General features: G+C 67.0%; 57 protein-coding genes and 5 pseudogenes. 24 read left to right on the forward strand and 38 right to left on the reverse strand.

What is annotated here, in order from left to right; translation table 11 throughout:
- From A5758_RS05575 to A5758_RS05615, 9 genes and pseudogenes are all read right to left on the reverse strand, one after another.
- Window positions 1–602, reverse strand: a pseudogene (locus tag A5758_RS05575) (type VII secretion-associated serine protease); the annotation flags it as partial.
- Entirely contained in the window at window positions 587–2,116 is a 1,530-nt protein-coding gene (gene eccD, locus A5758_RS05580) for a type VII secretion integral membrane protein EccD (protein ID WP_067737560.1), read from the reverse strand. The gene eccD and the pseudogene A5758_RS05575, both read right to left, overlap by 16 nt.
- Complete coding sequence (locus A5758_RS05585; protein ID WP_156622511.1) at window positions 2,113–3,138, reverse strand: MinD/ParA family protein; 1,026 nt, start codon at window positions 3,136–3,138, stop codon at window positions 2,113–2,115. The genes eccD and A5758_RS05585 overlap by 4 nt, the downstream gene beginning before the upstream one ends.
- A gap of 130 nt (window positions 3,139–3,268) precedes the next feature.
- A complete protein-coding gene (locus tag A5758_RS05590; protein ID WP_067737563.1) occupies window positions 3,269–4,099 on the reverse strand; it encodes an ESX secretion-associated protein EspG in 831 nt (276 codons plus the stop codon).
- Between the two features lie 110 nt (window positions 4,100–4,209).
- Entirely contained in the window at window positions 4,210–4,500 is a 291-nt protein-coding gene (locus tag A5758_RS05595; RefSeq protein ID WP_067207998.1) for a WXG100 family type VII secretion target, read from the reverse strand.
- 53 nt (window positions 4,501–4,553) lie between these two features.
- Complete coding sequence (locus A5758_RS05600; RefSeq protein ID WP_066953556.1) at window positions 4,554–4,877, reverse strand: WXG100 family type VII secretion target; 324 nt, start codon at window positions 4,875–4,877, stop codon at window positions 4,554–4,556.
- Window positions 4,878–4,988: 111 nt separating this feature from the next.
- Window positions 4,989–6,176, reverse strand: coding sequence for a PPE family protein (locus tag A5758_RS05605; protein ID WP_067208001.1), 1,188 nt, complete (start codon window positions 6,174–6,176; stop codon window positions 4,989–4,991).
- Window positions 6,177–6,206: 30 nt separating this feature from the next.
- Entirely contained in the window at window positions 6,207–6,512 is a 306-nt protein-coding gene (locus A5758_RS05610; RefSeq protein ID WP_066953560.1) for a PE domain-containing protein, read from the reverse strand.
- Window positions 6,513–6,880: 368 nt separating this feature from the next.
- Complete coding sequence (locus tag A5758_RS05615; protein WP_067738275.1) at window positions 6,881–8,209, reverse strand: HAMP domain-containing sensor histidine kinase; 1,329 nt, start codon at window positions 8,207–8,209, stop codon at window positions 6,881–6,883.
- A 230-nt stretch (window positions 8,210–8,439) separates the two neighbouring features.
- On the opposite strand from A5758_RS05615, the gene A5758_RS05620 reads away from it, so the two are divergent.
- The 5 genes and pseudogenes from A5758_RS05620 to A5758_RS26470 form a co-directional block, all read left to right on the forward strand.
- The gene (locus tag A5758_RS05620) at window positions 8,440–9,042 is read left to right on the forward strand and encodes a TetR/AcrR family transcriptional regulator (protein WP_067737566.1); all 603 of its coding nucleotides are present in this window, start codon (window positions 8,440–8,442) and stop codon (window positions 9,040–9,042) included.
- A 27-nt stretch (window positions 9,043–9,069) separates the two neighbouring features.
- Complete coding sequence (locus A5758_RS05625) at window positions 9,070–10,281, forward strand: acyl-CoA dehydrogenase family protein (RefSeq protein WP_067208007.1); 1,212 nt, start codon at window positions 9,070–9,072, stop codon at window positions 10,279–10,281.
- Window positions 10,282–10,332: 51 nt separating this feature from the next.
- Window positions 10,333–11,550: a GNAT family N-acetyltransferase gene (locus A5758_RS05630; protein ID WP_067737569.1), complete on the forward strand. Its 1,218-nt coding sequence runs from the start codon at window positions 10,333–10,335 to the stop codon at window positions 11,548–11,550.
- A gap of 21 nt (window positions 11,551–11,571) precedes the next feature.
- Window positions 11,572–11,667, forward strand: a pseudogene (locus A5758_RS26465) (FAD-binding oxidoreductase); the annotation flags it as partial.
- Window positions 11,661–11,783: pseudogene (locus A5758_RS26470) on the forward strand (hypothetical protein); the annotation flags it as partial. The pseudogenes A5758_RS26465 and A5758_RS26470, both read left to right, overlap by 7 nt.
- Before the next feature lie 95 nt (window positions 11,784–11,878).
- On the opposite strand, the gene A5758_RS05640 reads toward A5758_RS26470, so the two are convergent.
- Window positions 11,879–12,163: a hypothetical protein gene (locus A5758_RS05640; RefSeq protein WP_066953571.1), complete on the reverse strand. Its 285-nt coding sequence runs from the start codon at window positions 12,161–12,163 to the stop codon at window positions 11,879–11,881.
- Window positions 12,164–12,396: 233 nt separating this feature from the next.
- Between A5758_RS05640 and A5758_RS05645 the strand changes: the two genes are divergently transcribed.
- The gene (locus tag A5758_RS05645) at window positions 12,397–13,584 is read left to right on the forward strand and encodes an MFS transporter (protein WP_067737576.1); all 1,188 of its coding nucleotides are present in this window, start codon (window positions 12,397–12,399) and stop codon (window positions 13,582–13,584) included.
- A 157-nt stretch (window positions 13,585–13,741) separates the two neighbouring features.
- Here the strand turns inward: A5758_RS05645 and A5758_RS05650 are convergent, their stop codons facing one another.
- Window positions 13,742–14,779 carry an LLM class F420-dependent oxidoreductase gene (locus A5758_RS05650; RefSeq protein ID WP_067737578.1) on the reverse strand — a complete coding sequence of 346 codons (1,038 nt, stop codon included), beginning with the start codon at window positions 14,777–14,779 and terminating at the stop codon, window positions 13,742–13,744.
- 16 nt (window positions 14,780–14,795) lie between these two features.
- Entirely contained in the window at window positions 14,796–15,218 is a 423-nt protein-coding gene (locus A5758_RS05655) for a nuclear transport factor 2 family protein (protein WP_067208027.1), read from the reverse strand.
- A gap of 121 nt (window positions 15,219–15,339) precedes the next feature.
- Between A5758_RS05655 and A5758_RS05660 the strand changes: the two genes are divergently transcribed.
- On the forward strand, window positions 15,340–15,927 hold the full coding sequence (locus A5758_RS05660) for a PadR family transcriptional regulator (protein ID WP_067737581.1): 588 nt from the start codon (window positions 15,340–15,342) through the stop codon (window positions 15,925–15,927).
- 51 nt (window positions 15,928–15,978) lie between these two features.
- Here A5758_RS05660 and A5758_RS05665 read toward each other — a convergent pair whose 3' ends face one another.
- Window positions 15,979–16,698: a CoA pyrophosphatase gene (locus A5758_RS05665; RefSeq protein WP_067737584.1), complete on the reverse strand. Its 720-nt coding sequence runs from the start codon at window positions 16,696–16,698 to the stop codon at window positions 15,979–15,981.
- 120 nt (window positions 16,699–16,818) lie between these two features.
- On the opposite strand from A5758_RS05665, the gene A5758_RS05670 reads away from it, so the two are divergent.
- From A5758_RS05670 to A5758_RS05680, 3 genes are read left to right on the forward strand one after another with little or no spacing between them, the layout of a single operon-like run.
- Window positions 16,819–17,862, forward strand: a complete 1,044-nt coding sequence (locus A5758_RS05670) for an amidohydrolase family protein (protein WP_067737587.1) — start codon at window positions 16,819–16,821, stop codon at window positions 17,860–17,862.
- A gap of 34 nt (window positions 17,863–17,896) precedes the next feature.
- Window positions 17,897–18,802, forward strand: a complete 906-nt coding sequence (locus A5758_RS05675; RefSeq protein WP_067737590.1) for a hypothetical protein — start codon at window positions 17,897–17,899, stop codon at window positions 18,800–18,802.
- Between the two features lie 4 nt (window positions 18,803–18,806).
- Window positions 18,807–19,073, forward strand: a complete 267-nt coding sequence (locus A5758_RS05680; protein WP_067737592.1) for a YdeI/OmpD-associated family protein — start codon at window positions 18,807–18,809, stop codon at window positions 19,071–19,073.
- Window positions 19,074–19,076: 3 nt separating this feature from the next.
- Here A5758_RS05680 and A5758_RS05685 read toward each other — a convergent pair whose 3' ends face one another.
- The 3 genes from A5758_RS05685 to A5758_RS05695 form a co-directional block, all read right to left on the reverse strand.
- A complete protein-coding gene (locus A5758_RS05685; RefSeq protein WP_067737595.1) occupies window positions 19,077–19,430 on the reverse strand; it encodes a VOC family protein in 354 nt (117 codons plus the stop codon).
- Between the two features lie 92 nt (window positions 19,431–19,522).
- The gene (locus A5758_RS05690) at window positions 19,523–20,005 is read right to left on the reverse strand and encodes a DUF5666 domain-containing protein (protein WP_231987235.1); all 483 of its coding nucleotides are present in this window, start codon (window positions 20,003–20,005) and stop codon (window positions 19,523–19,525) included.
- Window positions 20,006–20,167: 162 nt separating this feature from the next.
- Window positions 20,168–21,052, reverse strand: a complete 885-nt coding sequence (locus A5758_RS05695; RefSeq protein ID WP_067737600.1) for a cyclopropane mycolic acid synthase family methyltransferase — start codon at window positions 21,050–21,052, stop codon at window positions 20,168–20,170.
- 182 nt (window positions 21,053–21,234) lie between these two features.
- Between A5758_RS05695 and A5758_RS05700 the strand changes: the two genes are divergently transcribed.
- From A5758_RS05700 to malQ, 4 genes are all read left to right on the forward strand, one after another.
- Complete coding sequence (locus A5758_RS05700) at window positions 21,235–21,828, forward strand: hemerythrin domain-containing protein (RefSeq protein ID WP_067737603.1); 594 nt, start codon at window positions 21,235–21,237, stop codon at window positions 21,826–21,828.
- 180 nt (window positions 21,829–22,008) lie between these two features.
- Complete coding sequence (locus A5758_RS05705) at window positions 22,009–23,337, forward strand: MFS transporter (RefSeq protein ID WP_067737606.1); 1,329 nt, start codon at window positions 22,009–22,011, stop codon at window positions 23,335–23,337.
- 82 nt (window positions 23,338–23,419) lie between these two features.
- Window positions 23,420–24,055 carry a phosphate signaling complex protein PhoU gene (gene phoU / locus A5758_RS05710; RefSeq protein ID WP_067737608.1) on the forward strand — a complete coding sequence of 212 codons (636 nt, stop codon included), beginning with the start codon at window positions 23,420–23,422 and terminating at the stop codon, window positions 24,053–24,055.
- A gap of 134 nt (window positions 24,056–24,189) precedes the next feature.
- Window positions 24,190–26,175, forward strand: a complete 1,986-nt coding sequence (malQ, locus tag A5758_RS05715) for a 4-alpha-glucanotransferase (protein WP_067737612.1) — start codon at window positions 24,190–24,192, stop codon at window positions 26,173–26,175.
- Window positions 26,176–26,182: 7 nt separating this feature from the next.
- On the opposite strand, the gene A5758_RS05720 is transcribed toward malQ, so the two are convergent.
- From A5758_RS05720 to A5758_RS05725, 3 genes and pseudogenes are all read right to left on the reverse strand, one after another.
- The gene (locus A5758_RS05720) at window positions 26,183–26,938 is read right to left on the reverse strand and encodes a class I SAM-dependent methyltransferase (protein WP_067737619.1); all 756 of its coding nucleotides are present in this window, start codon (window positions 26,936–26,938) and stop codon (window positions 26,183–26,185) included.
- A gap of 26 nt (window positions 26,939–26,964) precedes the next feature.
- Window positions 26,965–27,039 (reverse strand): annotated as a pseudogene (locus A5758_RS26475) (hypothetical protein); the annotation flags it as partial.
- Window positions 27,036–27,986, reverse strand: a complete 951-nt coding sequence (locus A5758_RS05725) for a methylenetetrahydrofolate reductase (RefSeq protein WP_156622512.1) — start codon at window positions 27,984–27,986, stop codon at window positions 27,036–27,038. The pseudogene A5758_RS26475 and the gene A5758_RS05725, both read right to left, overlap by 4 nt.
- Window positions 27,987–28,190: 204 nt before the next feature.
- Between A5758_RS05725 and A5758_RS05730 the strand changes: the two genes are divergently transcribed.
- The gene (locus A5758_RS05730; RefSeq protein ID WP_067208453.1) at window positions 28,191–29,549 is read left to right on the forward strand and encodes a wax ester/triacylglycerol synthase family O-acyltransferase; all 1,359 of its coding nucleotides are present in this window, start codon (window positions 28,191–28,193) and stop codon (window positions 29,547–29,549) included.
- Between the two features lie 11 nt (window positions 29,550–29,560).
- On the opposite strand, the gene A5758_RS05735 is transcribed toward A5758_RS05730, so the two are convergent.
- Window positions 29,561–29,998 (reverse strand): ATP-binding protein, encoded by a 438-nt coding sequence (locus tag A5758_RS05735; protein WP_067737624.1) that lies wholly within the window; start codon window positions 29,996–29,998, stop codon window positions 29,561–29,563.
- A 116-nt stretch (window positions 29,999–30,114) separates the two neighbouring features.
- Between A5758_RS05735 and A5758_RS05740 the strand changes: the two genes are divergently transcribed.
- Window positions 30,115–31,047, forward strand: a complete 933-nt coding sequence (locus A5758_RS05740; protein ID WP_067737627.1) for an LLM class F420-dependent oxidoreductase — start codon at window positions 30,115–30,117, stop codon at window positions 31,045–31,047.
- Window positions 31,048–31,050: 3 nt separating this feature from the next.
- Here A5758_RS05740 and A5758_RS05745 read toward each other — a convergent pair whose 3' ends face one another.
- Entirely contained in the window at window positions 31,051–31,869 is an 819-nt protein-coding gene (locus A5758_RS05745) for a formate/nitrite transporter family protein (RefSeq protein WP_067208463.1), read from the reverse strand.
- A 75-nt stretch (window positions 31,870–31,944) separates the two neighbouring features.
- Window positions 31,945–32,982 (reverse strand): 2-hydroxyacid dehydrogenase, encoded by a 1,038-nt coding sequence (locus A5758_RS05750; protein WP_197503782.1) that lies wholly within the window; start codon window positions 32,980–32,982, stop codon window positions 31,945–31,947.
- Window positions 32,983–33,110: 128 nt separating this feature from the next.
- On the opposite strand from A5758_RS05750, the gene A5758_RS05755 reads away from it, so the two are divergent.
- Window positions 33,111–33,968, forward strand: a complete 858-nt coding sequence (locus tag A5758_RS05755) for an LLM class F420-dependent oxidoreductase (protein ID WP_067737632.1) — start codon at window positions 33,111–33,113, stop codon at window positions 33,966–33,968.
- 16 nt (window positions 33,969–33,984) lie between these two features.
- On the opposite strand, the gene A5758_RS05760 is transcribed toward A5758_RS05755, so the two are convergent.
- A complete protein-coding gene (locus A5758_RS05760; RefSeq protein ID WP_067737635.1) occupies window positions 33,985–35,472 on the reverse strand; it encodes a SulP family inorganic anion transporter in 1,488 nt (495 codons plus the stop codon).
- A 357-nt stretch (window positions 35,473–35,829) separates the two neighbouring features.
- Window positions 35,830–36,252, reverse strand: coding sequence for a nitroreductase family deazaflavin-dependent oxidoreductase (locus A5758_RS05765; protein ID WP_067208472.1), 423 nt, complete (start codon window positions 36,250–36,252; stop codon window positions 35,830–35,832).
- Between the two features lie 131 nt (window positions 36,253–36,383).
- On the opposite strand from A5758_RS05765, the gene A5758_RS05770 reads away from it, so the two are divergent.
- The 3 genes from A5758_RS05770 to A5758_RS26000 all read left to right on the forward strand — a co-directional run bounded on the left by A5758_RS05770 (window position 36,384) and on the right by A5758_RS26000 (window position 38,287).
- Window positions 36,384–37,283 (forward strand): class I SAM-dependent methyltransferase, encoded by a 900-nt coding sequence (locus A5758_RS05770; RefSeq protein ID WP_067737638.1) that lies wholly within the window; start codon window positions 36,384–36,386, stop codon window positions 37,281–37,283.
- 60 nt (window positions 37,284–37,343) lie between these two features.
- Window positions 37,344–38,033 carry a class I SAM-dependent methyltransferase gene (locus A5758_RS05775; RefSeq protein WP_067208480.1) on the forward strand — a complete coding sequence of 230 codons (690 nt, stop codon included), beginning with the start codon at window positions 37,344–37,346 and terminating at the stop codon, window positions 38,031–38,033.
- 86 nt (window positions 38,034–38,119) lie between these two features.
- Window positions 38,120–38,287, forward strand: a complete 168-nt coding sequence (locus A5758_RS26000) for a hypothetical protein (RefSeq protein WP_197503783.1) — start codon at window positions 38,120–38,122, stop codon at window positions 38,285–38,287.
- A gap of 94 nt (window positions 38,288–38,381) precedes the next feature.
- Here A5758_RS26000 and A5758_RS26190 read toward each other — a convergent pair.
- From A5758_RS26190 to A5758_RS05795, 4 genes and pseudogenes are all read right to left on the reverse strand, one after another.
- Window positions 38,382–38,733 (reverse strand): annotated as a pseudogene (locus tag A5758_RS26190) (hypothetical protein).
- A 13-nt stretch (window positions 38,734–38,746) separates the two neighbouring features.
- On the reverse strand, window positions 38,747–38,971 hold the full coding sequence (locus tag A5758_RS05785; RefSeq protein WP_067737640.1) for a hypothetical protein: 225 nt from the start codon (window positions 38,969–38,971) through the stop codon (window positions 38,747–38,749).
- 281 nt (window positions 38,972–39,252) lie between these two features.
- A complete protein-coding gene (locus A5758_RS05790) occupies window positions 39,253–40,500 on the reverse strand; it encodes a TetR/AcrR family transcriptional regulator (RefSeq protein WP_067737644.1) in 1,248 nt (415 codons plus the stop codon).
- Window positions 40,501–40,628: 128 nt separating this feature from the next.
- Entirely contained in the window at window positions 40,629–41,588 is a 960-nt protein-coding gene (locus tag A5758_RS05795) for a DMT family transporter (protein ID WP_067738281.1), read from the reverse strand.
- Between the two features lie 171 nt (window positions 41,589–41,759).
- On the opposite strand from A5758_RS05795, the gene A5758_RS05800 reads away from it, so the two are divergent.
- Window positions 41,760–42,611 (forward strand): LysR family transcriptional regulator, encoded by an 852-nt coding sequence (locus A5758_RS05800; protein ID WP_067208493.1) that lies wholly within the window; start codon window positions 41,760–41,762, stop codon window positions 42,609–42,611.
- On the opposite strand, the gene A5758_RS05805 is transcribed toward A5758_RS05800, so the two are convergent.
- Together A5758_RS05805 and A5758_RS05810 are read right to left on the reverse strand one after the other, a co-directional pair.
- Complete coding sequence (locus A5758_RS05805; RefSeq protein WP_067737647.1) at window positions 42,608–44,095, reverse strand: NAD(P)/FAD-dependent oxidoreductase; 1,488 nt, start codon at window positions 44,093–44,095, stop codon at window positions 42,608–42,610. The genes A5758_RS05800 and A5758_RS05805 overlap by 4 nt on opposite strands.
- Before the next feature lie 40 nt (window positions 44,096–44,135).
- Window positions 44,136–45,053 carry an LLM class F420-dependent oxidoreductase gene (locus A5758_RS05810; RefSeq protein WP_067738284.1) on the reverse strand — a complete coding sequence of 306 codons (918 nt, stop codon included), beginning with the start codon at window positions 45,051–45,053 and terminating at the stop codon, window positions 44,136–44,138.
- 212 nt (window positions 45,054–45,265) lie between these two features.
- Between A5758_RS05810 and A5758_RS05815 the strand changes: the two genes are divergently transcribed.
- Window positions 45,266–46,093, forward strand: a complete 828-nt coding sequence (locus A5758_RS05815; RefSeq protein ID WP_067208500.1) for a mycofactocin-coupled SDR family oxidoreductase — start codon at window positions 45,266–45,268, stop codon at window positions 46,091–46,093.
- A gap of 11 nt (window positions 46,094–46,104) precedes the next feature.
- Here the strand turns inward: A5758_RS05815 and A5758_RS05820 are convergent, their stop codons facing one another.
- Complete coding sequence (locus A5758_RS05820; RefSeq protein ID WP_156622513.1) at window positions 46,105–47,094, reverse strand: glycoside hydrolase family 6 protein; 990 nt, start codon at window positions 47,092–47,094, stop codon at window positions 46,105–46,107.
- 163 nt (window positions 47,095–47,257) lie between these two features.
- Here A5758_RS05820 and A5758_RS05825 point away from each other — a divergent pair, with 163 nt between their 5' ends.
- Window positions 47,258–48,289 carry a fused (3R)-hydroxyacyl-ACP dehydratase subunits HadA/HadB gene (locus A5758_RS05825; RefSeq protein ID WP_067737651.1) on the forward strand — a complete coding sequence of 344 codons (1,032 nt, stop codon included), beginning with the start codon at window positions 47,258–47,260 and terminating at the stop codon, window positions 48,287–48,289.
- Between the two features lie 233 nt (window positions 48,290–48,522).
- Here the strand turns inward: A5758_RS05825 and A5758_RS05830 are convergent, their stop codons facing one another.
- The 3 genes from A5758_RS05830 to A5758_RS05840 all read right to left on the reverse strand — a co-directional run bounded on the left by A5758_RS05830 (window position 48,523) and on the right by A5758_RS05840 (window position 50,904).
- Window positions 48,523–49,257 carry an SDR family NAD(P)-dependent oxidoreductase gene (locus A5758_RS05830; RefSeq protein WP_067737653.1) on the reverse strand — a complete coding sequence of 245 codons (735 nt, stop codon included), beginning with the start codon at window positions 49,255–49,257 and terminating at the stop codon, window positions 48,523–48,525.
- The gene (locus A5758_RS05835) at window positions 49,244–50,143 is read right to left on the reverse strand and encodes a TIGR03619 family F420-dependent LLM class oxidoreductase (RefSeq protein WP_067208514.1); all 900 of its coding nucleotides are present in this window, start codon (window positions 50,141–50,143) and stop codon (window positions 49,244–49,246) included. Before A5758_RS05835 ends, A5758_RS05830 begins: the two co-directional genes overlap by 14 nt.
- Window positions 50,144–50,280: 137 nt before the next feature.
- Window positions 50,281–50,904: an NADPH-dependent F420 reductase gene (locus A5758_RS05840; RefSeq protein WP_067738288.1), complete on the reverse strand. Its 624-nt coding sequence runs from the start codon at window positions 50,902–50,904 to the stop codon at window positions 50,281–50,283.
- Window positions 50,905–51,002: 98 nt separating this feature from the next.
- On the opposite strand from A5758_RS05840, the gene A5758_RS05845 reads away from it, so the two are divergent.
- Window positions 51,003–51,485, forward strand: a complete 483-nt coding sequence (locus tag A5758_RS05845; protein ID WP_067737656.1) for a MarR family winged helix-turn-helix transcriptional regulator — start codon at window positions 51,003–51,005, stop codon at window positions 51,483–51,485.
- 135 nt (window positions 51,486–51,620) lie between these two features.
- Here A5758_RS05845 and dnaB read toward each other — a convergent pair whose 3' ends face one another.
- The 4 genes from dnaB to A5758_RS05865 all read right to left on the reverse strand — a co-directional run bounded on the left by dnaB (window position 51,621) and on the right by A5758_RS05865 (window position 54,817).
- Complete coding sequence (gene dnaB, locus A5758_RS05850; RefSeq protein WP_067208519.1) at window positions 51,621–52,997, reverse strand: replicative DNA helicase; 1,377 nt, start codon at window positions 52,995–52,997, stop codon at window positions 51,621–51,623.
- A 519-nt stretch (window positions 52,998–53,516) separates the two neighbouring features.
- A complete protein-coding gene (gene rplI / locus A5758_RS05855; RefSeq protein WP_067737658.1) occupies window positions 53,517–53,975 on the reverse strand; it encodes a 50S ribosomal protein L9 in 459 nt (152 codons plus the stop codon).
- 32 nt (window positions 53,976–54,007) lie between these two features.
- Window positions 54,008–54,262: a 30S ribosomal protein S18 gene (gene rpsR, locus A5758_RS05860; protein ID WP_066950849.1), complete on the reverse strand. Its 255-nt coding sequence runs from the start codon at window positions 54,260–54,262 to the stop codon at window positions 54,008–54,010.
- A 36-nt stretch (window positions 54,263–54,298) separates the two neighbouring features.
- Window positions 54,299–54,817, reverse strand: coding sequence for a single-stranded DNA-binding protein (locus A5758_RS05865; protein WP_066950853.1), 519 nt, complete (start codon window positions 54,815–54,817; stop codon window positions 54,299–54,301).
- Window positions 54,818–54,860 lie beyond the last annotated feature (43 nt).

A 54,860-nucleotide genomic window follows, 5' to 3' on the forward strand; every position in this document is an offset into this window, starting at 1 on the left:
TGGGCTCGGAGATGTGTATAACAGACAGTGATGGTCACCGGCGGGGGAGGTGGCGGTGGCGCGACCGGGGGCGGGACCTCGACCGGCGGCGGTGGGGCGCCGTTGGCCGGTGGGGGTCCGGCCGGCGGAGGGAACGCCGGTGTCGACGGCATGGGCCGCGGCATGGGCAGAGTCCCCTGCGGCGCAGCGGCGATGATCGAGCCCACGATGGTGCCGTGCGCGTCGCAATCCGACAGGCCGTCCTCACTCATGATGTAGTCACCACCGGGCACGGCCGGCAGCCGCGGGTTGGGCGAGATGCCGGTGTCGATGACCGCCACCGGTACACCGTTGCCGGTGCTGTATTGCCAGGCCTTGCCGATGTTGAGCAGGTTGAAGCCCGGTGCCAGCTGCGCCACGTCGGGATTGCGCACGGTGATGGGCGTCGAGCAGCTGTTGGCCCGCCGCATCGGTTGGTCCGGCTTGGGCGGCCCGTCCGGGGGCACCAATCCCGGATCCACCTGCGGGGGCGTAATAGCTTGCACGGCAGGAATATTCGCAGACAACGCGACGAGGGTCACGGCGGCGGTCACCGCCGCGACCCTCTTTAGTGGCGAATCCACGTGAACAGCCCTCCCAGGGCCGCCGCCGCGGGCAGCAGGACGATGAACGCCAACACTTCCACCCATTCCACGGTCAACCGGATGAAGGGCCTGAACCGCACCGTCGGCACCAGAAGCGCCGCGGCAAGACCGCACGCTGCGAAGGCGGCGATGGCCAACGCGGGCCAAAGCAGCCCGCTCACAACGTCTTTCGGTTCGTAAATGGCGTATTTGACCACTCCGGCGCATACCGCGGCCGCGGCCCCGCAGGCGAGCGCGACAGCCTGGTACTTGGCGGCGAATCCGCGGCCCTGGGTGATGAAGATGCCCACCACCAGTCCCGCGACCACCAGCGCCAACCACGCCCAGGGACGCCCCGGCGTCAGCACCCCCCACACGGCGGCGGGCAGGACGATCGACACCCCGACACACACACCGACCTGCACCGCGTTGACCAGCCGCGCCGAGGCGGCGATCGCTGCGCCGCGCGCGGTGATGTCGGTCAATTCGTTGTCCTCGTCCTCGGATTCGTCCTCGCTGACCGGGGAGACCGTGTCGACGGGCATGCCCTCGCGGCGCGCGAACAGGTCGCGTCCGGTGATCGATCCGAAGTGAGGCGGCCGCACCCGAGCCACCCACAGCGCGATCAGCGGGGTCATCCTGACCAGGATCAGCAATCCGACCAGCACGCAGATGGCCAGCACCTGGGCCGAGGCCGGCCGGAACATCCGGACGACGGCAACGGCGGCGAGGATCCCGCTCACCGTCACCACCGCGGTGACGACCGCCGTCTGCCACCGCTTGCGTGTCATCACGCCGATGGCGATGGCACCCAGGATCACGATCACGAGGCCGATCACCCCGTGCGCCGCCCCCAGCGTGCCCGGGGGCGCGCATGCGCCCGCGACGGCCAACAACACCACGGCCAGCCAACCGAATCCGCTGAACAGGTCGCGCCGCTCCCGCCAACCCCACCAGACGACGGCGGCCCCGACCACCAGCAAGGCCCCGACGGCGCCGGACACCGCGGCCGGGACGGGGTTGTCGGTGAACGTGCGCGCCCGCAACGTCAGCGCCACCACCACCCCGGCCGCCATCGCGACGATCGCGACGGCGGTGTGCGCGGCCGTCAGCGGCGTCACCGGGGCGAACATCCGGTCACCGCCGTCGCGGCCCAGCCACTTGCCCATGGCCGCCAAGCCGGTCGACAACGACTCGTACTGCGGTTCAAAGGATTCGCCGGCCACCCGGGGCACCAGCACCAGGGTGTCCCCGTCCTGCACGCCCAGCTCGTCCAGGCTCTTGTTGATGTCCAGCCGGACACCGTTGATCTTATGCAGTTCGTAGCTGCCCGCCGGCAGCGTAATGCCGTCAAAACCTTTGCGCTTCAGGTCCGCGTCGAAGAGCTCGACCATTCCCTCGAAAAATCCCTCTACCGGAATTCCGGCCGGGAACACTTGGGAACACAGATGCTTCTCGTAGGAAATATTGACCGCACAGCGCGCCGGGAAAGCGACCTTATGCGCTGATGTCACGGCGCTGTCCGCTCCGCATCCGGAATGTATTTGTCGGCCAGGCCGGCGGTGATTTCAAAAAGCCGCAACCGCGTCTTTTTCTTTAATTCATGAACCGTGTCGATGAGCCCGCCTTTGGCGAGGTGCGGATCGAACGGCATCTCTTCGACGGTCGCGCCGACCTTGCTGAACCGCTCGGTCAAGTACGCCAGTGCGTCCTTGTCGGCGATCTGATCGGTGTGGTTGATTATCACGGTGCTGCGCGAGACCAGCTCGTGGTAGCCCTGCGACCGCAGGTAGTCCACGGCCCGCAGCACCGGCCGGGACCGGTCCGCGGTTATCCCGGACACGAACACGAGCGTGTCGGTGTTCTCCAAAACCGGCTTCATCACCTCGTGTTCCAAATCCGGCGAGGTGTCGACGATCATCACCGTGTGGGTTCGCCGCAGCCGCGACAAGACCCCCGAGAACATCGCCGGCACCAGCGGCCGGGGCTGGTCCGACGTGCGGTTTCCGGCCAGCACGTCGAGTCCGATCGGGTTCTGCCCCAAGTGTTCACGGATGTCCGCGTAGCCCTGGACGTCGGTGTCGTTGATGATGGCGGTGTAGTCCCCCGGCGGCGACTCGTCGATGCGGTCGGCCAGTGTGCCGAAGCCCGGGACCGCGTCAATCGCAATCACGTTCTGCGGGCGGCATTCTCGGAACACCCCACCGATGCAGGCGACCATCGTCGAAACGCCGACTCCGCCCTTACCGGACACCACCGTGATCACGTACTGGCGCCGGATGTGCCGCCGGATACGGTTCTGCAAGTCCCGGTAGTGCCGCTCACTGGGCGATTCACCAGGGTTTATTTTCTTAAAAGAGATGACGTAGATGAATTTCCGCCAACCCGAGCCTGGAGGAATCTTTCGAGGCGCGGCCAGATCGGTAATGCGCATGGTGTCGGACACCGAATCCGGGAAGTTACGGCCCCCTGACGGATCCCCCCGTCTGAGCGCCCCTTCGTCCGACATATTCGGGTCATTCCAAGGGCTCGTCACGTCGCGATGCTAACACGCTCGGCGATACCGCGTTTACCGATCAAGAAACCCTTCAAGAGCGTAAGGGGTTGCTATTCCACGGCATTGGTTAACTGACTTATCTTGCGTCAGTTGAGAAATCATGCTCCTGTCAGACCACCCGCCGATACGAGTACCACTCGTCGCCCGCGGGCAAGCGGCGGATGAGCCGCCGCACGGCGCCACTGATGTCGCTGCGCGAACCGGGCGAGACGATCTGATAGCGCCGCTGCCCCGAGATGACGCACTCGATGCAGACGCGTCCGGACGGGGTGTCGACGATGGACACCGACGAATCGCCGACCGCCACGCGCGCCAATTCGTCCGGCCCGACACCGGCCTGCAGCGCGACGATGGACGCACGCGCCGAGCGCGCGGGGTCGGCGGCCGCGAGCACGAGCTGCAATTGATCGGCGTCGAGGCTCTGGGCGAGCAGAAAGGTCCGCAGGCTGGCGGAGTCGCGCACCGACGAGAGCAATTGTTCGGTGTCCAGGGTGACCGGCCGCAACGGCGCCGCCTCCGCCACACCGCACAACCGCTCGACTTGCCCGACCACGAGTTCGCTGGCCCCACCCTCGTCGTTGGCGGTACCGGCCGGGTACAGGCGGATCAGCTCGCCGTGGCGTTCCAGCACCACCCACCAGCTGGCAAAGCGGCAGATAGACACCCGCGTCGGTTCGCGCCCGGGGACGTCGATGCTGACCATCAACGCCAAGTCCCGCCGCAACAGCACGGTGAGCCATTCGCGGATCATCGGGTCGACATTGCCGGCCTCGTCAAGGGCGCCGGCAGTCTTCAACTCGGCCACGATCGGGTGGCCCAGCGCCCGCTCGGCGGTGTCGAGCCTCGGCAGCAACGGCCGCAACCCCAGTTCGGGGCAGGTCTGCTCCACCCCGGCCACCGCTTGCAACACCCACAGGCCATCGACCGTCGTAGTCAGCATGTCACTTCGCTTTCCAGGCAGCGCGCCCATCAACCGGCGGGCCAGACACCGAAGGGGGGCACATGCGCTCGCGCATCTGCCCCACCTTCAATCGTGGCGGTGAGCCGATCTCAGCCGAACAAGTGGCCGATGTTCTGGTCGGTGGCGAGCGCGTTGTCCAGCACGTGCGAGGTCGTCGTCCCGTGCTGGCTCACGGTGTCGATCAGTCCCTGCAGCCCGGACAGCATCTGCGCTTGCGCCTCGAAGAACTGCTTCGCACCATGACCGGCGAAGAATTCCGTCAGCTGGTTGGTCCGGTTCGAGGTGTCGTCATAAATTCCCTGCAGCTGGCCGGCGCGGGAGCCGATGTCGGAGGCGAAATCGGCTACGGCGCCCGGGTTATAAGTGATCGGGTTGGACATTTGCGAGCTTCCTTTCAAAAGACCATTAGTGGAATTAGGAGTGAGTGGGCCGGTTAGGAGCCGTGGCCGCCGAATAGCGCGCTGAAGGCGTGTGTGGAATCCGCCTCGTGGTGTTCCATCAAGGCCGCCGCCTGCTTGAGACCCTCGGCCAGGCGGGTGCCGCCGGACAGGACCTTGTTCAGGTCGTTCTGAATTTCGATGGCCGTCGCGTGGGAAGCGGTGACTGCTTCACCGGACCAGGTCGACGGGTTCATCACGTTTTCGTGATTCGCGATGTAGCCCTGAGCGATTGCGATCGCGTGCTCCATGTTCGCCTGAATATGGTTGGAAGCGTCACGCAGCACCTGCGACGATACTTGGATTGTTGAACTGTCCACTTGCGGTTTCTCCTAACTACTGCTGCCCTCCCCCGGGGAATTACCTGGGGCATGAAACGAAGTGTATGAGGGCTATTTGGACCTGTCGATTCACCCTTGGCCGGGCCGGCTTCACACTCTGGTGTCGACAACCCGCACCGTCGCGGGCTGTTCGGATTTGTCTCGGGATCCGCGCTCTCCTCCCGCCCCATGCCCCACCGGCATGCCGCCCATCGGTGTGCCGCCGCCGACAGTGGTGGTCTGCGGACGGATGGCCTCGGCCCCCAACGCCCCGCTCGGCCGCAACCCGACCGGCCGGCCACTGCTGACGGGCTCAAACGCGCTGACGGGACGGGTGAAGCTGGTCGCGGGCATACCCGCACTGCCCAGGGACGCGGCCCCGCCGCCGCCCGATGCGCCGACGGCCGACACCTCCGTCGCCGAGACCGCCGAAACTCCCGGCGCCGCCCCGGCCATGGCGCCGGGATTGGCGAACATGCCCATCATCGATTGCAGCGGCGACATCATCTGCATCGGCGCCTGCATCATCTGCATGGGAGCCTGCATCGCCTGCGGGACCGCGCCCATCATCGATTGCACCGGCTCCATGAACGAGCCGGCCTGGCTCATGAAGTCCTGGCCGCCCGACGCCGCCTGGCCCGCCCCCTGCGTGCCCGTCTGCGCGCCCTGAAAAGCGGAGCGCATGCCGTCGCCGGCCGCGACCTGGGCCGCGGACTGGCCCACCGCCGAAGCCGCCTCCACGGGCGCCGCCGGCGATGCGCCCATGGTTGCCAGCGGCGGCGGAATGGCGAGGCTTTGGGTCAACGCGGTGAGGATCGTTCCGTAGCTGGCGCCGACGGCGGAGTTATTCGGCCACATCGATCCGAAGTACTCGAGCTCCAGCGACGTGATGCGGGGCGTCAAAGCCCCGAGGACGACGGGGTTGATGCCGTAGTCGGTGGCGCATTCGGTGCGGTTCTCGATGCATTCGGGCGCTGGGCGCATCGAGCCGTACGCCATCTGATACGCCGAGACCGCGGTGGAAACCACCGCCGGTTTGACGTCCACCCACCCAGCCAGCCCGTGCAACGACGCGTTCAGCGCGGTGGCGTTGGCTGCGGAGGCCAGGGATCCCGCACCGACCCAGCTCGCCGACGTGGCCACGGTGTTGATCGTCGAGGCGATGCTCGAGCCGTGATGGGTGGCCGCGAGTGCCGTCCAGGCGGCCTGGTTGGCCAGATGGGTGATGACGCCGGCGCCCGCCTTGAGCAACAAATCGTTGTCCTCAGGCGTACGCGCGGCCCACCCCGGATCGGCCATGCGTACTTCCCCCTTTGTGCCTCGCTGGTCTCAGGCGCCGATCGCCAACGCCAAGCTACGCATGAGCTCGGTGACGACGTACGTGCCCGACGCGAGGCTCTGTGCGCCGGAGAACAAGCCGCGCTGGGCGGCGTGCTCGGAAACCACTCCCAGGTAGCTTCCGCCACACGCGTTCAGCGCCGCCGCAAACATCGCCGAGTCGGGGTCTGCGCCCATCGGCAGCACTCCCAACAGCACCGGCGCGGCCGCCGAAGCCGCCGCCTGAGTTTCCGCGCTGATGGCCGCCTCCGCGGATGACGACGCCAGCACTGCCTCCGATTGCACCTGCAGCACCATGATTTCCCTCCGATTGCTCAGCGTCTAAAAGACGGCTTGGCGCCTCAGTCTAGTGCGGTTCGACCGTTCGTGTATTCACTAGCATTCCTTCCGGCCGCCGGCAGGAAATTACGCGTTTGTTCTGACCGGCGGTATTCCCCTTATAAGTCATCCGTCAAACAACCTCGTATGCCACTGCAGACACAGTGGTCACGACCTCACCGTCGAAAGCTTCAGTGCGAGTGGGTCATGCGAATGCGTGGCAGTAATGGCGGCGCGTAAAAGGCGGCCGAACAAGGGAGCGCCGCGGTGCATATTCTTGCCGGCTTAACGGAGAATCGGCCAACTGTTCCGTCCGTTTTTCCCGGGGCCGGAAATGGCTACGGAAGCTATGCGGGACCGCGCCCGTCGCCGGCCAGCTTCAGCAGCAGCCGGGTCCCCCCGAGCGGGCTGGTCTGCAACGCCGCCGTGCCCCCGTGCAGTTCGGCCTGCTGGGCGACCAGCGCCAGACCCAGACCGGATCCCGAACGCGACGCCGTCGAACCGCGGGCGAAGCGCTCGAACACCGTGGCGCGCTCGGATTCCGGCACGCCGGTGCCGTCGTCGTCGATCGCTATCTCCACGCCCTCACTCGAGCTGCTCACGGTGAGCTGGATCTTGCCGGCATTGCCGTGCTTGACGGCATTGGCGATGGCGTTGTCGATCACCAGCCGCAGCCCCGTGGGCAAGCCCACCATCAGCACGGTCGGCGAGGGCACCAGCGACACCTCCACCTCGGGGTAGATGCGCAGCGCGTCGTGCGCGGCCCGGTCCAAGAGTTCGGTGATGTCGAACGGGACGAAATCGTCGACGGTGGTGAGCTCGCCCTGCGCGAGCCGTTCCAGCGCCGTCAGGGTGCCCTCGATGCGGCTCTGGGTGCGGATGACGTCGCCGATGACCTCCTGGCGCTGCTCACGCGGCAGGTCCAGGGTGGACAGCACCTCCAGGTTGGTGCGCATGGCCGTCAACGGGGTCCGCAACTCATGCGAGGCGACCGCCGCGAAGTCACGGGCCGACTCGAGCGCGGCCTTGGTGCGTTGTTGCTCCTTGCCGATGCGCGCGAGCATCCCCTCGACGGCTTCGGCGATCTCCACGGCCTCACGCACCCCGCGCACCTGGACCTCGTCCGGGCTGGACTGGGCGTTGATGGCGCGGGCCTGCTGGGCCAGCAACAGGAACGGATTCACCATGATCAACGAGATCACCCAGCCGACGACCACCGTGCCGCCGATGACACTGGCGCAGATCAACAGCACCCGCAGGTGCAGCTCGTTGATCCGGTGCTGGGCTTCGGCCAGCGGTGCGGCCAGCGCGATCGAGGCGGGCCCCGCGGAGAAGGTGCGGACGCGGTATTGCACCCCGTTGATCGTGGTGTTCGCGTATCCGTTGGGCAGCTTGGGCAGCACGATATTGCTGGGCGCGGATACGGTCTCGTCTCCGATGCGCGCGGTGCGCACCAGGTTGCCGTCAGGCATGGGCTGGTCGGGGCTGGCGTGCTCCACGTTGTTGAGGAGTGAGTTGATGTCGCCCAGGCTGCTGACCGAGTCGAGCCGGCGATCGAGCTGGCTGTACTGATCGTTGGTGACACCGACCCACACCCAGGTGCCCAACAGCACCACGAGGGTGATCACCGACACTGCCGCCACGACGACGATGGTGCGCAGCGACAACACCCGCATCGGCAGATCTACGTGCGGTAACACGCTGTCAGGCTCCTCTTGTGCAGCTCGCGGCGCCGGGCCGGCGGCGGTGTCGACCACCTGACCCCAACCTTCACACCGATATCGATTCGCCGCGCTCAGGCCTCGTGGCGTTTCGCAGAGAATCTAACGCCAACCCTCGAGCCCGTCTCCCGCGCCTGCAACCGGCGCCATTTTGCACCGGTGGAGTGAGTGAGTACTCTCTCACCATGCTCGTCTCCGGACGCGATCGGCTGCTGGCCGCGGCGCTGAAGCTCTTCGCCGACAAGGGCTACGCGGCGACGTCGGTGGCCGACATCCAGCGGGCATCGGGCCTGGCGCCGGGGTCGGGCGCGCTGTACAAGCACTTCGGCTCCAAGCGAGAGTTGCTCGAGGCCGCCGTCGCGCACCGGATCGACAGCATCGTGGCGGCGCGGGAGCAGTACGACGCCGGACAGCCCGGCGGCGTCGAGCAGGCGGTGCGCACGGCGGGCCAGCTGATCTGGAGCAACCTCAAAGAAAGCGAGGACCTGCTCAAGGTCATGCTGCGCGAACCCGACGAGCTCGGCGATCTCGACGAGAAGACCTGGCAGGTCATCACCGACAACGCCTATCAACGGTTCGCCGACGAACTGGCCGCGTCGAACCGGTCTGGCCGCACCCGGATCCCCGATCCGGAGGGGGCCGCCGCCGTCGCTATCGGGTCGTTGTCCTATGCCGCAACACTGCAGGCGCTGACCGGCCGCCTGCCGGGCAACATCGACGAGGAGCGCTACTTCGAGGCGTGGGTCAGCCAGACCGTCAGCGTCCTCGCCCAATACGGAAACCGTTGAGAGCAACGACAATTCAGGAGTGAAGCCGTGACTTTCTCATTGCAACTGACCGACGACGTGATCGAGGTGCGCGACTGGGTGCACAAGTTCGCCGCCGACGTCATCCGGCCCGCCGCCTCGGAATGGGACGAACGGGAGGAAACCCCGTGGCCGGTGATCCAGGAGGCCGCGAAGGTGGGCCTGTACTCCCCCGACTTCTTCGCGCAGCAGGCGGCCGAGCCCACCGGCCTGGGCATGCTCACCGCGTTCGAGGAGATGTTCTGGGGCGACGCCGGCATCGCGCTGTCCATCATGGGCACCGGCCTGGCCGCGGCGGCCTTGGCGGGCAACGGAACTCCCGAACAGCTGGGCCGCTGGCTGCCCGAGATGTTCGGTACGGCCGACGAGCCGAAGCTGGGCGCGTTCTGCTCGTCCGAGCCCGACGCGGGTTCCGACGTCGGCGCCATCCGCACCCGGGCCCGCTACGACGAGGCCAGCGGGGAGTGGGTCCTCAACGGCACCAAGACGTGGGCGACCAACGGCGGCATCGCCAACGTGCACATCGTGGTGGCGTCGGTCTACCCCGAGCTCGGCACCCGCGGCCAGGCCACCTTCGTCGTCCCCGCGGGCGTCAACGGGCTGGCGCAGGGCCAGAAGTTCAAAAAGCACGGGATTCGGGCGTCCCACACCGCCGAGGTGGTGCTGGACAACGTGCGACTTCCCGAAGACCACATCCTCGGTGGGCGCGAGAAGTTCGAGGCGCGGATCGCCCGCGTCAAGTCGGGCGCCTCGGCGCGGAGTCAGGCGGCGATGAAGACCTTCGAGCGCACCCGACCCACGGTCGGCGCGATGGCGGTCGGCGTTGCCCGGGCCGCCTACGAGTACGCCCTCGACTATGCCTGCCAGCGTGAGCAATTCGGCCGCAAGATCGGCGAATTCCAGGCCGTGGCGTTCAAGCTGGCCGACATGAAGAGCCGCATCGACGCCGCCCGGCTGCTGGTGTGGCGGGCAGGGTGGATGGCGCGCAACAACCAATCCTTCGACGCGGCGGAGGGGTCGATGGCCAAACTGGTGGCCAGCGAGACGGCCGTCTACGTCACCGACGAGGCGATCCAGATCCTGGGCGGCAACGGCTACACACGCGACTATCCCGTGGAGCGGATGCACCGCGACGCCAAGATCTTCACCATTTTCGAGGGCACCAGCGAGATCCAGCGCCTGGTGATCTCGCGGGCGTTGACCGGCTTGCAGATCCGTTAGCGGCCGCAGCCCGCGGTCCATGCCGCGGCGCGCACGCGACATGATGGCCGAATGACCACCGAGATCCGGGTCCTCGACAGCGAGGACGAGCTCCTGGCGGCCGCCAACGTGTTTCGCGTCGCCATGATCGGCTTCCCGCCGTTGCCAGACCTGCCGCCCGGCCGCATCGCCACGTTGCTCGAACCCGGCCGCACCGTCGGCGCATTCGCGGGCGGTCAACTGGTCGGCACCGCGGACGCGGTGACGAGTCGGATGACGCTGCCCGGCGGTGCGCTGGTGGGGCACGCCGCCGTCACGCATATCGGGGTGCTGCCGTCGTTCACCCGGCAGGGCATCGCCACGGAGCTGATCCGTCATCAGTTGCGGGACATCGCGGCCCGCGGTGAGGTGGTCGCGTCGCTGCGGGCCTCGGAGGCGACGATCTACGGAAGGTACGGGTACGGCGTCGCCAGTTCGTCGCAGACCATCGAGGTGCAGACCGCGCGGGCGGCGCTGCGGCGCGACGTCGGGCCCGGCGGTCCTGTGCGGTTGATCGACGCCGCGCAAGCATGGGAGCTGTTGCCCCGCATCTATGCCGAGCATCGCCCGTCGCGTCCGGGCACCATCGACCGGCCGGGCGTGTGGTGGCAGAGCCTGCGGCTGCGCACCGAGTCGTCACCGCAGCCTTCGTACGTCGCGGTGCACGGCGCTCCGGGAGCCGAATCGGGGTTCGCCCGCTATCGTCCCGTCGACACCGAGCGGTGGTTCGTCAGCGACCAGCGCGCCATCGCCGTAGAGGACTTCTTCGCGCCCACCGCGGAGGCCTACCTCGGCCTGCTGCGGTTCCTGCTCGGCCTGGATCTCATTGACCGCGTGATGTTTTGGATGCTTCCGCTCGACGACCCGTTGCCGTGGCTGCTCACCGATCGGCGGGCGGTGCGGGTCACCGCGGTGCACGACGAGACGTGGCTGCGGGTCCTCGACGTGCCGCGGGCACTGGCGGCGCGCCACTACAGCGGCGACGGTGCCGTCACCATCGCGGTGAAAGACGCTATGGTGCCGCACAATTCGCGTCGCTTCACCGTCACCGGCGGCGGTGCCGAACCGACCGAGCGGCGGGCACAACTGGAGGTCGACGTCGAGGGGCTGGCCGGCGTCCTGCTCGGCGGCACGACCTGGCGCGACCTCGCCATCGCCGGTTTGGCGCGGGCCGACGACCCGTCGGCACTTGCGGTGGCCGATGGGCTGTTCGCGGTGCCGGACGCGCCCCACGCCGGGTTCTTTTTCTAGCCGCGTGGGTATGCCGGTCGCGTGATCGTCATCGTCTGCGCGGGGGTGTGCGGGCTGGCCGCCGCTTACGAGCTGGCGCGGCGCGGGGAGCCCGCGATCGTGCTGGAGCGCGGCCGGCTTTCGAACTGCACTACCCGCACATGGTGGAGCGGCTTCGTACCGAGGCACATGTGGGACGCAGGCAATTGGTGAATGCCGAAGCCGGCGACACCACCGCGCAGGAGCTTCGATAGGCGGCCGTCCCCCAGAAGCTGGTTACGCCGCAACACCATTCGCCTCTCAGCGCGGCGCGCGCTCCGAACGTGCGGCTGATCCGACGCAGTGACGGTCAGCCGTGGGGCGCCTCGGAGATCTTGGTGTCCGGCTTGCCCAACGTCTGGCAATACGTCAATGCCGACAGTCGGGTGGCCGAGATCTCAGCATTGGCGGGGTCTGTGCCGTTCTTGTCCTTCAGCATCTTGCTGACCTCGTCGTTCTGCTTCTTCTCGTCCTGCGAGGTGAAGTCCTTGCACTTGGTGTCGCCGCCGGTGTTGATGACCTGCGAGGCCGAACACGCGCTGGACAGCAGCACGGCGGCGATCGCGAACGTGGCGGCCGCGATTTGCTTCATCATTTGCCTTCCTGGAGCCGAGTAGTGGTATCAGTACACCAAATCGACCGATTCGAAACCCCGCCGTGCGATTGCCCCGGTGACCCAACCGTTTGCGCCGCGTGCGTCTCGCCGGCGAATGGGAATAACTGCCACGTCCAAGTCGTCGTTTAGGGTTCGTCGGTTTCCGCCGCGCCGAGACCAGAGGGGAGGAACGTCCGGTGTCCTCGTCCAACGGGTCAACTCCGCCGTCGACTTTGGCCGCGCTGGACAAAGGTGACAGCCCGGATGCGGCCCGGGGCACGTTCGCCGGCGTCCTGGTGTTGTTGCTGTCCATCGGCTGGGTGGCCAATCATTTCGTCGCGTTGATGCCCCTGCTCAGCGTTCGGCAGCACCTCAGCTCGGCCACGCTCGATGCGATCTTCGGCATCTATGCGCTGGGATTGCTGCCCGGTCTGCTCGTCGGTGGGCGCGCCTCGGATGCGTTCGGCCGTCGGTTGGTGGCACTGGCGGGGTCGGCGACCGCCGTGGCGGGGACCGTGGCCATGTTGTGTTCGCAGCAGTACGACGTTCTGCTGCTGGGGCGCCTGGTCGTCGGGCTCGGGGTCGGGCTGGCCATGAGTTCCTGCACCGCGTGGGCCTCGGACCTGAAAGGTCCCGCCGGCGCGGCCGCCGCAGGCGCGGTGTTGATGCTCGGCTTCGCGATCGGCCCATTCGCGGGAGCGTTGATCGCCGGTGCAGGCCCAGTCGGCATCCGCCTGTCGTTCGGAATCGCGGCCGCCATCGGAGTGGCCGCGATGGCCGTCGCGGCCGTCATGGCGGGGCGCGCGGGCGCCACGGGGCCGGACACCACACAGGTTTGGGAGCCGTCGAGCACCGCCGGGCAGGGTGCGGCGCGGGCGTTGAGTTGGGCGATGCCGCTTGCGCCGTGGGTGTTCGCTTCGGCGACACTCGGATTCATCACGATCCCCGGCCGCGTGCACACCGGGCTCGCGGCTCCGATGGCTGCCGGCGTCGCCACGCTGCTGGTCAACGGGGTCAGCGGGCTCATCCAAGTGCTCGCCCGCGCGCGCCGGTGGGGGCCGCAGGCCGGCACCGCCGGCGCGGTGCTCGCCGCGCTCGGCTACGCGGTCACCGCGCTCGCCCCGCCTGCCCTGTCGCCGGCGTTGGGTCTGCCGCTGTTCCTGGTGCTGGGCAGCGCGTCCGGTCTGTGTCTGCGCGAGGGCTTGATCGATCTGGAGGCAGCGGCGCCGAAACGCTTGCGCGGTGCGCTCGTTGGCGCGTTCTACGTGGTGACGTACATCGGTTTCGGCCTGCCGCTGATCTTGACGACGGTGGAGTCGGCGGTTTCGACGGCCATCCTCGCCGTGATGGCGGCACTGGCGTTGCTGACGGCCGTGAGTCGCGCGGTTCGACTCCGCCGAGACGCCCACCGCCAGGGCTGAACGCCGCCAACGGCCTCGCACCCCAGAGGCGCAGGTTTTCGCCGGCGCGTTGCCGTTCGTCGTTCTGGCAGTGTGGTTCTCGATCACGCTGGCGGCGTTGATGACGTGCTCGCGCGCGCTACGACGCTCACCGGCGGAGGGGTGACCGGGCCGGTGATCAGAGGAGTTCGCGCAGAGTCTCGATCAGCTTGATCCGCTCGGCGGGTGTGGACGCGATGGGCGAGACGTTAAGGGTGGTAACCCCCGCCTCTTGGAACGCGGCCAGGCGATCCTTGACGAATTCGCGGCTGCCGATGAGGTTCACGTCTCGCACGAGTTCGTCGGGCACGACCTTCGCGGCGCCGTCCTTGTCCCCGGCGAGGTAGAGCTCTTGAATCCGATCGGCCTGCGGGCCGTAGCCGTACTTGGTGGCCAGGGCGTGGTAGAAGTTCTTGCCCTTGGCGCCCATCCCGCCGATGTAAAGGGCCAGGTGAGGTTTTACGAATTCCCTTAACGGTTCCACGTTTTCGCCGATGGCCAGCACCGGTCCGGCGTAGATGTCGAGCTCACCCAGATTGGGGTCGCGCTTGGCCCGGCCGGCCGCCAGCGACTCTCCCCACACCTCCGGCGCCTTCTCTGGCAGGTAGAAGATCGGCTGCCAGCCCTCGGCGACCTCGGCCGCCAGTTCGACGTTCTTGGGTCCCAGCGCCGCGACCAGTATCGGAATTCGTTCCCGGACAGGCTGATTGATGAGCTTGAGCGGCTTGCCAAGCCCGGTGCCCTGCCCCGCGGGCAGTGGAATCGTGTAGTACTTGCCGTGGTGTGTGAGCGTCTCACGTCGCCACACCTGGCGGCAGATGTCGATCACTTCGCGGGTGCGTGCGATCGGCGCGTCGTACGGGACACCGTGGAAGCCCTCGATGACCTGTGGGCCGGAAGCGCCCAGGCCGAGCGTGAACCGACCGTCGGAGACGTAGTCGAGACCGGCGGCGGTCATCGCGGTCAGTGTGGGCGTTCGCGTGTAGAGCTGCAGGATTCCCGAGGCCAGTCCGACGCTGTCGGTACTGGCGGCCAGGTACCCCAGCGCGCTCACCGCGTCGAACGAATACGCCTCGGGGACAAAGACAATGTCGAGTCCGGCCCGTTCGAGGTCGGCCACTTCGGCGGCCACTTCCTTGAAACCGCCCGCGTAGTTGATGCCCAATCCGATTCGCATGATCGTTTGCTTGCTCCTACGCGGTGGTGAACTCGTCGGCCAGCTCGAGCGCTTCTTGCTGAATTCGGTCGAATTGGGCGCCCATCGCCTCCGACAGCGCCTTCGCACCCGATAACGGTCGTACCATCACCACGAAGTCGTCGATGAGACCGTCCTCATTGAAGTGCAGGAAGTCGCAACCGGTGATCCTCACCCCCGGCGCTCCGGCGATTCCGGTCTCGAACACGAACGCATGGTCGCGACCGCTGCCATCGTGGATCTCGCGGACGTAGTGAAAGTCCTCGAAGATGCGCATGACGCCGCGCAGGATTGCCGCGGTGATCGGCTTGCCGACGTAGGGCTTGAACGCCACCGGGCTGGTGAACACCACGTCGTCGGCCAGCAGCGCCTGGATGCCCTTCTCGTCGCGTTCTTCGACCGCCTTGCGGAACGGATGCATCCGACACCTCGCCTAGTGAATTCGTTTCAGGAGTGCCGTTGACGCTATGCGGCCGGCCCCGCCGTGTCCATAGTGCGATTAATCACTTTGTTGATTACTCACCTCGTTGTAGCCTAGGTCGATGTCGCTGCGAGATGCGGTATTGGCGGCCCTCCTCGAGGGGGAGTCATCCGGGTACGACCTGGCCAAGGAATTCGACGCCTCGGTCGCGAACTTCTGGATGGCCACGCCCCAGCAGCTGTACCGCGAACTCGACCGGCTCGCCGAGCAGGGCCTCATCGCGGCGCGGGTGGTGCACCAAGAGCGGCGGCCCAACAAGCGCCTGTTCTCGCTGACCGATGCCGGTCACGAGGCGATCCGGGAGTTCACCGCGCGGCCGCCCAAGCCGTCCGTGATCCGCGACGAACTGATGGTCAAGGTACAGGCCGCAGACGCCGGCGACACGCGCGCGGTGCGTGAGTCCATCGTCGAACGACTGCAATGGGCGACGGCCAAACTGCAACGCTACGAACGGTTGCGTGCGCGCGTGCTCGATGGACGCGACGAGGAGGACTACCTGGCCCACGCCCAGCGAATCGGTCCCTACCTGACGCTGCTCCGCGGAATCGCGTTCGAGGAGGAGAACATTCGGTGGGCCGAGCGCGCGCTGGCCGCAGTCGACCGCCGCCTGTCCGCGCCGGCCAGGAAGACCCGTTCCCGTCGTCGGTGATCCCGGCACGCTCAGCCGGGGTTGGCGTCACCGCGGCGTCGTCCAGCGCTCCTACCGCCAGGCGAACACCGGTTGCTCCAGCTCGCCGACCGGGTCGTGACGGCCTTCCAGACACCACCACCGCAGCTGTAGCAGCACGGCGCCGGTCGGTGCGTGAATGAGGTCGTTCCCCAGCGGGATCTGCACCACCGGGCGGGGGCTCTCCGGGATGGTGATGAACCGCGGCGAATCGTCGCGTTGCAGTTGGTGCAGCCCCACCCGGTACACCGCCACCACCTCATCGGGCTCCGGCCGGGGGTCGAGCCGGCCGCCACCCCAGATCACCACCGGGGTGATGACGTACCCGGACCGGGTCGGGTAGTCGTCCAGGAGCCCCAGCACGGTCGAGTGGGGCAGGGTGATGCCAACTTCCTCGTGCAGCTCCCGCAGTGCCGCGTCGACGGCGGTCTCACCCGCGTCGAGCCGCCCACCGGGCAGTGCCCACTGCGCAGCATGTGAGGTCAGACGGGCTGCCCTGCGGCACAACAGGAATGCCGCGCCGCCGGACACGTCAACCATGCGTCCGTCGAGGCCGGCCTCCGGCAGCGGGCGGTCACCGTTCCACTCGTCCACTTGCGCCGGGTCGACCCGGTCCTCGCCGAGGGTCGAGTCGACCAGCACCACGGCAACTGCCGCGTGCCGCTTCGTCGGGTCGGTCACCTCGCGACGGTCATGGCGCGCCAGATGTCCCCGAATCCGCTCGCACAGCGCATCGTCATACGGGATGGTCACGGGTTCGAGACTATGCGGGAGCCGCCCGCGGTCGACGATCGCCGCCGCAATGACAATCCGGGTACCCGATGAACGCCGAGCCCGCCGGCCTCGTAGGTGTCCACGTATGGGAGGAGACGGATGAAGGTCATCGGTATCGAGGAGCACTACAGGTTTGCGGCCATAGCCGAAGAACACAACAACAACGGCCTGGATTCGGCGACCGAACTGCTGACGCACGCGGGCTACGGCTCCCCCGGAGCGGATGGGGAGTGGCCGCCGGGCATCAACGACCTGGGCGAGGGCCGGATCGCCGCGATGGACGCCGCGGGCATCGACGTGCAGATCCTCTCGCACGCCGTCCCGGGCCCCGAGACGCTGGAACCCGCGGTGGCGGCCGAGCTGGCCCGGCGGGCCAACGACGAGGTGGCGGCGGCGATCGCCCGGCACCCGGCTCGGTTCCGCGGCTTCGCCACCCTGCCCATGCGCGACCCGGCGGCGGCCGCCGGCGAGCTCGAGCGCACCGTCCGCGATCACGGCTTCGTGGGTGCCCTGATCAACGGCCACGTCAGCGGCCGCTACCTCGACGACACCTTCTTCTGGCCGGTTTTCGAATCCGCCGAAACGCTCGGCGTGCCAATCTTTTTGCACCCCACCGTGCCGCCGCAGCCGGTCATCGACGCCTACTACGGCGGCTTCGATCGCAAGATAACGGCACGGTTGGCGGCCGCCGGGCTCGGCTGGCATATCGACACCGGGGTGCACTGCCTGCGGCTGATCCTCGGCGGGGCGTTCGACCGGTTTCCGCAGCTGCAGGTCATCGTGGGGCACCACTTCGAGGCGCTGAGCTGGATGGGATGGCGGACCGACTACTCGTTTCCGATAGCCGAGACGGGCCTCAAGCGCACCGTGAAGGAATACCTGCGGGAGAACTTTTACGGCGGCATCCTCGCCGGCGACTTTTTCAGCCAGAAACCCGGCGCAATGGATCCCAGTTGGAGCCTGTCGTTCAACGCCTACCAGGCGATGGTCAACGTCATCGGGATCGACCGCGTCGTCTTCACAGCCGACTATCCCTACGGAAACATCAAGGCGTGCCGGGAGTTTCTCGATCGGATGCCGATCAGCCAAGCCGACCGCGAGAAGATCGCCCATCGCAATGCCGAGCGCCTGTTGAGGCTTTGAGCACCGGCAACCGTCGAGGTGGTTAACTACGACCATGCAACGAGAACCGGTGCTGGCGCGACGCTTCTTCGACCGGTTCGAGCCGGTGCACGCGGTGACGTATTTCGCGCCGGAGGCGCGGGCGGCGTTGGACGGGCTGGGCTACCGGGGTTTCTGGATGGGTTACTTCGCCGCCCGGTCGGCGCCGCTGGGGATCGTCCCCCGCGAGGTCATCACCGCGATCTTCTACAACTTCGCGCCCGAGCGGGTCGCCAAGGCGTTGCCGGCGGCATGGCAGATCGCGGGGCCCGACGCGGCATTGCGCGCCCGGCAGGAATCCGCGGTCGCGGCGCTGCGCCGCTACGGGCTCGACGGGAACGAGAACGTCACTGCCGCAGCCGAATTGGCCGGTAAGGCGGCCCGGCACGCGCCACTCGACGGGCGGCCGCTGTTCGCAGCCAACTTGGCACTGCCGTGGCCGGACGATCCGCTGGCCGCCCTGTGGCACGCGACCACGTTGCTGCGCGAGCAGCGCGGCGACGGGCACGTCGCGGTGCTGGCCGCCGCCGGCATCTCGGGCCGCGAATCCAATGTCTTACATGCCGCGGCGGGTGGGGTGCCTCGCGAATACATCGCGCGCACCCGCGATTACGACGAAGCGGCCTGGCGACACCACGAGCAGCGCCTGGCCGAGCGCGGGCTGCTGGACGACGACGGGTCGCTGACGACGGCCGGCCGGGAACTCAAGCATCACATCGAGCGGTCCACCGACACGCTCGCCCTCTCAGCGCTCGACGCGCTCAGCGACGACGAAGTGGAGACGCTGTTCCGGGTGCTCACGCCCCTCACTCGCGCCGTGGTCGCCGGCGGGGACGTCCCCGACCTGACGCCGATGACCCTGCGCCGCGACGAATTACATGACGACAGGGCACATTTGACCCTGAGCGACGGGTTAGCCTAACCCTATGGGCAATCAGCGAGTTCCCGGCGGGGTGGTGCACAAGCTTCCGGCGGACCTGCGCGAGTCGTTGATCGGCAACACCGCGGCCCTCGGCGCGTGGAAGGACATCACGCCCTTGGCCCGCAACGAGTTCATCTGCTGGGTCGAGGACGCCAAGCAGGAAACGACCCGGCAGCGCCGCATTCGCCGGACGCAGGAGGAGCTGGAAGAAGGCAAGCGCCGGCCGTGCTGCTGGCCGGGGTGCAAGCACCGCGAGCGCACCGGCAAGTAGTTGTCAGCGGGCGAGCGGCTTGTAGAACACCAGGCCGTTGCCCTTGTTGTCGTAGACCACGGCGCGGCGTTCGTGTGCGTCGTCGTACGGGGCCTTGACGATTCCGCCACCACTGGCCTCCACCGCCTTCGCCGCGGCATCGACGTCGGCGGTCTTGATGCCGACAACGACCCGACCCGGGATGGGATGGTCCACGGGGGTCGCCAGCGCGAGAGTGACCGGCCCGCCGTCGAGGGCTGCGAAGTGCGCTCCGTCGCGGAATTTCAGCGGCATGCCCAGGGTCTCGCCGTAGAACCGGATCGACTCGTCGAGGTCGTCGGTCGACAGGATGATCATCTTCACTTCGTGCTCGCTCACGGTGCCTCCTCTGGCTGGATGGCATAGAGACTAGGCCGGGAGGGCGGCTCGGGGAAGGCGCCGAGCGGCAGATTCTTTGCGCCGAGAAGGATTCAGGTGCGGCCGGCCGGAACTATCTGCCCGTCAAGATAATCCATCGGCGGCCCGCCGCCGCGTCCGACGTCGCGGTCGGCCACCGTGGTGGCCAGGACAGCGCCGTCCTGAATGGTTCCGACGATCTCGACCCGGTCGTTGACCGTGAAATGCGTAGCGGCAGCCGCGGATTGGCCGCCGTGACCGATGAGCGTCGTATCGGGGGTGACGAGATAGGTCTGGGTGTACCCGTTGGCGCTGCGCGCGGTGACCGAGCCCGCCGAGACCGCAATCACCGTGCCCTCCTGCCGCACCGGCTGCGCAGCCGCCGGCGGCTCCTGGCTCGCCTCGATCGTTCGCTTTTCGCTGTGCGGGACGTTGAGCACCAGGGCCGCACACGCCGCCGCGCACAGCATTGCCGCCGAAACGACTTCACATGCCGTTGCGACACCCGACCTGCGCCGCGCGGCCGCCCGCGGTCTTTGCTCCGGGGTCGCGCTCATTCGATGCTTGGCACCCACGATCAGTCCTTCCCTGCGGTTTTGCGCCGACGAAGGTCGGCGCGCACCGAATCAGGTTGTTGCTCGTGGTTTTACCCCGGGCGGGGTGCCGATAAACCGGCCCGGCGGACCAGTTGTGGGCCGGCCGGATCGGCGCCGGGGTCGTCAGCCCTTGGTCAGGGTGAATTGCGCGACGTCGGTATAGCCCTCGCGAAACAGGTCGGCGCAACCGGTCAAGTACTTCATGTACCGGTCGTAGACCTCTTGGGACTGAATCGCGATGGCCTCGTCGCGGCGCGACTCGAGCGCGGCCGCCCAGGTGTCGAGGGTGCGCGCGTAGTGCAGGCGCAGCGGCTGGACGAGCTTGACGCCGAACCCGGCGCGCTCGGCGTGCTCCACCACGGTCTTGGCGGCGGGCAGGTCACCGCCCGGGAATATCTCGTCCATGATGAATTTCATGAACCGCAGCTTCGTCATGGTGATGGGCAGCCCGCGCTCGGCGAACTCTTCCTGGCTGGGCTGAATGATGGTGTGCAGCATCATCACGCCGTCGGCCGGCAGCGCCTCGTAGGCCATCTTGAAGAAGTCGGGGTAGCGGTCGCGCCCGAAATGCTCGAAGGCGCCGATGGAGACGATGCGGTCCACCTTTTCGTCGAACTGCTCCCAGCCCTGCAGCAGCACGCGCTTGCTGCGCGGGCTGGGGTGCTGGTCCAGACGCTGCTGCACGTGCGCCTGCTGGTTGCGGCTCAGGGTCAGGCCGACGACGTTGACGTCGTACCGCTCGAGCGCCCGGACGATGGTCGTGCCCCAACCGCAGCCGATGTCGAGCAGCGTCTGGCCCGCTTGCAGCCCGAGCTTGCCGAGCGACAGGTCGACCTTCGCGAGCTGCGCCTCTTCCAGGGTCATGTCGTCGCGCTCGAAGTACGCGCAGCTGTAGGTGCGCGTCGGGTCCAGGAACAGCGCGAAGAACTCGTCGGACAGGTCGTAGTGCGCCTGAACGTCGTCGAAATGCGGCTCTAGGCTCACGGGCTCGCTGCGGTTCTCAGGCACAAACAACCTCTGCTGTGGTGGATTTTTGCGGCGTGCGATCAAGGGCGATCACCACGCTGGTGCCCTAGTGTATCCGGACGGTGTATGCAGCCCTTCTGGAGTGTTCCCGGTCGGTTGACTGGTCCGCCACGATGGGACACCATGTCCGCGAACCGTAGCGGTGAGGGAGGTGGGGCGGCGCGATGGCTGACATCACCATGTTGATCCTCGCCGACCACGAGTGGTTCCGCGAACAGTTCGCCCAGCTGGACTACCTGCAGGCGCAGACGCCGACCGACGAGACCGCGCTGGCGCGGGTGTGGCGTCCCCTCGCCGACAAGCTCGACGTGCACGCCTATATCGAAGAGAAGATCTTCTACCCGCAATTGCTGAAGCGGGGCACCGCCGACGCCGAAGGCGAGACGCTCGACGCCATCGGGGATCACAACGACATTCGCGACGGGGTGCGCGACGCCAACGCGGCCCGGGTCGGCACCGAGCAGTGGTGGGCGGCGGTCGGGCGCACCCGGGAGGCCAACGACGAGCACATGGGCGAAGAGGAGCGGGAAGGGTTGTCCGACTTCCGTCGCGCGGCCCCCATCGGTCTTCGCGAAGCGCTCGGGCGGCAATACAGCGACTTCATGGCCGAGCATCCCACCACCGAGGGGTTGGCCATCGTCGACCGCGACCCTGAGCGCTACGTCGAGGATATTGAGGACACCACGCAGTCGACGCCGTACGAGCAGTCAACGCCCAAGGATTTCTCGCTCCGCATCGGCAGCCTGAAAGGTCAGTGAGTTCCCGCCGACCTTGGCGCGGCCACTACGATCGGCCACCGGTCAATGAAGACGATAGAGCCGGTTGGGAGTGCGATTTTGTTCGGCCCACGAGACTTCTGGGTACGCAATCCGTCGATGAATGCACGGGGCCGCCGGAGGAAATGGGCACGCAAAGACATCAGGGTCGCCGACCCGGCCATGCGCCAAACCATCATGGGGACCGCGATCGGCAACTTCATGGAGTGGTACGACTTCGGCGTTTACGGCTACATCGCCACCACCATCGCCCAGGTTTTCTATCCCGGTAAAAGCGTCAGCGGCGTCCACCTCATCGCCACGTTCGGCACACTGGCCGCGGCGTTCGTGGTGCGCCCGCTCGGGGGGTTCATCTTCGGCCCTCTCGGCGACCGCATCGGACGACACCGGGTCCTTGTGGTCACCATCCTGATGATGACGGTGAGCACCACCGTGACCGGTTTGCTGCCCGGTTACAGCACCATCGGCATCTGGGCGCCGATCCTGCTCGTCATCGCCCGCATATTCCAGGGGTTGTCGACCGGCGGTGAGTATGTCGGCGCGATGACCTATCTGGTCGAGCAGGCCCCCGACCACAAACGCGGCATGATGGTCGGGTTTCTGCCGATGGGCAATCTGGTCGGCTTCGTGCTCGCCGGGATGATGGTGACCGGGCTGCAGACCTGGCTCCCCGACGACGCCATGCTGGCTTACGGCTGGCGGATCCCCCTGCTGCTGGGCGCGCCCTTCGGGCTGTTCGCGCTGTTCCTGCGGCTACGGCTCAAGGAGTCATCCGCATACCAGAACGCGACCGAGGGGGCGCAGCACTCGGGCGGGCGTAAACAACAATTTCGGCGCACCGTCGTGGATCAGTGGCGGGGCCTGCTGATCTGCGCGGCTCTGGTGCTGACATCTCAGGTCGCCGACTTCATGCTGACCGGCTACCTGCCGACGTACCTCAAGCTGTTCGTGCGCGTCGGCCACACCGCCGGACTGGTGATGATCGTGGTGACGCTGGCGATCCTGATGGTCACCGTGGTGCTCGTCGCCGCGTTGTCCGACCGCATCGGCGTCAAACCCATCATGTGGACGGGCTGCGCACTGCTGGTCGTGGGTTCCATTCCGGCGTTCCTGCTCATCCGCTTCGGCGCCATCTACCCGGTGATCTTCCTCGGCGTGCTGCTGATCGGGCTGATGGAGCTGTGCTTCGACAGCACAGCGCCCGCCATGCTGCCGGCCCTGTTCCCCACCAACGTGCGCTACGGGTCGCTGGCCATCTCGTACAACATCTCGATATCGGCGGTGGGCGGCACCACGCCGCTGATCGCCCAGGCGCTGGTGTCAGGCACCGGCAACGTCATGGCACCCGCCTACATGCTGATCTTCGGTGGACTGGTGGGCGCCGTCACGCTGCTGTTCACGCCCGAGGTCGCCAGGAAGCCGCTGCCCGGGTCCGGACCCGCGGTGGAAAGCGAGCGGGAGGCGCGCGAGCTGGCCGACGACGTCAGGTGATCGGAAGGCATTGGGAGCGCACCGCTTTCAACGGGCGCACACCACGACGTTTATTTCGCGTATTCCGGCCTACTCCTAATGCATGAGAACCGCTTTTCACCACCGGTTGGGCACGCTCACCGAACAACTCGGGGCCATGTGCGCGATGGCCGGGGAGGCGATCGGACAGGCCACGGAGGCGCTGCTCAACGCCGACCTGGCCCTGGCGGAACGGGTCATCGCGGGCCAGGAGGACGTCGTCGCCGTCAACGCTCGCGTCGAGGAGACCGCGTTCACCCTGCTGGCATTGCAGGCGCCGGTGGCCACCGATTTGCGGGCGGTGGTCAGTGGCATTCGGATCGCCGCGGATGCCCAGCGGATGGGGGCGCTGGCGGTCCACGTGGCCGAGATCGCCCGGATGCGCCATCCCCGCAATGCCGTGCCGGAAGACGTGCGCCGACACGTCGCCGAGATGGGTGAGGTGGCCGAGCGGTTGGCCGGTGTCGCCCGAGAAGTGTTGCTGAACCAGGATCCTCGCCGAGCGGCACAGATTCGCCGCGACGACGACGCGATGGACGAACTCCATCACCAATTGCTGGCGGCGCTGGTGGATCCCAGATGGCCGCACGGTGTCGCCGCCGCGGTGGACGTCACCCTGTTGGGGCGCTTCTACGAGAGATTCGCCGACCACGCCGTTCAGATTGCTCGGCGGGTCATCTTCCAAGCCACCGGGTACTAGGCCGAAAACGGCTGCCACCAAACGGGTTTCGGCCGTCTGTGTGAGAAGTCCCGGCTTGGGTATATAAGCGATGTGCTCCCTCGTCATCGTCGTCCCGTCGCCCCCGCCGGCTCCCCACCCGGGCCGGCGCGCTGATGGCGAATCCCAAGCCGGTTCCCGATGACCTGCGTCGGTTGGCCGCGGCACACGGGGTGGCCACCTCCTACCGCAACGAGCGGCGCGAGCCCGTCGAGGTCGACGCCGACGTCGTGATCCGCGTGCTCGGCCTGCTCGACGTCGACGCCGCCAGCGAAGCCGACCGTCGCCGCGAGTTGGCCAAACTGGCCGAGCGCGACCGCGCCGGCGCATTGCCACCCACTGTTTCCCTACGCCTGGACGGGCGGCCCCGGCCGTTGCCCGGCGCGGCCCTCTTGGTGGGCGAGGACGGGGGCCGCACCGAGGTGCGCGACGAGCTACCCGGCGGCCTGACCCCGGGCTGGTATCGGCTGCAGCTGCGCGACGGGCAGGAGGCCACCCTGGTCGCGGCGCCACCCCAGGTGCCCGCGGCCCCCGCCACCTGGGGCTGGATGCTGCAGCTCTACGCCCTCCGATCGGCCCGCTCCTGGGGCATCGGCGACTTGGGCGACCTGCGGGAATTCATGAACTGGACCGTCGCCGAGCACGGTGCCGGCGCGGTGCTGCTCAACCCGCTCAGCGCCCCCGGACCGACCCATCCGGTGCAGCCGTCGCCCTACACCCCCTCCAGCCGACGGTTCGCCAACCCACTGGCGCTGCGCGTCGAGGACCTCGACGTCTATCGGAGGGCCGACCCGGACACCCGGGCCGAGGTGGATGCGCTGCGGGTCTCGGCAACGACCGAACGCATCGACCACGACCTCGTGTGGGCGGCCAAGCGCTCGGCGCTGGAGCTGCTCTGGCGCGCCGAGGGCCGGCCCAGCGCGCTGGACGAATCGGCCGCCGGCAAGGGCCTGCGCGACTGGGCCACGTACTGCGCGCTGGCCGAGCGGCACGGCGGCCGGTGGAGCCGCTGGCCGGAGCCACTGCGTGACGTCGCCGGGCCGGCCGTCGCGGCGGCGCGGCGAGAGCTGGCGCCCCGGGTGGCGTTCCACGCCTGGGTGCAGCAGCGCTGCGCCGAGCAGCTGGTCGCCGTGCGCGACACCGCCCGAAGCGCAGGGATGGCCCTGGGGGTGTTGCACGACCTCCCCGTCGGGGTCGACGCCGAGGGCGCGGACGCGTGGGCGCTGGCCGACGTGCTCGCCACCGGGGTGAGTGTCGGGGCGCCGCCGGACAACTTCACTCCCCGTGGGCAGGACTGGGGGCTGCCGCCGTGGCGGCCGGACCGCCTCGCCGCCACCGGCTATGCCGCCCTGCGCGACATGCTGCGCGCCGTCGTGACCTACGCCGACGGTCTGCGGATCGACCACGTCGCCGGCCTGTGGCGGTTGTGGTGGATTCCCCCGGGCGCCGGCCCGGATCGCGGCACCTACGTGCACTATGACGCCGACGTCATGCTCGCCGTCCTCGCCCTGGAGGCGCACCGGGCCGGAGCCACCGTGGTCGGCGAGGACCTGGGCACCGTCGAACCGGAGGTGACTGAGGCGCTGGCCGGCAACGGGATGCTGGGATGCGCGGTGTCCTGGTTCACCCGCGACGAGTCCGCCCCCGGGGAGCCGCTGCTGGCGCCGGCGCAATGGCCGTCGCGGGCGGCCGCCAGCCTGTCCACCCACGACCTACCCACGGCCGCGGGCTTCTTGCGCGCCGAGCACGTGCGGGCCCGCGCCGACCTCGGGCTGCTCGACGACGTGGCGGGTGAGCGGTCGGTGGCCGACAAGGAGCGGGCCGAGTGGTTGGAGCTGCTGCGGTCCGAGGGCCTGCTTGACGGCCCGGATCCGGACGAGGGGGCGATGATCACGGCGATGCACCGGTTGCTGGCGGCGGCGCCGAGCCGCCTGAAGTTGATTTCGCCTTACGACGTGTTGGCCGAACCCCGGCAGCCCAATCTGCCGGGCACGATCGACGAGTACCCGAACTGGCGGCTCCCGCTCCCGGCGACGCTGGAGGAGCTACGCGCCGACCCCAGGGTCGCCGAGATCACCGCCGCCTTCCGCGAGTCGGCCTAACCGAGTCTTACGCGTGCCGCAACACCAGCAGCTCGCTGGTCAGCGTCCCCTCGTCGAGCAGCCGCCCGATCTGTGCACTCTGGCGTTCGGCCAACTGCCAGGCCTCCGTGTGCCCGTGCCGCTCGCTCAGGGCGTCCGTCACGGCGTCGACCCGCTCGTTCCACGAGTCGGAGATCGGCGGAAGGTCCGCGGTGCCGAGCCGCTGCTCGACGTACAGCGACGCGCGCCGGACCAGCTCGAGCAGCCCGCCGGGCGTCAGGAAATGGTTGCCGTCCAACGTCTCGTTCGCTTCGTCGCCGTGGGCGAGAAAGACGAGCAGGCCGACCCGGCCGCCCGGCCGGACGACGCGGCGCAGCTCCTCGAGGACCGCCAAGTGATCCGGTGTCGTGCTCAACACGCCAAGTGCCCACGCGGCGTCGAAGCTCGAGTCCGCCACCGGTAGGGCCGACCCCACCGCGCACGCCACCGGGAAGCCGAACAACTTCTTCGCCGCGCGGCACGCACCCGTCTCCGGCTCGACAAGCACCGGCCGCACCGAACGCTCTCGCGCCGCGTAGGCCGCGGGGCCCCCGACGCCCGCCCCGGAGTCCAACAGCGTGGCACCGGGCTCAAGGCCCATCTCCGCTATCAGCCAATCGAGGGCGGCCGGACTGCCACTGCCCCGGCACCCGGCGGGCACGTAATAGTCCGGCCCGAGGTCGGCGGCCACCTGCGCCGTCCACTCGGCGACGGTGTCGAACTCTGCCTCCATCGCTTCCGTCATCGGCGCCCCTTTCCCCCGCAAGCGGGTGGTACCCCCACCTCATCGCTGCGTCCCCCGCAAGCGGGCGGTACCCCCACTGCATCGTCGGCGGCGCGCGTCATCGGCGCCCCTCTCCCCGTATTCGGCGACCGACCTCCGCCTTGATTTCCGCCCCCATGCGCCCGCCCGAGGCGGACGCCAAACCCGACACGTTGACTCCCTCGACACCTTCGATCGAGAGCAGCGCGCGGGCCTCGGCCACCGCCGCCTCGATCCCGGCGGACACCGGATCCAGGGCGCCCAATACGCGCTCCGTCACGGTCTGATCGAGTTCCAGGCCGGGCAAGCCTTGCAGCACCGCCGCGGAGACGCTGTCGGTGAACACCGCGACCGCCGCGATCACCGGGATCGCCAGCCCCGCCGCCCGCGCCACCGTCACGAAGTCGGCCACCATCTCGGGACGGGGCACGTGGTTGAGGACCGCCAGGCTCGCTCCGGCCCGTTGCTTCTCGACCAACCGTGCGGGCCGGGCCGCTACGGGCGGGGCGGTGGGCGTTTCGGGCACCGCGGCGACCACGCCCGTCGAAGCGGCCAGCGAGACCAGGCGGGGCCCGTCGAGGTCGAAGGTCTGGGTGACCTCCGGACGCACGTCGTAGCCGCGCCCGTCGCCCGTCACGCACAACACCGTCTCCACGTTGATGCTGAGCAACCCCCGCAGTTCCTGCTCGAGCACCACGCGGTTGCGGTCGCGGCACGACAACGTGATCCACGGTGTCACGCCGGCGTCGAGCAGCAGTGACCCCATGAGCGTCGGCGGAAAATCGGGTTTGTTCTGGTGCTCCCCGACCAGGACGGCGTCGCACCCGGGCGCCAGCACGGCCGCGGTCGCCGCGACGTCCCGGCGATCGAACGGGGTGCAACTGAAATCGGTGAGCAGCAGCGGTACGCGAGCGGGACGCGCCGCGTGCTGATGGCCCGACCACGCCACCACGCCGTCGAACGCGCACGGCCCCGGGCGCATCTCGCATTGGCCGTCGGGTCGCACCCCGCCGCACGGTCCGAACTCCATTCGTTTCGGACACTCCAAACCCGCCGACATTTCACTCCCCGTGCGCCAGTGTTCGCATCGATGTACCCAAACGACCGCGCCCGCAAGCCCTTCGGCTCGGGCCGGATTCGGGCTGGCCTTTCGGGATTAGCAAACGCTCACGGCGGCTACTAGGAGATGTGCGTGTACCGCGCGGACGGTGCAGCAAAACGAACGGGGTTGACCATGGAACCGATATCGCCGACGGATGCGCTGTTCCTCATCGGCGAGTCCCGCGAGCACCCGATGCACGTGGGATCGCTTCAGCTCTTCGAGCCGCCCGAGGACGCCGGGCCCCATTTCGTCCGCGAGGCCTATCAGGCCATGCTCGAGTGCACGGATGTGCAGCCGCTGTTCCGCAAGCACCCGGCCTTCTTCGGCGGCCTGACCAACCTCGCGTGGTCGTTCGACAACGACGTCGAGCTCGACTACCACCTGCGCCGCTCGGCCCTCCCGGAGCCCGGGCGGGTCCGCGATCTGCTGGAGCTGGCGTCTCGGCTGCACGGCAGCCTGCTCGACCGCCACCGCCCGATGTGGGAAGCCCACCTCATCGAGGGCCTCCAAGACGGCCGGTACGCCGTGTACACGAAGTACCACCACTCCCTCATGGACGGCGTGTCCGCGATGCGGCTGGTGCAGCGCGCGTTCACCCCAGACCCGGACGACGACGAGGTGCGCGTCCCGTGGACCCTGGGGCCGCGCAAGCGCGGCAAGGAGCCCAAAACCCAGTCGCTGCTCGAGCGCGCCGGCCGCACCGCGGGGTCGGCGCTCGCCCTGGCACCATCCAGCCTGAAGCTGGCCCGGGCGGCGCTGCTCGAACAGCAACTCACACTGCCGTTCCGGGCGCCGCGCAGCATGTTCAACGTCCGGATCGGCGGTGCCCGGCGGGTGGCCGCGCAGTCGTGGTCGCTGGACCGGATCAAGGCGATCAAGTCGGCCGCCGGGGTGACGGTCAACGACGTCGTGCTCGCCATGTGCTCCGGGGCCCTGCGGGCCTACCTCCTGGAGCGGGATGCCCTGCCTGACGCCCCGCTGACCGCGATGGTGCCGGTCAATCTGCGCAAGACCGACGACGACCGTGGCGGCAACCTGGTCGGAACGTTCCTGTGCAACCTGGCGACCGACCTCGAAGACGCGGGGCGGCGCCTCGAGATCGTCAGCACGTCGATCCGCGACACCAAGGAGATCTTCCAACAGCTGCCCTCGGTTCAGCAGCTCGCCCTGTCCGCGTTCAATATCGGCGGCCTGTTCTTCGGGCTGATCCCCGGGTACCTGTCGGCGGCCTCACCGCCCTTCAACATCGTCATCTCCAACGTCTCGACCGGTCCCTCCGACCCGCTGTACTGGCGTGGCGCCCGGTTGGACGGCAACTATCCGCTGTCCATCCCACTCGACGGGCAGGCGGTCAACATCACGGTCACCAACAACGCCGACAACCTCGACTTCGGTCTGGTGGGCTGCCGCCGCAGCATCCCGCACCTGCAGCGGCTGCTGGGCCACCTGGAGACCTCGTTGAAGGACCTCGAGCGCGCCGTCGGCGTGTGAGCGGGTGACGGCTAGGGCCTGGTGGTGTAGTCCAGGCACACCGTCGTGCCGTTGGGCCGCGCGTTGATGGTGCAGTGGTCGGCCAGCGCATGCATCAGCAGGAGACCGCGGGATCGCCGGGGGTCGTTGAGCCGCTGCGGCGAGGGGTGATGCCAGGATCCGCGATCGCTGACGCACACGCTGATCGATTGGGCGGCGGGATCGTAGCTGGCCTGCAATTTCATGGTGCCGACCGTGGTCTGGGCGCGGTACGCGTGCTCCACGCAGTTGGCCAGCGCCTCGTTGACCCCCAGAATGATGTCGTCGCGCACTTCAGCCGGGGCCTCGGTCACTTCCTGGAGCCACCGGCGCAGGGCGCGGCGCAGTTCCGCCGCCGTGACGGCGTCGGCGGCCCCGGCGCAGGTCAATCGCGCGGGCGTCACGACCCTGGGTGGAAGTAGTGAGGTCATGCCAAGGGCATACCCAGGTGCGGGTGGGGTGCTAAACCCGTTCGCGTCTCGCTTTGGCCACGGGCGGGTACACGTTCGGAATCGGGTTGCCGTACAACGACATACAGAGGGATCTTATGGAATTCCGTGCCTTCATCGAACCGCAACAAGGTGCCGGTTATGCCGATCAGGTCGCCGTCGCCCAAACCGCCGAGCAGCTGGGCTTTGCAGCGTTTTTCCGGTCCGACCATTACCTGGCGATGAGCGGCGACGGCCTGCCGGGTCCCACCGACTCATGGGTGACCCTGGGCGCGATCGCGCGGGAGACGTCGAGCATCCGGCTGGGCACCCTGGTGACCTCCGCAACGTTTCGCTATCCGGGTCCGCTGGCCATCGCGGTAGCGCAAGTGGACGACATGAGCGCGGGGCGTGTCGAATTCGGCCTGGGCAGCGGTTGGTTCGAGAAGGAGCACCAGGCGTACGGGATTCCCTTTCCCCCGCTGCGGGAGAGGTTCGACCGGCTCAGCGAGCAGCTGGCCATCGTCACAGGGCTGTGGACGACGAAGCCGGGTGAGACCTTCGACTACGCCGGCAACTACTACACCATCGCCGGCTCACCGGCGCTGCCCAAACCGATGCAGAGCCCGCATCCGCCGATCGTCATCGGCGGTCTCGGCGCCAAACGCACCCCGCAGCTGGCGGCGAAGTACGCGGCCGAGTTCAACATTCCGTTCGCGCCGATCGACGTGGCCGAGAAGCAATTTCAGCGGGTGGCGGACGCGGTCACCGAGGCGGGCAGGCCGTCCGACTCGATGACCTACTCAAGCGCATTCGTGCTCTGCGCCGGCCGCCGCGAACGCGAGGTGGCCCGCCGCGCCGCCGCGATCGGCCGCGACCTCGACGAGTTGCGTTCGAACAGCCCGCTGGTCGGCACTCCCGCGGAGATCGTCGACAACTTGGGCGCGTGGAAACACCTCGGCGTGCAGCGCGTCTACACCCAGCTGCTGGACCTAACCGATCTCGCGCACCTGGAACTGCTGGCGAGTGAGGTTATGCCGCAACTGCTTTGAGGCTCACATGGACTCAGCGTCGGCGCGTTCCTCCTCGAGCCGATCCTTGCTCCGCAGCAGCCGCAGCAGCGTCACGAAGAGCAGCCCGCCGATCATGTTGCCCACCACGGTGTAGCCGAACCAGCCCAGCCACGTCAGGTAACCGAACGGCGCATTCCCGGTAACCAGCGCGCCGAAGATCAGCAACGAATCCAGAATCGAATGGAACAACCGCAGCCCGGCGAGCAGGAACGCGGCGGCGACCGCGGCGGCGATCTTGGCCGGCACGGAATCGGTGCCGTGTTGCATCCGGGTCATCAGCGTGATCACCATGCCGCCGAGGATCGCCAAAACCATGCTCTGCGCCGACACCGGCGCGGTGGCGAAATGGGTGCCGGACTCGATGGTCTGGGCGTGCAGCTCTGGGAAGCCCGTCATGATCAGCCACATGATCACCCAGCCGCCGACGAGGTTGGCGAACATGGTGCCGCCCCACAGTTTGGCCAGCTGGCGGAGGCTGGCGCGTTTGGCGGCCACCGTCACGACGGGAATGATGAAGCCCTCGGTGAACAGCTCGCTGCGGCCCAGCAGCAGGGCCAGGAAGCCGATCGAGAAAGCCAACCCGGCCAACAGCGGCCGGTGGGTGGCGTCCAACACCGACAGGTAGGCGAGCACACCGATCCCCACCTCGGTCCCGCCGAAAAAGCCGGTGACCAACACGCCGCGCCACGTGCGGTGCAGACGCTGGGTGCCCTCGCTCAGCATCCTGCTGAAGGCATCCTCGAGCTCGTCCTCGATGGGACTGTTGGTGTCTCCGAGCTCGCGTTGGGTCGTGTCACTCATGGTGGATGGCCTAGTACCCGTTAATCAGGGCTGGACCATCCGGTGTGAGGCATCTGACAGGAGCGGACCCCGCTGTCACCTGCGCGGTCGCAGCACCGGTGTCACCAGCTCACCGGTGTCGAGGTAACTCTCCAGGTTGCGGATCGCCAGCAACGCCATCGCCCTGCGAGTCCGGGCGGTGGCGCTGCCGATGTGCGGGAACAGCACCACGTTGTCCATGTCCAGCAGCTCGGCCGGCACGTGGGGTTCGTCGACGAAGACGTCCAGCCCCGCACCGGCCAGGGCGCCGCCGGCCAGCAATTCCACCAGCGCGTCCTGGTCGACGACGCTGCCGCGCGCGATGTTGATGAGGTAACCCTCGGGACCCAACGCCTCGAGGACGCTCCGGTCGACCAGCCGGCGCGTCTTGGGGTCGCCAGTGGTGGCTACGACGAGGACGTCGACCGATTCGGCCAGTTCCAGCGGCGAGTCGGCGTAGCGGTACGGCGATCCGTCGATGCGGTGGCGGTTGTGATACGCGATGGCACAGTCGAATCCGACCAGCCGGGTCGCTATGGCTGAACCGATGCGGCCCAGGCCCAAGATCCCGACCTGCAAGCCGCTGACGTCGCGGGCGTAGGGGAATGGCCCGTCGCGCACCCAGCCGCCCGCCCGCACGTAGCGGTCGGCGGCTCCGAAACGGCGCAGGGTCATCAGGATCAGGCCCACGGCGGTGTCGGCCACGGTGTCCGAAAGCACGTCGGGCGTGTTGCTGACGCCGATGCCGCGACGTCGCGCCGCGGGCAGATCGATCAGGTCCACCCCGGCGCCGTTGTTGACGATCACCTCCAGGTGGGGCAGGGCCGCCATCGTGTCGGCGTCGACGCCGGGCGACCCCGACGTGAGCACCACACGAATGTCGGCCGCACGCTCGGACAGGAAATCGGCCCGTTCGGGGCCCTCGGGGAGCTTCGAAATCTCGTAGCGCGCGGTCAGCTCGGCTTCGAACGTTGGCTCGAAGTCACCGACCCGCAGCGCGTACCTGATCTTTTTTGTCGTCACCCGTCCATCATCGAGCGTCGGCGAAATATTCGGGCGGCGGCCTTCGTTGTGGCTTTCGACGGTGTCGGACATTCCCCCGGGTACCACCTCAAAACCGCCGCTTCGAGCGACCACTTGCCGAGAGGCGCGAAGACGGCACCGTCCCAAACTTTTTCATTGCGCACGGGAAGCAATCCCCCCGCGGCTTGGTTGCACCGCCAATGCGCATTGGAGTTGTGTTCCCGCAAACCGAGCTCGGTGGAGACCCCGCGGTCGTGCGTGCGTACGGCGAGGGCGTCGAAGGACTCGGATTCACCCACATCCTCGCCTACGACCACGTGGTGGGCGCCGACCCGAACGTGCACCACGGCTGGGATGGCCCCTACGACATCGATTCGACATTCCATGAACCCTTCGTCATGTTCGGCTACCTCGCCGCGATCACTTCCCTGGAACTCGTCACCGGTGTCATCATCCTGCCGCAACGACAGACGGCGCTGGTGGCCAAGCAGGCCGCCGAAGTCGATCTGCTCACCGGCGGGCGATTCCGGCTTGGTGTCGGATTGGGCTGGAACGCGGTCGAATACGAGGCGCTGGGTGAGAAGTTCACCAATCGCGGCAAGCGATCCGAGGAGCAGCTCGAGCTGATGCGCCGGCTGTGGACCGAACGATCGGTCACCTTCGACGGGAAGTACCACACCGTGACCGCGGCGGGGCTGGCCCCATTGCCCGCCCAGCGCCCGATCCCCGTGTGGATCGGCGCGGCGTCCGACCGCGGGCTGGAACGCGCGGGACGTCTCGCGGACGGCTGGTTCCCGATGACGGCTCCCGGGCCCGGCCTCGACCACGCGCGGGAACAGGTGCGGCGCGCGGCCGCGGCCGCCGGGCGCGACGCGGAAAGCCTCGGGATGGAAGGCCGGGTCAGTTGGGCCGGCGACCGCGCAAAGGCCGCGGCCGACATCGCGGCCTGGCGGGCCGCGGGCGCCACCCACGTGTCGGTCAACACGATGAACGCCGGCCTCGCGACAGTCGATGATCACCTCGCCGTGCTGAAGCGGATCGCCGCCGACCTGACGTAGCAAACCGCGGGTAGGGCTAGCCGGTGTCCGCTTCGACCAGGCTGAGGTGGACCGCGCGACCGTTGGCCTTCGACGACTTACCCACGCGTCCATAGGGTTCCATCGGTCCGTTATGGACCTTGACCGCTCCCCCCGTGGCGCAGTGCCGCCGCTGCCAGTCGCTGATCGCCTGATGGGCAGCGTGATCGAGGTAGTTGGCCACCAGGTGGATGGTGACCGTGGTGCGCTCGGGGATCGTCGCGAGCACACCCGTCAGCCGGGGCAGGGCCAGGAAGGTGCACGCCCCTTCGATGAACACGTGCCATTCGTCGCCCACGGGCTTCGCCTCCACCCTGGCCCGAACCACCCGCCAGCCGGTCACGACGACGGCCACGGTCAGCCCAATCATGACGCCGTGCAACAGGTTCAGGAAGACGACGCCGACAATGGTCACCAGATAGACGACGAGATCGCCGTTGCGCGACGCGGTCTCGATGTGTGCGGGCTTCAGCAGCTCGATCCCGATGACGATGAGTAAGCCGGCGAGCGCCGCGGTGGGGATCTGTTCGACCAATCCCGCGAAGGGGACGGCGAACACCAGAATCCAGACCCCGTGCATGATCGTCGAGGCGCGGGTTTTCGCACCCGCGTTGACATTAGCCGCGCTGCGCACGATCACGCCGGCGATGGGAAGCCCGCCGATTGCGCCGGACACCATGTTCGCCGCGCCCTGCCCGATCAGCTCCCGGTTGAAGTCGGTGCGCGGCCCGGTGTGCATCCGGTCGATCGAGACGGCCGTCAGCAGGCTTTGGACGCTGGTGATCAGCGTGACCGTGATCACCGCGATCACGACGGCCCCCCAATTCCCGTCCGGAAGCTGCGGCAGCTGCAGGGCCTCCAGCACCGAGCCCTCCAACCTGATGCGGGATACGTTGAACGGCAACACGACCGACATGACCGTAGCGACGACGATGGCGACCAGTGGGGCGGGCACCTTGGCCAACCGGGCCGGTGCCCAGCGCCACGCAATCAGAATGGCGATGACGAGCAGACCCAGCACGAGACCCGGCCGATGCGCGCCGGCGATCTGCGCGGGCAACCCGACGACATTTGTCCAGGCCGAGCTCTGCGATTCACCGCCCAGCAGTACGTGCACCTGTTGCAGGGCGATGGTGATTCCGATGCCGGCCAGCATGGCGTGCACGACAACCGGTGAGATCGCCAAGGCGCCGCGCGCAATCCGGCTGATCCCCAACATGACTTGCAGTGCTCCCGCAACGACGGTGATCAAACAGGTTACCGCCCAGCCAAACTGGGAAATCAGGTCGGCGACAACGACCGTGAGCCCGGCGGCCGGACCACTGACCTGCAACGGTGATCCGCCGATACACCCGGCGACGATCCCGCCGACGATCGCCGCTATCAAGCCGGACAGCACTGGAGCGTCCGAGGCGATCGCGATCCCGAGTGACAACGGAAGCGCCACCAGGAAAACCACTAACGAGGCCGGCAAGTCGTATTGCATGGCCGCGCGCCACCGGTCAACTCGATTCGGTTGACCCTTCTGGAAGTCTTGTTGACCTAGCCGCCCGGCGTGTTGCATCGGCCCTCCCTGGAAATGTTCATGAGGAAGCGCGCCGGATATCAGCCCGTGATGCGCCCGGATAGTGCGATGTAAAGCCCTGTGGCACTGGCGATTACCAGTCGCGGGAACGTCGTTGTTCTGCTAGGCGTGCCTGGCCTATGCATATCGAAGGTATGGGGCGGCCAAGCTGGTCGCAACCTGACGGGCCGCGCGCATATCGAATGCAAATCTTTTGCCGTCGATAGCTGTCGAATGACCGTCGGCGCTTTTTGCCGAAATACGTTGACGCGCGGTGTATTACTCCAGCACGAAGACTGGTATCTGCCTCGTTGTCTTGGTCTGGTACTCGGCATAGGGCGGATAGGCTTCGACGGCTCGCTGCCACCACTGCTCGCGCTCCGACCCGTCGAGCTCGCGTGCCCTTAGCGTGACGACCCTCTCGCCATCCTGCAGCGTGACCTCCGGATTGACTTTCAGATTGAAATACCACGACGGATGCGCGGGGGCGCCCCCTTTCGACGCGACCATGGCATAACGACCGTCGCTTTCGACGCGCATCATCGGCACGTAACGCTTTTTGCCGGATTTTGCCCCGGTGACCGTCACCAAAACGACGGGCCGGTCGAGAATCTCGACCCCGTGGGTCGTGCCCTGTTTCAGGATTTGCTCGGTCTGCTCGCGTACCCAGTCCCTCGGGCTCATTTCGATGTCGTCAGCCATACCTGATCTCAACACGTCGTCGCGCCTTCGTCATCCCCGTGCGCATCGCCGAACGGTCGGTCCGGGCCTGGAAGCGTAGAGTGGGCCTCAACGCTTAAATGAGCTAACTAATGGCGGAGAGGAGTCGGGTAGTGGCCCGCACCGAGAACGACACGTGGGATCTGGCCTCCAGCGTCGGAGCGACCGCGACGGCGGTCGCCGCGCAACGGGCGATCGCTTCCCAAGGGCCGGACCCCTTGCTTAACGACCCCTTCGCGGATCCGCTCGTCCGCGCCGTGGGCAGCGACGTCTTCGTCAAGCTCATCGATCACGAGGTCGACCGATCCGACGATCCCCTGCTGAATCGCCAGGCCGTGAACGAGCAGATTACGGTGCGCACACGCTACTTCGACGACTTCTTCACGCAGGCAACCGAATCCGGGATTCGCCAGGCGGTGATCCTGGCGTCCGGGCTGGACACCCGGGCCTACCGGCTGGCCTGGCCACCCGGAACGATTGTCTACGAGATCGACCAGCCCGAGGTCATCGAGTTCAAGACGCGGGTACTGGCCGAGCTGGGCGCCGAACCCACCGCCGAGCGCCGCACGGTGGCGATCGACCTGCGCGAGGACTGGCCGGCCGCGCTGGTCGAGGCCGGGTTCGAGGCGGACGCGCCGACGGCCTGGAGCGCCGAAGGCCTGCTTGTCTACCTACCGCCCGAGGCGCAGGACCGCTTGTTCGACAACATCGTCGCCTTGTCGGCGGCGGGCAGCCGGATCGCCACCGAACACATAGATCTGCGCAACATCCCGCAGGACTGGGCGCAGAAGCTGACCGAACGGTCGCAGCGTCTCGGTTCCAAGATCAACCTGGCCGAGCTTTTCTATACCGGCGACCGCAACACCGCGGCCGAGTACCTGGCCGGGCATGGCTGGCAGGTCGACATCCGGACCACCGACGATGCCTTTGCCGCTCACGGATTCGAGGTACCGAATGACGAGCTGGCCTCATTCGGTGAAGACTCCGGTTACCTCACGGCGACCCTCGAGTAAACGGGATTCTCACGCATCAGCCCCATTGACATATATCAGTCTGGTTGATATACAGGTGGTATGTCTCAGCCGACTCAAGATATGTTCGAATCCGCCTACCGGGGCGAGGCCCCCGAGATGGGTGAAGGCAATCGGCCGCCGTGGAGCATCGGCGAGCCGCAGCCGGAGATCGCGGCCCTCATTGAGGCCGGGAAGTTCCATGGCGACGTGCTCGACGCGGGTTGCGGAGAGGCGGCGGTGTCGTTGTTCCTCGCCGAGCGCGGCTTCACCACGGTGGGCCTGGACCAGTCGCCCACCGGCATCAAACTGGCGCGCGAGAAGGCCGCCAGGCGCGGCCTGACCAATGCCACGTTCGATGTCGCCGACATCAGTGCGTTCGGCGGTTATGACGGGCGCTTCGGCACGATCGTCGACAGCACCCTTTTTCACTCGATGCCCGTCGAGTTGCGCGAGGGCTATCAGCAGTCCATCGTGCGTGCAGCCGCGCCGGGTGCCTCCTACTTTGTGTTGGTCTTCGACCGCGAGGGCATGCCTGCCGACGGCCCGGTCAATGCAGTCACCGAGGAGGAACTTCGGGACGTGGTCTCCAAGTACTGGGTGGTTGACGACATCCGGCCGGCGCGGATCCACGCCAACGTGCCCGACAGCTTCCTGGAAGGATTCGGGGCCTTCGCCGGCGCAAACATCCGCGACGAGGGCAACGGCCGCAAGTCGATGGGCGCCTGGCTGCTATCCGCTCATCTCGGCTAGCTGGCGCGCACGGCCGGGCAGGTTTCGAGCCGTGGGATTCGGGAGATCCTGACTGGAGCAGCGCAAACGGTCAGAGGAGATCCCACGTGGACCAGCAAGTCAATTTCGACCCGCCACCCGCCCCCGAGGACGCCCGGCAGGCGACCGAAGAACAGCGCAGGTTGCAGGAGCAACTGGAGCACCAGAACGATGACCCGGACGCGCCGGGATTACACCAGTCCCGGCGCGACCTTCCCGACGAGAGCACGCGCTAGGCGGGTTGCTAGCGGGCGGGGCAACCGTCGTATCGAAATGGGTTATGCGCCAGCGCATGGCGTCCGATTCCGGTCAGGAATCTCACGGACAACACTAGCTCTTGGAGCTCCGGCGGTCCTGCGCGAGAATTACGGCCGCCAACCCCACCAGCGTGAGGGCGCCGAGGGCGGCCGCGGGAATCGCCCACACGCGCCGGACCATCAGGGCGTTGTCGCATTGGCCTAACGTAGTTCGTGCTCGACATGCCAACTCCGCCGCCGCCGTGGCCCTTCTTCGTTTCGTCGGCGCTCGACGCTTGGGTTAAATCAGTTGTGAAACCGCTGCCGCATTTGACCTGCCAACCGAATCGATCATAGGCGTCGATGAACACCGGGAAGCGCAGGGCGAATAACCCGACGGCTAAAGCGATTACGGCCGCTGACACAACAAGAGGCCCGCGTTTCACTATCTCCTCCCGCCTATGTCATGCAGACGTTCGCGAAGATCAGCACCGGCCATGACACGATCGAACCGAGAAAAGACACGACCAGGTCGAGTCCGTGCATCTCGCGTAGGTGCCCCGTGTGGGTGGACGACCAGATCACCCCAACGATCAGATACGGCGTCCCCAGCAGCACGGCGATGCCCATCAGCTCGGCAATCGTCAACTGGTAGTCCAGTACCTGCCGGATCCTGTTGAGCATGGGGCGTGCCTTTCGCGCGGGGACCTACCGCGCGCCCGTCGGCTCAAGAGCCAGGTCGGTGAGGCCGCGGCGCCCGGTACGGATGGCAATTATGTTAATGTTTATTCAGACGATTGGGTAGCGCTCGCTGCAAAGAAGCAGGATACCGGCCATGCCTCCGGTTCAGAAGTTTCCTGCGCGGCATGGCGTTAGGGATAGCCGTCCGTGCCATCGCTCATTAGTGGCGTCAGCACAAGTGCAGCCTCATTCCGGCGTGAAGTCGGCTTGCTTCCTGGTGAGACTCAGCGGCGAGTGCCCTTGGTGGAAGCCGCGGCAGATTTGCCGATCAAGGTGATTTCCATCAAACGGCGGACTGTCATGCGAGCCGGCTCGCTCGGGCCGGGCATGACGAGTCGCCCGATGTCGACGGCGAGAGCGAGCGCCGCGTGTACGGCGTATCGAGCCCGGCCGAGCGTTAGGTCGGGTCGCGCCGCCACGGCCAGCCGGGCCCAGGATTCGACGGTGGAGCGGTGAATGTTGTAGAGGAGGACCGCGTCCGTGTCGGGCAGGTTGTGGCGCTCGGTGTAGTACACCCGGGCCAGTTCTGGGTTGGCGAACGACCGTGTGACGAAGGCGTCGATCAGCTGCGTCAGCGACTGCTCCGGGTCGCTGCCGGTGGCCAAAATTGTGGACAGGTCACCGGAAACCTGGTCAGCGCCGCGCCGGTATGCCACTGCCAGTATCGCGGCCTTGCTCGGAAAATACTGGTAGATGCTCGCCACCGGTATACCGACAGCGGTCGCGATGTCCTCCATACCGGTTTCGCGGTATCCCCGTTCGTTGAACAACCGTATCGATTCGTGCAACAGCAATTCGTAGCTGCCGACGGCACTCGTAATCGCCACTGTCCGTGGAGATTCCGACTCGCTCACCCGCGGCGCCGGCACGTCCGCCCTCGACACGGCGGCCGCGATGTCGGCCAACGTCGCCCGAATCTCGCCGTCGCCGAGCCGGGAACGATGGTCGGTGATGCTGCCTATGACACTCAACGTCGCAGCAGAAAGCACCCAACGTTGCCGTGATTGCAGTTCGGGCCGCAGGCCGATCAACGGCCGCTGCAGACGCCGGTTGACCAGCTTGACCTGCTCGGCCAAGACGCCCTGGTCTTCACCGTGCAGGTAGCGACCTTCCCACCGATAAAGTCCCCCCGCGGTGCGGTTCACAATCGCGGTGTCGATCAGCGATCCGGTCAGTGCACGTAGCGTCTCCCCAGGATCGGCATCGTCCGGCAGGTGATCGGCGAACTCCGTGGCGTCCACGAGCCGCTGCCCGAGTGCCAGGACCGCGGAGCGGAACAGGTCGTATTTGCCGTGCGAATGCCGGTAGAGCGCCGCCGCCGAGACCCCGACCCGAGCGGCGATGTTTTCCATGCTGACCGCGTGGTAGCCCAGCTCGCTGAAAGCGTCTGAAGCGGCCCGGGCGATCTGTGCCTTGCGATCTTTGGGGCGGCGCTTTACCGGCTTCGCGGATGAACGGCTGGCCGGCGTCATAGAGATCACCGTAGCCGCAGTGCGCGGGGCCGGGCGGGTGCACGGCTGTCCAATTCTCGGAGACGGCTGCCCCGTAACAGCGAATCCGGCTCGCCCCCGATCGTGCAAATCCGAAGTCCGACCGAGCGCTACCCCGGCGAACTCGATGGCGCCCCACACGGCGCATGAATCCGCTGGCCAACCGGGGACACCTCTGAGGCGCGGATGGGTTGCCCGCTCTCCTTCGTCGCGCGACGCGGCCGGGATGCCCTGCTGTTGAGCCAGCAGGCGAAGCCGCCCAGGACCAGGCCGACCGCGACACCGGCGTCCGGGCGCTGGCCGAGCATGAGCCACGAGAGCACCCCGGCGACCGCGGGAATGACGGCGAACAGCATTGCCACCGCCGCCGCGCCGTGGGTATTGATGGCGCGGACGTAGAGACTCACCGCCAGTGTCGCGTTCAACAGCACCATGCCGGCGACCGCGATCACGGCCTGCCGGCCGTCGTGCACGGTGAAGGGCGTGAGCATCGCGAGCCCCGCGGCGGGAATCAGCCCGACCGCATTCTGCAGTGCGCTCATCGTGCGAAAGTCGATACCGGCGCAGAACCGCTGCTGATAGACGCCGCCGGCCGAAAGCCCAAGCAACCCAACCCCAAGCAGCACGATGACCGGGTCGACCCCGTGGGTAGCCGCCAGCCTTCGCGCGCATGCGGCCAACACCGCGACGACGCCGAAGCCGAGCGCAGCCACCCGGTGCGGCCCCAGCGGCTCGCGTAGGAACACGGCGGCCAGGATGGCCGTGGCGACGGGGTTCATCGCGATCACCACCGCGCACAGTACGGCCGGCGATCCGAGCTGGACGGCCTCGTAGAGGCAGCAGAACTGCACGGCTTGAATGAGCAGGCCGACCACCGCGACGTGGCCGAGCTGCGCTCCTCGCGGCCAGGGCGCCTTGGCCAGTACGGACCATATGGCCAGAATCGTTGCGGCCAAACCGAATCGCAGCACCAACGCGGGCATGGGCGCCATGGCGGTCACCGCCAGCACCCCGATGGGGTAGCCGAGCGCGTAGAAGAACGTTACCGCCGACGCGGTGGTCAGCGGCATCCGTGGCAGGTCCATGCGACCCATGCTGGCCCAGACCTACCCCCGCAGTCCAACGATTATTGCTGATCGCGATTGATCGTGATGCCTTATCGATCTGCTGGTGCTGTTCCCGAATTCCGTATGAGGAACACATCGATTGATCGAGGTTCCTAATCGGACTATGGTGCAGCTATGGCCCAGGTGCTCGACATCGCGCCGCTGCGCAGCCTCGTCGCCGTCGCCGACTGCGGCGGGTTTCACCGCGCCGCCGCGGCGCTGCATCTGAGTCAGTCCGCGGTCAGCCAGCACCTGCGCAGAGTCGAGACCGTCGTCGGCCAGCCGCTGATTCAGCGCTCCGGCCGCGGCATCGTGTTCACCGAGACGGGCCTGAAGGCGCTGCGGCATGCCCGCGCGATATTGGCCGCGCATGACACGGCGCTCGACGACCTGGGCGCCACCGAACCCAAGCTTCTGACGATTGGGGCCACCGAGCACGGCGCGGACGTGATGCTGTCCGGACTGACCGGCGTGCTGCGGGATCGGCTCCCCGACCGGCGGGTGCGCTTCCGGCTGGACCGCAACGTGTCCCTGGCCGACTCGATCGAACGCGGTCTGGTCGACTTGGCGATCATGCTCGACGGGGCGGGCTTGGACCGCGCCAACGCCTCCGGGCTCGTTCGGCTGCAATGGATTTCGGCGCGAACGTTGGCGGTGCCCGCGCGAGAACCACTGCCACTGGTGATCTTCTCCGAGCCGTGCACCTTGCGTGAGCCGGCCTTCGCCATCCTCGAAAACCACGGTATTGCCTATGAGATCGCCGCAGAGTGCGGCGATCTGTCCGGACTGTACGCGGCGGTACGGTCGGGGCTCGGAGTGGCGCTGCTGCCGACGATCGGCAAGCTGCCCGACGGCGTGTGCCCCGCCGAGGGATTGCCGCCGGCCAATAACGCATCCGTTTTGGTTCGTGGCCGAGCAGGCATAGACCCGGACCTGCTGAGCACGGTCGACGAAGCGGTGCGTGACGTGCTGGCCGCCGCGGACTAATCGCAGCTGTGCTGCAGCGCCTCCCAATACCGTATTTCTTGCTCTGTCAGGTGATTCGAGGTGATGGCACCGAACCGCGCGGCCTCGCGTGCGAACCGCTCCGGTGCGTCGGGCAGCGCGTCGGGCCCCTCCAGCCGAAAACAACTCGGTGCCAATGGACCGAACAACAGCGCGCGGCGCAGCTGCGGCCAGTTATCCAGGCGCGGTTCCACACCCGCGGCCCGGGCAAAGGCGATGGCAGCGAGGTGCAATCGCGATTTCTGCGACAAGCCCCGGCGAGCGCGGTAGGCATCGATTGCGAACCGCTGGTCCCGTTCACGCACCGCAGGTATGACGCCGCCCCACGTGTAGGCGATCCACCTGGCCTGAAGTTCCAGCGGCACAAAGTATCCGCCCGCCTGGTCCCACATGCCCAGGAAGGCCAGCCCCGGGAGGTCCGGATGAAAGGTGTACCGGTCGGCGTCCAGGTGCACCGCGTCAAGGTTCAGGATCCGCTGAATTTCCGCACTCAGGAACGGCAGACGCAGTTTGAAACCGGTCCCGAACAAGATCCCGTCGAACTCCTCCGCGCGGTCGTCGGCGAAGGTAACCGTCGCGCCCATAACCGCTTTCATCCATGGCCGCACCGATATTCGGCCTTCGGCCACCAATGGAAGATAATGCTGGCTGAGAGTCACGCCGGCCGCGAAGGGCGACGGGTCGGGCGCCGGGGCGCCGTACTGTTCGGGGCTTCCGGCCGCGCCGACCGCAATATCCTTCAACTGCCGGTCGACGTCCTCTGCCGGGAGGCTCTCTTCTGCCAGGGCACCGTAGCGCGTGTAGAGCAGGTGGTCGGTCGGGACGCCGGATATGAACTTGGGCACGACATATCGTTGCTGTCGCTGCGTCACGACGACGCGCGCCGCCCCGAGTTGCGCAAGCTCGGAAGCGATCTCGAGCGCACTGATCGCGCAGCCGGCGACCAAAACGCGCATGCCGCGATACGCCGTGCCGTCTCGGTAGCCGAATGTCGTCCCCGCACCCGCGCAACCGGAGAAGGTTTCCAACCCGGCGACAGCGGGGACGGCAGGCGCATTGAACCTTCCGCTGGCCACCACCACACGCTCGAACCGCTCGATTCCGGCAGCGTGATGGAGCAGCCATCCCGGCTTGTCGTCTCGGCTGACCAATTCGACCCGGTTGCCTAGCCGAATGCGTGAGGTCAGAACGAATTTGGCGGCATAGCGATGCAGGTAATCGAGGATGTCTCGGTTCGGTTGGTAGACAAGGTCGCTGTCGTGATCGAGGTCGCTGAAGGCCGTCATGGTGCGACTGCTGTTGGTGTACATGCCCGGCCATACACCGCTGCGCTCGTCCGACGGCGCCCACTGCCCGCCCAGCGTCGGACCCTGCTCGAAGAGCGTGGGCTCGAATCCTTGCGACAACAACCAGCGGGCGGCCACCAGCCCGCCCGGTCCGGCGCCGATTACGGCGACGCTTGTCATCCGGTAACTGTCGCACGGCCTTGCCAGTGTGAGTGGCGGTTCACAACGCGGCGGTAAGTCTCCACAATGCTGCGCGGTCCACAGACGCTGAGCGATCGATCGGGCTGATCACCACGTCGGTGGCGCCCGCATCGCGATAACGGCGTAGCTGGCGCACGACACGTTCCTCGGGTCCGATCGCGGCGAACTCGGTGACGCTGGCGAGTCCTTCCCTGGCGATCACGTTGCGATACGACGGGATGCTCTCGTAGAGGCTCAGGTGTTGCGCGGCGATGGCCCGGGCTCCCTCGACATCTTCGGACAACAGCACCGGAACGGCGGCGATGACGCGCGGCGCGGGACGACCCGCATCGGCGGCCGCCTTGGTGATCTCTGGCACGATGAATTCGCCGATCGTCCGGGGCCCGGCCAGATAGGGCAGTGTTCCGTCCGCCAGTTCGCCGGTGACCCGCAACGCCTTTGGGCCCATCGCAGCCACATACACCGGGATCGGCGTTCCGCCGGCGACCTGCACCGGCCAGGTCGGGCTTGCGCTGAGCTCGCTGCCGTGGAAGTCGACGCCGGCGGTGTCGAACACCGACCCGAGGATCGTCAGATGCTCCCGTAATCGGGTAATGGTGTTCGACCAGTCGGTGCCGAATGCCTCGCGTTCGATCTGGCGTGCTCCCAACCCGAGCCCAAGGCTGAAGTTGCCGTGCGCGGCGGCTTGTGCCGTCTGCGCCAGCGAGGCAACGATCAGGGGGTGGCGCGGGTTGATCGGGACCACCGACGTTCCCACGCCCAGTCCGGGCACGGCAGCCCCGACGAGCGCCGCTAGCGTGATCGCGTCGTAGTTCTGCTGCTGAGGCAGCCAAACCTGGGTGACGCCGTGCCCGTAGGCTTCTCGGGCCTGGTCGATCACATCGTCGACAAGGTTGGCAGCATCGGGACGGGCCATGAGGATGATTCCGCTGGGCATACCGACAACCAACGGCGCCGCCCGTCCCATCATTCCGATCGCCTCGTCACGATCGAAGAATTGCACCCATGATGTCGGTCGCCCGACGAAGCGTTGACCGGCTTGAACACATATCGCTAATGTGCGCAAATGCCGGTGGAGGCCCTCCGGGACGAAAAGCCGGTTCCGGGCGGCCAGTCTGAGCCAGCGCCGCACGCAAAGGAGTTGTCGGCATGACCGATCCCGTCGCGCCGCTCGCCGGCAGAGTCGCCTACGTGACCGGAGCCGCCCGCGGCCAGGGCCGCTCCCACTGCGTCCGACTGGCCCGGGCGGGCGCCGACATCGTCGCAATCGACGCGTGCGCGCCGGTCGCCGAACACAACGGCTATCCCCCCGCACTCCCGGAAGACCTGGCCGAGACCGTCAGCCTGGTGGAGGGCGAGGGCCGCAAGATGCTCGCCGCGGAGGTGGACGTCCGCGACCTGGCCGGCCAGCAGCGGGTGGTGACGAATGCGATCGAACAGTTCGGCCGACTCGACATCGTCGTCGCCAACGCCGGCGTGCTGAATTGGGGACGGGTATGGGAAATTTCGCCGCAGCAATGGCAGGAGACGATCGACACCAACCTCACCGGACTGTGGAACACCATGAAATCCGTAGTGCCGCCGATGATCACGGCCGGCAACGGCGGATCGATCATCAACATCAGCTCCGCGGCGGGCATCAAAGCCGTCCCGGGCTGCGGACATTACTGCGCAAGCAAATTCGGCGTCGTCGGCCTCACCAACTCGTTGGCTGTCGAGCTCGGCGAGTTCGGAATCCGCGTGAACTCGGTGCACCCGTACGGTACCGACACCCCGATGGGCAACGACCTGTCGATGTACCAGGTCTTCCAGGACCATCCGCAGTACATCCACAGCTTCTCGCCGGGCGCGCTGCCGACGGACTCACTGGCGGCGCCCGACCTGATCTCCGACATCGTGGTCTGGCTGGCCAGCGACGCGTCGTCGTTGGTCACCGCCGCCCAAATCCCCGCCGACAAAGGGTATTTGAAGATCTGACGCCAAGGCTACTAGCCGCCTTTGCGGGCCAGATCGACGGCGTACTGGCTCACGAAGGTGCCCGCCGCCGGATCACCTTTGCCACATGATCCGTCCGATTCACCGGGACGTTTGATCCACAGGTAGGCGTCGGCGTGGGCACCCGCGGTGGCCGCGGTGGGCGAGGTGCCCAGGGCCCGACCGCTGGGGTTGCACCAGTTGAGCTCGGAGTCCGGCGCTGGACCGGCGCCGTTGCGCGACGTGTCGATCACGTAGTGCGATCCATTCGTGAGCCCGGAAATCGCCTCGCCGTAACCGATTTCGTCCTCGGTGGTGAAGAAGTTAGCCGTGTTGACGCTAAAACCGCGCGCGTGGTCCACGCCGGCCTGCTTCAGCCTACCTGCCATGTCCTCGGCGCTATGCCAGCGCAGGTGACCGGCATCGACGTAGACGGCCGCGTTCGGATCGCGGGTTAGCGTGTCGACGGCGTAGCGGACCAGATCGTAGCGTTCCTGGCGCTGATCAGCCGACAGACAGTCGGCCATTGCGAGCGCGTCGGGCTCGACGACAATCGCGACCCGCGAGGCGCCCACTCCGGCGGCGATGCCGTCGATCCAGCCTCGGTAGTCGGCGCCCGACCCCATGCCGCCCGCAGCGAAGCTGCCGCAGTCACGGTATGGGATTCCATAGACCGCCAAGACCGGGATGGCGCCGGCAGCGTTCGCATCGCCAACGTACTTTCCGACCGTGCCTGCCGATGAGCCCGGAACGATCCAGTACGCCTGCGGTGTGTTGGCGATGGCGGTCAACTCGGGGCTCGGCGGGTCGGCGCTCTGGGCGGCGCGCATGGCCGCCGAATTGGGATTGACGTAGAACGGCGCTCCGGCCAGCGGGTCTCCGTCGCTGGTCAAGCGCACCGCCGGGGCTGGGGCAACATGCAGCGGGCCCACGCAGGCAACGGCCGCAATAGTCAGGACGGGAGCAATCCACCGCGCTAGAGCGCTAGCAGCTGACGACATCACGTTAGGGAAACTAGTGCCTCCGCGCGTTGGGCGCGAAACCAGTCCGCAATTCGATGACATGGGCATGATGACGACGTAGCCGCCGTCTCGTCCGGGTTATCGTGCACGTTAGGGTGCGTTCGCCGGCCTCCGTGAACAGGCCAGTAGAAAAGTTGGGCAATTCATGACCGCAGCAACCGAAACGTCGGTGCTCGAATCGCGGGTCGGCCATTACTACCGGGTCGACGACACATACCAGGTCGGCCGCGAGAAGATACGCGAGTTCGCTCGCGCCGTGCAGGACTATCACCCCGCGCACTGGGATGTCGCCGCAGCCGCTGAGCTGGGATATTCGGGCCTGGTGGCGCCGTTGACATTCACGTCGGCCCCGGCAATGGCGGCCAATCGGCACCTGTTCGAATCGGTGGTCATCGGTTATGACATGTACCTGCAGACCGAAGAAGTCTTTGAGCAGCACCGACCGATCGTCGCCGGCGACGAACTACACATTGACGTCGAGCTGTCATCGGTGCGCAGGATCGCGGGCAGAGACCTGATCACCGTGACCAACACGTTCACCGACACTGCCGGCGAGCGCGTGCATACGCTTCACACCACCGTCGTCGGCGTCACTGCCGAGGATGTCGATCCGGCGATCAGGACGACCGCCCAGCAAGTGATGATGCACGACGTGAACCTCGCCGGAATCGACTACTCCGATTCGGCCTACCAAAAGACGGTGCGCCCCGAGGGCGAGATTCGCATCGCCCAAGGAGATCCGACCCGGATCCCTGGGACGCCGTCCTTCGAGGACGTAAATGTCGGCGATGACTTACCGGTGCATCACGCCAGACTGTCCCGCGGCGACCTGGTGAACTACGCCGGCGTGGCCTGCGATGCCAACCCGCTTCACTGGGACGAGAATCTTGCCAAACTGGCGGGTCAGCCCGATGTGATCGCTCACGGAATGCTCACTATGGGTTTGGGTGCCGGATTTGCCTCCGCATGGTCGGGCGATCCCGGTGCGGTGACCCGCTACGCGGTGCGGCTATCGCAGCCCGTGATCGTGTCGGCCGCCGGGGGTGCTGACATCGAATACAGCGGCCGGATCAAGTCGCTGGACCCGGCAACCCGCACCGGTGTCGTCATCGTCGGCGCGAAGTCCGGCGGCCGGAAGATCTTTGGCCTGGCGACGTTGCATGTCCGCTTTCGCTGACAGTTGAACCGAGCTGTAGGTTCTCAAACTGCGTGGCGCGTGGGGATGTCTCTACCAGCAGGCTTGCGGCATTCTCGGGAAAAATGGCGGAACGTTTTTATCGTATTTGCGGCGAATCCTAGAACCAGACGGTTGCGCACAAACCGCATCCGCGAAACGCGGCGTAGTCGGCAGGGACTCGCGCACCTTATCGGCTTCCCGACTCCCCGAAATGGCAAGTGGTGCATAGTCATTCAGACTGCCGTGGTGCCACCGTCGACAATCAACTCCAAACCATTGACATAGCTTGAGTCGTCTGAGGCGAGGAACAATGCGACTGTCGCGATCTCCTCGGGGCGGCCCATCTTTCCCCGCGGGATCAGGGATTCAAACTGCGCCTTCGTCTCCTCGTCGAACAGCTGCTCCTGTATCGGGGTGGCGATCTGGCCCGGGGTCAGCACGTTGACCCGGATCCTCCTGCCCTTCAACTCCGACAACCACACGCGAGCGTATGCGTGCAGTACCGCCTTGCTCGCCGCGTAAACACCCCAGGAAGGAAAGCCCTTGACCGAAGCGCTTGACCCGGTCATGAAGATCGAGCCACCGTCGTTGAACAGCGGCAAGGCCTTCTGCACCGTGAACAGCGTGCCGCGCGCGTTCAGCCCGAAAGTCGCGTCGAAGTGCTGCTCGGTGATCTCGCCGAGCTTGCGCGCCTCGCCCGTCCCGGCGCTTGCCCACAGCACGTCGACGGCGCCCCTTTCCCGCTTGACCGCGTCGAACAAGCGGTCCAGATCGTCCAGATTCGCCGAATCACCCTGCACGCCAATCACATTCCGGCCGATCAATTTGACGGCTTCATCCAGCGCTTCCTGCCGCCGACCCGAGATGAAGACGTGAGCTCCCTCGTCAACGAACAACTTGGCACCGGCCAACGCCATACCGCTTGATCCACCGGTGATCACCGCCACCTTGCCGTCAAGCTTTCCCATCATCACTCCATCGGGCGATTACCTGGCCGGCGAAGTCGAGCAACTGGTCGAGGCTGGCGAACATTGCGAAGGCATCCACGATCGCCTCATCGACACCGGAGCGGGCGAAGCGCTCGAGCTTGTCGGCAACCGAGTCAACGGAGGTGCCCGGTTCGAGGTTGATCCGCATGGCCGTCTTCAGCGCGTCAGGATCGCGGCCGGCGTCCTGCGCCGCACGGCGCGCAGTCGACCACAAGTGGTCGGTGACCTCGTCCTGCAGCCCTTCGACCCCGAGCCAGCCGGTGCCGCTGCGGCCGACCCGGCGCATCGCGGCCTCGCTGGCACCGCCGATCCAGATGGGCGGACCGCCAGCCTGGACCGGGCGCAGGTCGGCATGGACCGGCGGCAGGGAGAAGAACTCGCTCTCCCAGGAGACCGGGGTGGTCGTCCACCACTCGTGCAGGAACGCCAGCAGGTCATCGAGCATCCGCCCGCGCCGGCGCCAGTCGGCGCCGCGGGCGATGTCGTGTTCGTCCTTCATCCACCCGATTCCGACGCCCACATCAAGGCGGCCGTCGCTGAGCACGTCGAGCGTGGTCAGCAGCCGGGCCAGGTGCGGCGGCTCGTAGTAGAACGTGCTGAGCGTGCTGGAGTTCAGCCGCACCCGGCTGGTCGCCGCCGCGGCGACGGTCCACAGCAACACCGGATCAAGATAACGGGTCATCTGCGGCGGGTATGGCTGCTCTTTGCCCGGGTAGGTGCTGTGCATATCGACCGGCGTGACCAGTCGATCGCCGACCCACAACGTGTCATAGCCAAGGTCCTCGAGGCCGCGGCAGAACGCGCTCAGACCAGCGGCGCTGCTGATGGCGGGCCCGACAATGGGAATTGCGAAACCAAGCCTCATCGCGAGGGTCCTCTCCCCGCAGACGATCGTCGGCAAACGCTGATATGAGACACAGTGAATCCCTTCGGTGATTAATCAACCATTATTTGGTCGGACGGCGCCCCCTGTTCGTTCCCAGCCCGGACTGGCCGCGCGGCTCAGCCGGGAACGGTGGCGCCGAGGGCGAAGTCGAAGTTCCCCACCCCGTGGCGGGCGAGGCCCATCACGACCAGGCCCGTTCCTTCCAGCCAGTGCGCCATGTTCAGGCCGCCGACGTCTAGCGGGCGCAGCCCGAGCGTCTCGATGAACTCCTTCACGCGCGCCTTGGCGCGCGCGTCGTCGCCGGCGATGAAGACGTCGAGCGGCCGGCTCTGGGCCAGGACAACACCGAAGATGGTGTTGAACGCCTTCACCACGCTGGCGCTGGCCGGGGCAGCCTTGGCAACTTCCTGCGCGATCGAGGTGCCATCGGGGATGGCCAGCCCGTCGGCCGCGGAATTGAAGGGGTTGCTGATGTCGACGATGACCTTGCCCGCGAGGGCGTCTCCGTACTGCGCGACGACTGGAACGACATGGGCGTACAACAAGGCCACGATGACGATGTCCCCGGCTGGGACGGCCCCGAACTCTCCCGTCGTGGCGCTGCCGCCGAGAGCCTTGGCCAGGTCAGCGGCCTTGGCCTGATCGCGGCCAATGACCTCGACGGTGTTGCCGCCCGCTACCGCCAGCGCGCCGATGGCGCGGGCCATGTTCCCGGTGCCGATGATGCTGATGCTGCTCATGAGGTATCCCGCCTTGAACTTGTGAGCCGAAAAGGTTGACGTGTCCACCGTAGGTCGAGTTGGATGACACGTCAACCAATCGGGTAGTATGGCGGCTGATGGAACCGAACTGGCTGGACCCTCGTGAAGACCGCGCTTGGCGGGCCTTCCAGCACGCGCATCATCAGCTAGACGTGCATCTGAACCGGGGCCTGCAGAAATCGGGCTTATCCGGGGCCGACTACGAGATCCTCGCGGTGCTCTCGAGTCACGACGGGGACCGCATGCCCGCGCACGACCTGTGCAACACACTGGGCTGGGAGAAGAGCCGTGTTTCCCACCAGGTGCGGCGCATGCAGAAGGACGGGCTGATCTGTCGCGAGCCCAATCCTAAGGACGCCCGCAGCACCATGGTCTGCCTGCTGCCGGCGGGCCGCGCCGCCATCGAGAAGGCCGCGCCCCGGCACGTGGAGGACGTCCGCCGGAACTTCATCGACCTGCTCACCCCGGCTGAGCTCGACATGCTCGCCGCCCTCAACGAACGAGTCCTGCACCATCTGGCCGCAAACGACGACTCCCCCGCCAAAGAAGAGCCCTCGTAGCCTTCATAGGCACAGACATCAACAGCGGCAATAGCGAGTGCGGCTGACTAGAGATCATCTTCATGGCGGATCCGCCATCTCAACGCCACGAAGATAAGAATTCCGCCACGTTGGATGAGAACCTACGCCTCTGGCCTACCGCGCCATGTTGGAGAAACGCGACAAGTGCAGCTGGTGCGCGACGGTGACGGTCTTGGTCGGGCCGTTACGGTGTTTGGCGAGAATGAAATCCGCCTCTCCCCCACGCGGATCGTCCCGCTCGAACGCGTCGGGGCGGTTGAGCAGGATCACCATGTCGGCGTCCTGCTCGAGCGATCCCGACTCACGAAGGTCAGACAGCATCGGCTTCTTGTCGGTGCGCTGCTCGGGGCCGCGGTTGAGCTGGCTGATCGCGACAACGGGGACCTCGAGCTCCTTGGCCAACAGTTTGAGTTGGCGCGAGAATTCGGAGACTTCTAGCTGCCGCGACTCAACCTTCTTTCCCGACGACATCAGTTGCAGATAGTCGACCACGACCAGACGCAAGTCGGCCTTCTGCTTCAGCCGGCGCGCCTTGGCGCGGATCTCCATCATGGTCAGGTTCGGCGAGTCGTCGATATACAGTGGCGCCTCGCTGATTTCGCTCATCCGCCGCGCCAACCGCGTCCAGTCGTCGTCGCTCATGCGCCCGGAACGCATGTCGGCGAGTTTGATTTTCGCTTCGGCCGACAGCAGCCGCATAACAATCTCGGACTTGCTCATCTCCAGCGAGAAGATGACGCTGGCCAGTCTGTGCTTGATCGAGCAGGACCGCATGAAGTCCAGCCCTAGCGTGCTTTTGCCCACGCCAGGCCTGGCCGCCACGATGATCATCTGCCCGGCATGCAGACCGTTCGTCACCTCGTCGAGTTCGGTGAAGCCGGTCGGCACGCCGCGCGAGATGCCGCCGTTGGAGGCGATGGCGTCGATCTCATCCATCGTCGGCTGCAGCAGGTCCTCCAGCGGTACGAAGTCCTCCGACGTCCGCCGCTCGGCCACTTCATAGATCTCTGCCTGTGCCCGGTCGACGACCTCGGCCACGTCGGCACCCTCGGCGCCCGCGTAGCCGTACTGAACGACGCGCGTGCCGGCCTCCACCAGCCGGCGCAGCAGCGCCTTCTCGGCCACGATGGTCGCGTAGTAGCCCGCGTTGGCGGCCGTGGGCACGGTCGAGATGAGGGTGTGCAGGTACGGCGCCCCGCCGATGCGGCGCAGCATCCCCCGCCGATCCAGTTCCGCGGCCACCGTCACCGCGTCGGCCGGCTCGCCGCGGCCGTACAGGTCCAAGATTGCGTCGTAGACGTTCTGATGCGCGGGGCGGTAGAAGTCGCCGGGCCGCAACCGTTCCAGCACATCGGCGATGGCGTCCTTGCTCAGCAGCATGCCGCCCAGGACGGCCTGCTCCGCCGCGAGATCCTGCGGTGGCTGACGGCCGAAGTCCTCACTGGGTGCCGACGAATCCATGCCCGACGCCAAGTCATCGACGACCGCCATGGATCCCTCCTCCCCTGCCACGCATCCGAACGTACATTCGAAAACCGCTCTCGTCAGCGTAAGTCAAGGAGCCGACACTTTCGTCCCACAGCACTCGCACGCCTCGCGCCGGGACGACGTTAGACGTTGCTGGCTAGTAGGTGAAAGGGCCGCTGTTCATGAACCTGTGCATCGTGTGTGCATATCCTTCGACACCTGTGTTGAGTGGGGTGTGGAGAACCTGTGTATGGATTCAAGGGGCTCTGACATCGGTGCTGTTAAGGGCCATGTAACGCCAGGAAATCCGTGTGGACAAGAATCTCTACGGCGTGTCGTCGCAGGTTACTGCGCCGGGCGTGTTGGCTTTCGGCCATATTTTCGCAGCGTTACGGCAGGGTAAATAGGGTCCACCGAACACCCCGTAGCGATAGTTCGCTAGGACGCGCGTCCGCGATGAGGCCAGGCCGCGTGACCCCGGCACAACTAGGCCCGGCGGCGGCCGATGATGGCCGCCGCCGGGAAAGAGCAAACGTGGGAGGCTTAGCTCTCCGCGACGACCTCGAGGGCGACCTCGACGTCAACCTCGGGATGCAGGTGCACCGACACGGGGTGGGTGCCGACAGCCTTGATGTGCGACTTGGGCAGCCGCACGATCCGCTTGTCCAGGTTGGGACCGCCGGCCTGCTTGATGGCCGCGACCACGTCACCGGACGTCACCGAGCCGAACAGCTTCCCGGAGTCGGCCGCGGTCCGCACCGGCAACTGGACGGGGCCCAGCGCCTCGATCGCGGTCTTGAGTTCGTTGGCGTGCCCGAGGTCGCGCACCGCCTTGCCTTCGCGGGAACGGCGGATCTCGTCGGCCTGCTTCTGCGCGCCGCGCGAGGCGACGATCGCCAGACCGCGCGGGAGCAGGAAGTTGCGGCCATAGCCTTCCTTGACCTCGACCGTGTCGCCGACGGTACCGAGGTGGTCGACGTCGGCCGTCAGAATCAGCTTCATCGTTTTTCGTACTTTCGCTTCGGTTTCGGCGGCTATCGCGCCGAGGACGTGAAGGGCAGCAAAGCCACCTCGCGGGCATTCTTCACCGCGATCGCGATGTCACGCTGGTGCTGCACGCAGTTGCCGGTGACGCGCCGCGCCCGGATCTTGCCGCGCTCACTGATATAGGTGCGCAGCAATGCGGTGTCCTTGTAATCGATCGCTTGCCCCTTTTTCGAGCAGAAGACACACTTCCGCGTCTTGACCGGCTTTTCCGGAGCCGGACGTCGCTTGCTGGACTTAGCCATGACTGTCTTTCTTTCCGTTTCTTACTGTTGAAGTTTTCAGAACGGCGGTTCGTCGTCGCCGCCGCCGAAGGACCCGGATGCCGGGGCACTGCCCCACGGGTCGTCGGCCGGTGCGCTGCTCGCCGGCGCCGATCCCTGACGGGACCCGCCTCCGCCGCCGAAGCCGCCACCACCGCCGCCGCCGCCGCTGCGGCTGGCCTTATTGACTTTGGCCGTGGCGTACCGCAGCGAGGGCCCGATCTCATCGACCTCGACCTCGAAGACGGTGCGCTTCTCGCCTTCGCGCGTCTCGAAGGACCGCTGCTTGAGCCGGCCGGTGACGATCACCCGTGAGCCTCGGGTGAGGCTCTCGGCGACGTTCTCGGCAGCCTCGCGCCAGATGTTGCACCGCAAGAACAGCGCCTCACCGTCTTTCCATTCCGAACTCTGGCGGTCAAAGATCCGGGGTGTAGACGCCACGGTGAAATTCGCGACGGCGGCACCGGACGGGGTGAACCGCAGTTCGGGGTCGGCGGTCAGGTTTCCGACAACGGTGATAGTGGTGTCACCAGCCACAATTTCCTCCTCGTTCCGCCCTGCTACTCGCTTCTCCGACGGT

Origin of the sequence: Mycobacterium sp. 852014-50255_SCH5639931 (assembly GCF_001665605.1) — a bacterium.
Classification (GTDB): Bacteria; Actinomycetota; Actinomycetes; order Mycobacteriales; family Mycobacteriaceae; genus Mycobacterium; species Mycobacterium paraffinicum.

Bases quoted from the DNA above. Each gene is read 5' to 3' on its own strand.
- A5758_RS05590 (WP_067737563.1), bottom strand. From the start codon at position 4,099: ATGCTGACTACGACGGTCGATGGCCTGTGGGTGTTGCAAGCGGTGGCC.
- A5758_RS05595 (WP_067207998.1), bottom strand. From the start codon at position 4,500: ATGTCCAACCCGATCACTTATAACCCGGGCGCCGTAGCCGATTTCGCC.
- A5758_RS05605 (WP_067208001.1), bottom strand. From the start codon at position 6,176: ATGGCCGATCCGGGGTGGGCCGCGCGTACGCCTGAGGACAACGATTTG.
- A5758_RS05610 (WP_066953560.1), bottom strand. From the start codon at position 6,512: ATGGTGCTGCAGGTGCAATCGGAGGCAGTGCTGGCGTCGTCATCCGCG.
- A5758_RS05615 (WP_067738275.1), bottom strand. From the start codon at position 8,209: ATGCGGGTGTTGTCGCTGCGCACCATCGTCGTCGTGGCGGCAGTGTCG.
- A5758_RS05620 (WP_067737566.1), top strand. From the start codon at position 8,440: ATGCTCGTCTCCGGACGCGATCGGCTGCTGGCCGCGGCGCTGAAGCTC.
- A5758_RS05630 (WP_067737569.1), top strand. From the start codon at position 10,333: ATGACCACCGAGATCCGGGTCCTCGACAGCGAGGACGAGCTCCTGGCG.
- A5758_RS05640 (WP_066953571.1), bottom strand. From the start codon at position 12,163: ATGATGAAGCAAATCGCGGCCGCCACGTTCGCGATCGCCGCCGTGCTG.
- A5758_RS05650 (WP_067737578.1), bottom strand. From the start codon at position 14,779: ATGCGAATCGGATTGGGCATCAACTACGCGGGCGGTTTCAAGGAAGTG.
- A5758_RS05655 (WP_067208027.1), bottom strand. From the start codon at position 15,218: ATGCATCCGTTCCGCAAGGCGGTCGAAGAACGCGACGAGAAGGGCATC.
- A5758_RS05660 (WP_067737581.1), top strand. From the start codon at position 15,340: ATGTCGCTGCGAGATGCGGTATTGGCGGCCCTCCTCGAGGGGGAGTCA.
- A5758_RS05670 (WP_067737587.1), top strand. From the start codon at position 16,819: ATGAAGGTCATCGGTATCGAGGAGCACTACAGGTTTGCGGCCATAGCC.
- A5758_RS05675 (WP_067737590.1), top strand. From the start codon at position 17,897: ATGCAACGAGAACCGGTGCTGGCGCGACGCTTCTTCGACCGGTTCGAG.
- A5758_RS05680 (WP_067737592.1), top strand. From the start codon at position 18,807: ATGGGCAATCAGCGAGTTCCCGGCGGGGTGGTGCACAAGCTTCCGGCG.
- A5758_RS05690 (WP_231987235.1), bottom strand. From the start codon at position 20,005: ATGAGCGCGACCCCGGAGCAAAGACCGCGGGCGGCCGCGCGGCGCAGG.
- A5758_RS05700 (WP_067737603.1), top strand. From the start codon at position 21,235: ATGGCTGACATCACCATGTTGATCCTCGCCGACCACGAGTGGTTCCGC.
- A5758_RS05705 (WP_067737606.1), top strand. From the start codon at position 22,009: ATGCGCCAAACCATCATGGGGACCGCGATCGGCAACTTCATGGAGTGG.
- phoU (WP_067737608.1), top strand. From the start codon at position 23,420: ATGAGAACCGCTTTTCACCACCGGTTGGGCACGCTCACCGAACAACTC.
- malQ (WP_067737612.1), top strand. From the start codon at position 24,190: ATGGCGAATCCCAAGCCGGTTCCCGATGACCTGCGTCGGTTGGCCGCG.
- A5758_RS05720 (WP_067737619.1), bottom strand. From the start codon at position 26,938: ATGACGGAAGCGATGGAGGCAGAGTTCGACACCGTCGCCGAGTGGACG.
- A5758_RS05725 (WP_156622512.1), bottom strand. From the start codon at position 27,986: ATGGAGTTCGGACCGTGCGGCGGGGTGCGACCCGACGGCCAATGCGAG.
- A5758_RS05730 (WP_067208453.1), top strand. From the start codon at position 28,191: ATGGAACCGATATCGCCGACGGATGCGCTGTTCCTCATCGGCGAGTCC.
- A5758_RS05735 (WP_067737624.1), bottom strand. From the start codon at position 29,998: ATGACCTCACTACTTCCACCCAGGGTCGTGACGCCCGCGCGATTGACC.
- A5758_RS05740 (WP_067737627.1), top strand. From the start codon at position 30,115: ATGGAATTCCGTGCCTTCATCGAACCGCAACAAGGTGCCGGTTATGCC.
- A5758_RS05745 (WP_067208463.1), bottom strand. From the start codon at position 31,869: ATGAGTGACACGACCCAACGCGAGCTCGGAGACACCAACAGTCCCATC.
- A5758_RS05750 (WP_197503782.1), bottom strand. From the start codon at position 32,982: ATGTCCGACACCGTCGAAAGCCACAACGAAGGCCGCCGCCCGAATATT.
- A5758_RS05755 (WP_067737632.1), top strand. From the start codon at position 33,111: ATGCGCATTGGAGTTGTGTTCCCGCAAACCGAGCTCGGTGGAGACCCC.
- A5758_RS05760 (WP_067737635.1), bottom strand. From the start codon at position 35,472: ATGCAATACGACTTGCCGGCCTCGTTAGTGGTTTTCCTGGTGGCGCTT.
- A5758_RS05765 (WP_067208472.1), bottom strand. From the start codon at position 36,252: ATGGCTGACGACATCGAAATGAGCCCGAGGGACTGGGTACGCGAGCAG.
- A5758_RS05775 (WP_067208480.1), top strand. From the start codon at position 37,344: ATGTCTCAGCCGACTCAAGATATGTTCGAATCCGCCTACCGGGGCGAG.
- A5758_RS05785 (WP_067737640.1), bottom strand. From the start codon at position 38,971: ATGCTCAACAGGATCCGGCAGGTACTGGACTACCAGTTGACGATTGCC.
- A5758_RS05790 (WP_067737644.1), bottom strand. From the start codon at position 40,500: ATGACGCCGGCCAGCCGTTCATCCGCGAAGCCGGTAAAGCGCCGCCCC.
- A5758_RS05795 (WP_067738281.1), bottom strand. From the start codon at position 41,588: ATGCCGCTGACCACCGCGTCGGCGGTAACGTTCTTCTACGCGCTCGGC.
- A5758_RS05800 (WP_067208493.1), top strand. From the start codon at position 41,760: ATGGCCCAGGTGCTCGACATCGCGCCGCTGCGCAGCCTCGTCGCCGTC.
- A5758_RS05805 (WP_067737647.1), bottom strand. From the start codon at position 44,095: ATGACAAGCGTCGCCGTAATCGGCGCCGGACCGGGCGGGCTGGTGGCC.
- A5758_RS05810 (WP_067738284.1), bottom strand. From the start codon at position 45,053: ATGCCCAGCGGAATCATCCTCATGGCCCGTCCCGATGCTGCCAACCTT.
- A5758_RS05815 (WP_067208500.1), top strand. From the start codon at position 45,266: ATGACCGATCCCGTCGCGCCGCTCGCCGGCAGAGTCGCCTACGTGACC.
- A5758_RS05825 (WP_067737651.1), top strand. From the start codon at position 47,258: ATGACCGCAGCAACCGAAACGTCGGTGCTCGAATCGCGGGTCGGCCAT.
- A5758_RS05830 (WP_067737653.1), bottom strand. From the start codon at position 49,257: ATGGGAAAGCTTGACGGCAAGGTGGCGGTGATCACCGGTGGATCAAGC.
- A5758_RS05835 (WP_067208514.1), bottom strand. From the start codon at position 50,143: ATGAGGCTTGGTTTCGCAATTCCCATTGTCGGGCCCGCCATCAGCAGC.
- A5758_RS05840 (WP_067738288.1), bottom strand. From the start codon at position 50,904: ATGAGCAGCATCAGCATCATCGGCACCGGGAACATGGCCCGCGCCATC.
- A5758_RS05845 (WP_067737656.1), top strand. From the start codon at position 51,003: ATGGAACCGAACTGGCTGGACCCTCGTGAAGACCGCGCTTGGCGGGCC.
- dnaB (WP_067208519.1), bottom strand. From the start codon at position 52,997: ATGGCGGTCGTCGATGACTTGGCGTCGGGCATGGATTCGTCGGCACCC.
- rplI (WP_067737658.1), bottom strand. From the start codon at position 53,975: ATGAAGCTGATTCTGACGGCCGACGTCGACCACCTCGGTACCGTCGGC.
- rpsR (WP_066950849.1), bottom strand. From the start codon at position 54,262: ATGGCTAAGTCCAGCAAGCGACGTCCGGCTCCGGAAAAGCCGGTCAAG.